The sequence below is a fragment of the Rhizobium favelukesii genome, assembly GCF_000577275.2.
Taxonomy (GTDB): Bacteria; Pseudomonadota; Alphaproteobacteria; order Rhizobiales; family Rhizobiaceae; genus Rhizobium; species Rhizobium favelukesii.
Map to the genome: position 1 here is coordinate 340,371 of NZ_HG916854.1, position 55,418 is coordinate 395,788.

56 protein-coding genes and 5 pseudogenes (2 of these 61 cut by a window edge) are annotated in these 55,418 nt (G+C 58.7%); 39 read left to right on the plus strand and 22 right to left on the minus strand.

Annotated features, from left to right (window positions below; translation table 11 throughout):
• Together LPU83_RS61660 and LPU83_RS61665 are read right to left on the minus strand one after the other, a co-directional pair.
• Window positions 1-50: the 5' end (the start) of an ABC transporter substrate-binding protein gene (locus tag LPU83_RS61660; RefSeq protein ID WP_024316539.1), read on the minus strand. Its footprint begins 1,249 nt before the window's first position; the window shows 50 of its 1,299 coding nt (coding positions 1-50); its start codon is at window positions 48-50; the stop codon falls past the left edge of the window.
• 29 nt (window positions 51-79) lie between these two features.
• Window positions 80-1,162, minus strand: coding sequence for an ABC transporter ATP-binding protein (locus tag LPU83_RS61665; protein ID WP_024316538.1), 1,083 nt, complete (start codon window positions 1,160-1,162; stop codon window positions 80-82).
• Between the two features lie 266 nt (window positions 1,163-1,428).
• Here LPU83_RS61665 and LPU83_RS61670 point away from each other — a divergent pair, with 266 nt between their 5' ends.
• Window positions 1,429-2,142, plus strand: coding sequence for a GntR family transcriptional regulator (locus LPU83_RS61670; RefSeq protein WP_024316537.1), 714 nt, complete (start codon window positions 1,429-1,431; stop codon window positions 2,140-2,142).
• A gap of 22 nt (window positions 2,143-2,164) precedes the next feature.
• On the opposite strand, the pseudogene LPU83_RS75915 reads toward LPU83_RS61670, so the two are convergent.
• Window positions 2,165-2,280, minus strand: a pseudogene (locus tag LPU83_RS75915) (nucleotidyltransferase family protein); the annotation flags it as partial.
• Between the two features lie 74 nt (window positions 2,281-2,354).
• Window positions 2,355-2,633: pseudogene (locus LPU83_RS74460) on the minus strand (IS630 family transposase); the annotation flags it as partial.
• Between the two features lie 192 nt (window positions 2,634-2,825).
• Here LPU83_RS74460 and LPU83_RS61675 point away from each other — a divergent pair.
• Window positions 2,826-3,754: pseudogene (locus tag LPU83_RS61675) on the plus strand (IS481 family transposase).
• On the opposite strand, the gene LPU83_RS61680 reads toward LPU83_RS61675, so the two are convergent.
• The 3 genes from LPU83_RS61680 to LPU83_RS61690 all read right to left on the minus strand — a co-directional run bounded on the left by LPU83_RS61680 (window position 3,751) and on the right by LPU83_RS61690 (window position 8,352).
• Window positions 3,751-5,469, minus strand: a complete 1,719-nt coding sequence (locus LPU83_RS61680; protein WP_167546226.1) for a SulP family inorganic anion transporter — start codon at window positions 5,467-5,469, stop codon at window positions 3,751-3,753. The pseudogene LPU83_RS61675 and the gene LPU83_RS61680 sit on opposite strands and share 4 nt — an antisense overlap.
• 107 nt (window positions 5,470-5,576) lie before the next feature.
• Window positions 5,577-6,407: a polyphosphate kinase 2 gene (ppk2, locus tag LPU83_RS61685; protein ID WP_024316535.1), complete on the minus strand. Its 831-nt coding sequence runs from the start codon at window positions 6,405-6,407 to the stop codon at window positions 5,577-5,579.
• 148 nt (window positions 6,408-6,555) lie between these two features.
• Window positions 6,556-8,352, minus strand: a complete 1,797-nt coding sequence (locus LPU83_RS61690; protein ID WP_024316534.1) for a membrane protein — start codon at window positions 8,350-8,352, stop codon at window positions 6,556-6,558.
• Window positions 8,353-8,481: 129 nt separating this feature from the next.
• Here LPU83_RS61690 and LPU83_RS61695 point away from each other — a divergent pair, with 129 nt between their 5' ends.
• The 8 genes from LPU83_RS61695 to LPU83_RS61730 all read left to right on the plus strand — a co-directional run bounded on the left by LPU83_RS61695 (window position 8,482) and on the right by LPU83_RS61730 (window position 15,115).
• On the plus strand, window positions 8,482-8,787 hold the full coding sequence (locus LPU83_RS61695) for a hypothetical protein (RefSeq protein WP_024316533.1): 306 nt from the start codon (window positions 8,482-8,484) through the stop codon (window positions 8,785-8,787).
• A 137-nt stretch (window positions 8,788-8,924) separates the two neighbouring features.
• Entirely contained in the window at window positions 8,925-9,230 is a 306-nt protein-coding gene (locus LPU83_RS61700; protein WP_037070938.1) for a hypothetical protein, read from the plus strand.
• A gap of 262 nt (window positions 9,231-9,492) precedes the next feature.
• Complete coding sequence (locus LPU83_RS61705) at window positions 9,493-10,938, plus strand: DUF3300 domain-containing protein (RefSeq protein ID WP_040680809.1); 1,446 nt, start codon at window positions 9,493-9,495, stop codon at window positions 10,936-10,938.
• A 35-nt stretch (window positions 10,939-10,973) separates the two neighbouring features.
• Window positions 10,974-11,909 carry a DUF2950 family protein gene (locus LPU83_RS61710; protein ID WP_024316530.1) on the plus strand — a complete coding sequence of 312 codons (936 nt, stop codon included), beginning with the start codon at window positions 10,974-10,976 and terminating at the stop codon, window positions 11,907-11,909.
• A gap of 111 nt (window positions 11,910-12,020) precedes the next feature.
• Window positions 12,021-12,497 (plus strand): hypothetical protein, encoded by a 477-nt coding sequence (locus LPU83_RS61715; protein WP_037070936.1) that lies wholly within the window; start codon window positions 12,021-12,023, stop codon window positions 12,495-12,497.
• Window positions 12,498-12,547: 50 nt separating this feature from the next.
• Window positions 12,548-13,081, plus strand: a complete 534-nt coding sequence (locus LPU83_RS61720; protein WP_024316528.1) for a CYTH domain-containing protein — start codon at window positions 12,548-12,550, stop codon at window positions 13,079-13,081.
• Window positions 13,082-13,153: 72 nt separating this feature from the next.
• On the plus strand, window positions 13,154-14,839 hold the full coding sequence (locus LPU83_RS61725; protein ID WP_024316527.1) for a SulP family inorganic anion transporter: 1,686 nt from the start codon (window positions 13,154-13,156) through the stop codon (window positions 14,837-14,839).
• 57 nt (window positions 14,840-14,896) lie between these two features.
• A complete protein-coding gene (locus LPU83_RS61730) occupies window positions 14,897-15,115 on the plus strand; it encodes a hypothetical protein (protein WP_024316526.1) in 219 nt (72 codons plus the stop codon).
• A gap of 58 nt (window positions 15,116-15,173) precedes the next feature.
• Here the strand turns inward: LPU83_RS61730 and LPU83_RS61735 are convergent, their stop codons facing one another.
• Entirely contained in the window at window positions 15,174-17,273 is a 2,100-nt protein-coding gene (locus LPU83_RS61735) for a mechanosensitive ion channel family protein (protein WP_051166707.1), read from the minus strand.
• 888 nt (window positions 17,274-18,161) lie between these two features.
• Between LPU83_RS61735 and LPU83_RS61740 the strand changes: the two genes are divergently transcribed.
• From LPU83_RS61740 to cax, 4 genes are all read left to right on the plus strand, one after another.
• The gene (locus tag LPU83_RS61740) at window positions 18,162-18,608 is read left to right on the plus strand and encodes a hypothetical protein (RefSeq protein ID WP_024316524.1); all 447 of its coding nucleotides are present in this window, start codon (window positions 18,162-18,164) and stop codon (window positions 18,606-18,608) included.
• Window positions 18,609-19,835 carry an HlyD family secretion protein gene (locus LPU83_RS61745; RefSeq protein ID WP_024316523.1) on the plus strand — a complete coding sequence of 409 codons (1,227 nt, stop codon included), beginning with the start codon at window positions 18,609-18,611 and terminating at the stop codon, window positions 19,833-19,835. It begins immediately after the preceding gene.
• Between the two features lie 593 nt (window positions 19,836-20,428).
• Window positions 20,429-20,662 carry a potassium channel family protein gene (locus LPU83_RS61750; protein ID WP_342214012.1) on the plus strand — a complete coding sequence of 78 codons (234 nt, stop codon included), beginning with the start codon at window positions 20,429-20,431 and terminating at the stop codon, window positions 20,660-20,662.
• A 38-nt stretch (window positions 20,663-20,700) separates the two neighbouring features.
• Window positions 20,701-21,795, plus strand: a complete 1,095-nt coding sequence (gene cax / locus LPU83_RS61755) for a calcium/proton exchanger (protein ID WP_024316520.1) — start codon at window positions 20,701-20,703, stop codon at window positions 21,793-21,795.
• Window positions 21,796-21,860: 65 nt separating this feature from the next.
• On the opposite strand, the gene LPU83_RS61760 is transcribed toward cax, so the two are convergent.
• From LPU83_RS61760 to LPU83_RS61775, 4 genes are all read right to left on the minus strand, one after another.
• Window positions 21,861-22,844, minus strand: a complete 984-nt coding sequence (locus tag LPU83_RS61760; RefSeq protein WP_024316519.1) for a dienelactone hydrolase family protein — start codon at window positions 22,842-22,844, stop codon at window positions 21,861-21,863.
• A gap of 334 nt (window positions 22,845-23,178) precedes the next feature.
• Window positions 23,179-24,147, minus strand: coding sequence for a substrate-binding domain-containing protein (locus LPU83_RS61765; RefSeq protein ID WP_024316518.1), 969 nt, complete (start codon window positions 24,145-24,147; stop codon window positions 23,179-23,181).
• Window positions 24,144-25,460 carry an ABC transporter permease gene (locus LPU83_RS61770; RefSeq protein WP_040680810.1) on the minus strand — a complete coding sequence of 439 codons (1,317 nt, stop codon included), beginning with the start codon at window positions 25,458-25,460 and terminating at the stop codon, window positions 24,144-24,146. Before LPU83_RS61770 ends, LPU83_RS61765 begins: the two co-directional genes overlap by 4 nt.
• Entirely contained in the window at window positions 25,457-27,049 is a 1,593-nt protein-coding gene (locus LPU83_RS61775; protein WP_024316516.1) for a sugar ABC transporter ATP-binding protein, read from the minus strand. The genes LPU83_RS61770 and LPU83_RS61775 overlap by 4 nt, the downstream gene beginning before the upstream one ends.
• Before the next feature lie 219 nt (window positions 27,050-27,268).
• On the opposite strand from LPU83_RS61775, the gene LPU83_RS61780 reads away from it, so the two are divergent.
• On the plus strand, window positions 27,269-28,288 hold the full coding sequence (locus tag LPU83_RS61780) for a LacI family DNA-binding transcriptional regulator (protein WP_024316515.1): 1,020 nt from the start codon (window positions 27,269-27,271) through the stop codon (window positions 28,286-28,288).
• Between the two features lie 243 nt (window positions 28,289-28,531).
• Here the strand turns inward: LPU83_RS61780 and LPU83_RS74465 are convergent, their stop codons facing one another.
• The gene (locus LPU83_RS74465) at window positions 28,532-28,828 is read right to left on the minus strand and encodes a GNAT family N-acetyltransferase (RefSeq protein ID WP_331000964.1); all 297 of its coding nucleotides are present in this window, start codon (window positions 28,826-28,828) and stop codon (window positions 28,532-28,534) included.
• A gap of 306 nt (window positions 28,829-29,134) precedes the next feature.
• Window positions 29,135-31,072 (minus strand): elongation factor G, encoded by a 1,938-nt coding sequence (locus LPU83_RS61790; protein ID WP_024316514.1) that lies wholly within the window; start codon window positions 31,070-31,072, stop codon window positions 29,135-29,137.
• Window positions 31,073-31,444: 372 nt separating this feature from the next.
• Between LPU83_RS61790 and LPU83_RS61795 the strand changes: the two genes are divergently transcribed.
• From LPU83_RS61795 to LPU83_RS61805, 3 genes are all read left to right on the plus strand, one after another.
• The gene (locus LPU83_RS61795; RefSeq protein WP_024316513.1) at window positions 31,445-32,086 is read left to right on the plus strand and encodes a metallophosphoesterase family protein; all 642 of its coding nucleotides are present in this window, start codon (window positions 31,445-31,447) and stop codon (window positions 32,084-32,086) included.
• Between the two features lie 169 nt (window positions 32,087-32,255).
• Window positions 32,256-32,747, plus strand: a complete 492-nt coding sequence (locus LPU83_RS61800; RefSeq protein ID WP_024316512.1) for a BA14K family protein — start codon at window positions 32,256-32,258, stop codon at window positions 32,745-32,747.
• Window positions 32,748-32,898: 151 nt separating this feature from the next.
• A complete protein-coding gene (locus tag LPU83_RS61805; RefSeq protein ID WP_374046197.1) occupies window positions 32,899-33,165 on the plus strand; it encodes a hypothetical protein in 267 nt (88 codons plus the stop codon).
• 350 nt (window positions 33,166-33,515) lie between these two features.
• Here LPU83_RS61805 and LPU83_RS61810 read toward each other — a convergent pair whose 3' ends face one another.
• Entirely contained in the window at window positions 33,516-33,908 is a 393-nt protein-coding gene (locus tag LPU83_RS61810) for a DUF6766 family protein (protein ID WP_245272564.1), read from the minus strand.
• Window positions 33,909-34,278: 370 nt separating this feature from the next.
• On the opposite strand from LPU83_RS61810, the gene LPU83_RS61815 reads away from it, so the two are divergent.
• From LPU83_RS61815 to LPU83_RS61825, 3 genes are all read left to right on the plus strand, one after another.
• Window positions 34,279-34,605: a hypothetical protein gene (locus LPU83_RS61815; protein WP_024316509.1), complete on the plus strand. Its 327-nt coding sequence runs from the start codon at window positions 34,279-34,281 to the stop codon at window positions 34,603-34,605.
• A 3-nt stretch (window positions 34,606-34,608) separates the two neighbouring features.
• Window positions 34,609-35,385, plus strand: a complete 777-nt coding sequence (locus LPU83_RS61820) for an SDR family oxidoreductase (protein ID WP_024316508.1) — start codon at window positions 34,609-34,611, stop codon at window positions 35,383-35,385.
• A gap of 597 nt (window positions 35,386-35,982) precedes the next feature.
• The gene (locus tag LPU83_RS61825; RefSeq protein WP_024316507.1) at window positions 35,983-36,294 is read left to right on the plus strand and encodes an ASCH domain-containing protein; all 312 of its coding nucleotides are present in this window, start codon (window positions 35,983-35,985) and stop codon (window positions 36,292-36,294) included.
• A gap of 122 nt (window positions 36,295-36,416) precedes the next feature.
• On the opposite strand, the gene LPU83_RS75210 is transcribed toward LPU83_RS61825, so the two are convergent.
• Window positions 36,417-36,539, minus strand: a complete 123-nt coding sequence (locus tag LPU83_RS75210; RefSeq protein ID WP_258579705.1) for a hypothetical protein — start codon at window positions 36,537-36,539, stop codon at window positions 36,417-36,419.
• A gap of 172 nt (window positions 36,540-36,711) precedes the next feature.
• On the opposite strand from LPU83_RS75210, the gene LPU83_RS61830 reads away from it, so the two are divergent.
• The 4 genes from LPU83_RS61830 (at window position 36,712) to LPU83_RS61840 (ending at window position 38,535) form a co-directional block, all read left to right on the plus strand.
• Window positions 36,712-37,092, plus strand: coding sequence for a nuclear transport factor 2 family protein (locus LPU83_RS61830; protein WP_024316506.1), 381 nt, complete (start codon window positions 36,712-36,714; stop codon window positions 37,090-37,092).
• Window positions 37,093-37,223: 131 nt separating this feature from the next.
• On the plus strand, window positions 37,224-37,592 hold the full coding sequence (locus tag LPU83_RS75435; RefSeq protein WP_245272563.1) for an AbiEi antitoxin N-terminal domain-containing protein: 369 nt from the start codon (window positions 37,224-37,226) through the stop codon (window positions 37,590-37,592).
• Between the two features lie 203 nt (window positions 37,593-37,795).
• Window positions 37,796-38,029, plus strand: a complete 234-nt coding sequence (locus LPU83_RS75440; protein ID WP_225040513.1) for a type IV toxin-antitoxin system AbiEi family antitoxin domain-containing protein — start codon at window positions 37,796-37,798, stop codon at window positions 38,027-38,029.
• A gap of 359 nt (window positions 38,030-38,388) precedes the next feature.
• Window positions 38,389-38,535, plus strand: a complete 147-nt coding sequence (locus tag LPU83_RS61840; RefSeq protein WP_065814348.1) for a DUF1127 domain-containing protein — start codon at window positions 38,389-38,391, stop codon at window positions 38,533-38,535.
• Window positions 38,536-38,752: 217 nt separating this feature from the next.
• Here the strand turns inward: LPU83_RS61840 and LPU83_RS75920 are convergent, their stop codons facing one another.
• The 4 genes from LPU83_RS75920 to LPU83_RS61860 all read right to left on the minus strand — a co-directional run bounded on the left by LPU83_RS75920 (window position 38,753) and on the right by LPU83_RS61860 (window position 41,105).
• On the minus strand, window positions 38,753-38,950 hold the full coding sequence (locus LPU83_RS75920; RefSeq protein ID WP_331000965.1) for an ATP-binding protein: 198 nt from the start codon (window positions 38,948-38,950) through the stop codon (window positions 38,753-38,755).
• 380 nt (window positions 38,951-39,330) lie between these two features.
• Window positions 39,331-39,732, minus strand: coding sequence for a response regulator transcription factor (locus LPU83_RS61850; RefSeq protein ID WP_225040511.1), 402 nt, complete (start codon window positions 39,730-39,732; stop codon window positions 39,331-39,333).
• A 25-nt stretch (window positions 39,733-39,757) separates the two neighbouring features.
• On the minus strand, window positions 39,758-40,063 hold the full coding sequence (locus LPU83_RS61855; protein WP_425301956.1) for an FAD-dependent oxidoreductase: 306 nt from the start codon (window positions 40,061-40,063) through the stop codon (window positions 39,758-39,760).
• An 84-nt stretch (window positions 40,064-40,147) separates the two neighbouring features.
• Window positions 40,148-41,105, minus strand: a protein-coding gene (locus LPU83_RS61860; RefSeq protein WP_112334086.1) for an IS630 family transposase whose coding sequence is annotated in 2 segments (ribosomal slippage) — window positions 40,148-40,753 and window positions 40,755-41,105 — 957 coding nt in all. Because the reading frame shifts where the segments join, the coding sequence is not laid out codon by codon here.
• 104 nt (window positions 41,106-41,209) lie between these two features.
• On the opposite strand from LPU83_RS61860, the pseudogene LPU83_RS61865 reads away from it, so the two are divergent.
• Window positions 41,210-41,469: pseudogene (locus LPU83_RS61865) on the plus strand (MFS transporter); the annotation flags it as partial.
• 376 nt (window positions 41,470-41,845) lie between these two features.
• Here the strand turns inward: LPU83_RS61865 and LPU83_RS61870 are convergent.
• The gene (locus tag LPU83_RS61870) at window positions 41,846-42,883 is read right to left on the minus strand and encodes a LacI family DNA-binding transcriptional regulator (RefSeq protein ID WP_037070569.1); all 1,038 of its coding nucleotides are present in this window, start codon (window positions 42,881-42,883) and stop codon (window positions 41,846-41,848) included.
• A gap of 231 nt (window positions 42,884-43,114) precedes the next feature.
• Between LPU83_RS61870 and LPU83_RS61875 the strand changes: the two genes are divergently transcribed.
• From LPU83_RS61875 to LPU83_RS61930, 12 genes are all read left to right on the plus strand, one after another.
• Window positions 43,115-44,392 (plus strand): amino acid ABC transporter substrate-binding protein, encoded by a 1,278-nt coding sequence (locus LPU83_RS61875; protein WP_024314218.1) that lies wholly within the window; start codon window positions 43,115-43,117, stop codon window positions 44,390-44,392.
• Between the two features lie 74 nt (window positions 44,393-44,466).
• A complete protein-coding gene (locus LPU83_RS61880; RefSeq protein WP_024314217.1) occupies window positions 44,467-45,213 on the plus strand; it encodes an ABC transporter ATP-binding protein in 747 nt (248 codons plus the stop codon).
• Window positions 45,213-45,944, plus strand: coding sequence for an ABC transporter ATP-binding protein (locus tag LPU83_RS61885; RefSeq protein ID WP_024314216.1), 732 nt, complete (start codon window positions 45,213-45,215; stop codon window positions 45,942-45,944). The genes LPU83_RS61880 and LPU83_RS61885 overlap by 1 nt, the downstream gene beginning before the upstream one ends.
• Before the next feature lie 11 nt (window positions 45,945-45,955).
• Window positions 45,956-46,834 carry a branched-chain amino acid ABC transporter permease gene (locus tag LPU83_RS61890; protein ID WP_024314215.1) on the plus strand — a complete coding sequence of 293 codons (879 nt, stop codon included), beginning with the start codon at window positions 45,956-45,958 and terminating at the stop codon, window positions 46,832-46,834.
• Window positions 46,834-47,877 carry a branched-chain amino acid ABC transporter permease gene (locus LPU83_RS61895; protein ID WP_024314214.1) on the plus strand — a complete coding sequence of 348 codons (1,044 nt, stop codon included), beginning with the start codon at window positions 46,834-46,836 and terminating at the stop codon, window positions 47,875-47,877. Before LPU83_RS61890 ends, LPU83_RS61895 begins: the two co-directional genes overlap by 1 nt.
• 69 nt (window positions 47,878-47,946) lie before the next feature.
• Complete coding sequence (locus LPU83_RS61900) at window positions 47,947-48,732, plus strand: glutathione S-transferase family protein (RefSeq protein WP_024314213.1); 786 nt, start codon at window positions 47,947-47,949, stop codon at window positions 48,730-48,732.
• A 32-nt stretch (window positions 48,733-48,764) separates the two neighbouring features.
• On the plus strand, window positions 48,765-49,691 hold the full coding sequence (locus LPU83_RS61905; protein WP_082321287.1) for a dioxygenase family protein: 927 nt from the start codon (window positions 48,765-48,767) through the stop codon (window positions 49,689-49,691).
• The gene (locus LPU83_RS61910) at window positions 49,688-50,455 is read left to right on the plus strand and encodes an SDR family NAD(P)-dependent oxidoreductase (protein ID WP_231052451.1); all 768 of its coding nucleotides are present in this window, start codon (window positions 49,688-49,690) and stop codon (window positions 50,453-50,455) included. Before LPU83_RS61905 ends, LPU83_RS61910 begins: the two co-directional genes overlap by 4 nt.
• Window positions 50,455-51,333 (plus strand): beta-keto acid cleavage family enzyme, encoded by an 879-nt coding sequence (locus LPU83_RS61915; protein ID WP_024314210.1) that lies wholly within the window; start codon window positions 50,455-50,457, stop codon window positions 51,331-51,333. Before LPU83_RS61910 ends, LPU83_RS61915 begins: the two co-directional genes overlap by 1 nt.
• A gap of 42 nt (window positions 51,334-51,375) precedes the next feature.
• Window positions 51,376-52,380 carry a quinone oxidoreductase family protein gene (locus tag LPU83_RS61920; protein ID WP_024314209.1) on the plus strand — a complete coding sequence of 335 codons (1,005 nt, stop codon included), beginning with the start codon at window positions 51,376-51,378 and terminating at the stop codon, window positions 52,378-52,380.
• 8 nt (window positions 52,381-52,388) lie between these two features.
• Window positions 52,389-52,721, plus strand: a complete 333-nt coding sequence (locus LPU83_RS61925) for a cupin domain-containing protein (protein WP_029709955.1) — start codon at window positions 52,389-52,391, stop codon at window positions 52,719-52,721.
• Between the two features lie 33 nt (window positions 52,722-52,754).
• Entirely contained in the window at window positions 52,755-53,324 is a 570-nt protein-coding gene (locus LPU83_RS61930; protein WP_225040509.1) for a gamma carbonic anhydrase family protein, read from the plus strand.
• 274 nt (window positions 53,325-53,598) lie between these two features.
• On the opposite strand, the gene dinB is transcribed toward LPU83_RS61930, so the two are convergent.
• Complete coding sequence (dinB, locus tag LPU83_RS61935) at window positions 53,599-54,693, minus strand: DNA polymerase IV (RefSeq protein ID WP_231052459.1); 1,095 nt, start codon at window positions 54,691-54,693, stop codon at window positions 53,599-53,601.
• 347 nt (window positions 54,694-55,040) lie between these two features.
• Here dinB and LPU83_RS61940 point away from each other — a divergent pair.
• Window positions 55,041-55,418: pseudogene (locus LPU83_RS61940) on the plus strand (ImuA family protein) (it continues 298 nt past the right edge of the window).

Below are 55,418 nucleotides of genomic sequence, written 5' to 3' on the forward strand. Positions count from 1 at the left end.
CGGCGGGAAATCCCCGGTTCCGTCTTGGTCGTCTTCTTTTCAGTTGTCATGTCAGTTCCCCTTTTTTTGGTGGTGAGGTTCATGCATGGCCAAGGAGGATCGCATCCTCCAGAGCCCAACTCAGAGACACCGCATCGCCGACCGATACGGGTTTGGCGAAGTAGTCGCCGTCATTCGCGATGACCGTGAAGTCGTCACTACCCGCGCCGACGACGGTGATCTTCACCGACGCGCCGCGATATTCAATGTTGGAGACGATGCCGTTGAGACCGAGCGTGTTGTCGGCGGACGCGTCGAGGCGGACGCGATCAGTGCGGACGCCGATATCGACGCTCTCGCCGACCTGTTTGCCATTGCCGCGCACGGAAAAGGCTTGCCCCTCCGGCGCCTCCAGCGTCGTGACCCCGTTTTGCGAGGAGACGACACGGCCAGACAGCACGTTGTGATCGCCCATGAAACGTGCGACGAACGCGGTGGCGGGCTCTTCGAACACCTTGCGCGGGGTTGCCGCCTGCTCGATCTTGCCGTCGTTCATGATGACGATCAGATCGGCCAGCGCCATCGCCTCTTCCTGGCTGTGCGTCACATGAACGAAGGTGATGCCGAGGCTCTTCTGGAGCTTCTTGAGCTCGGCGCGCATGCGGATCTTGAGAAACGGATCGAGTGCCGAAAGCGGCTCGTCGAGCAGCAGTGCCTCCGGATCGGTGATGAGAGCGCGCGCCAGCGCCACACGCTGTTGCTGGCCGCCCGAAAGCTGTGCCGGGCGCCGCGTCGCATAGGCGTCCATCTGCATCAGTGTCAGCATCTGCAGCGCCCTGGTGCGACGCTCCTCCTTGTCAACGCCTTTCATCTTCAGGCTGAAGGCGACATTGTCGATGAGGTCTAGATGCGGAAACAGCGCGTAGGACTGGAACATCATCGCAGTGCCGCGCTTGGCGGGTGGAAAATCGGTGACGACGGCATTTCCAAGCCTGATGTCGCCGGACGAAATGCTCTCGTGGCCGGCGATCATGCGCAGCGTCGAAGTCTTGCCGCAGCCCGAAGGCCCAAGGAAGCAGCAGTAGGAGCCGGCCGGAATCTTCAAGCTGATGGAATGGACAGCCGTGGTGGCGCCATACACCTTGGAAACGGATACTATATCGATCTCTGCGGCTTTCGACATCGGTCTTCCTCTATTCGAGAAAGCCAATGCATCTGCCGTGCCAGTTCCTGTTGCGTCGCATCAGCCATCGGCAAATCAGAGAGTTGTCCTGAAATTCCCGTTGTCTTAAAATTCAGGCGCTGGGCCAATCTGCACATAAAATAGGCTATCGTCTGCAATTCGTGCAGAGTATCGTATACAATTTAGACGTCACTTTGAGAGCAAATTCCATTTAACTTTTGCGGGAAACGCAGATATCATTTCCCGGTCAAAAGGTATCCGATTTCATGAAATCCTCCGCAACCGCCCTCCAAACCGCCGACGATTCAGCCGATACCGGCACGCAAAAAATCCGCGACGCGATCCGCGATGCAATCGTGGAACGGCGCCTGTCGCCAGGAACGAAGCTGTCGGAAACCGACGTTGGCAACCTGTTCAATGTCAGCCGAACGCTCGCTCGGGCAGCCTTGCAATCCCTTTCCTATGAGGGCCTCGTCAGTGTCGAGAAAAACCGAGGCGCGTTCGTAGCCTACCCTTCACCCGAAGAGGCACGGCAGATTTTCGCCGCCCGTCGTCTGATCGAGCCCGGAATTCTGCGGGAGGCGGCAGCCAGAATTACGCCTTCGCAGATCCAGCACCTGAAGCAATTGCTGCTGGAGGAAGGCCGACTAATGGGCGAACGCGGTCAGACGGCGCGCCGCGCCGAGATCAAGGCTTCCGGCGATTTTCACCTGACGCTTGCTGCGATATCGGGCAATGCCATCATGCAACGTTTCATGGATGAACTCGTTGCGCGCTCCTCGCTCGTGATCGCCCTTTACGGCCAATCGACCATCTCGAGCTGTGGCCATTCCGAGCATGGCGACATCGCCGCCGCAATCGAGCGAAGCGATCTGGAAGAGGCTTGCCGGTTGATGCTTCACCATATCGCGCATATCGAGGCCGACCTCGATCTACGCGAACGTAAGAGCGTCGGACTCAAGGAAGCTTTCGATCTGTAGCAAGTTCTAGCGTGGGATCCCGCCGCAGCGTAACCGGGGTGATGCGACCATCGGGAGGGAAGTCCATGGGCCGTGCCCATCGAGCGAGCGCTGGCCCAGTTCGGCAAGCATCGTCTGGTACATGTCTATCGGCTTCATTTCCATGGCGACGCTCTGCCGTTATACCTTTTCACCAAAACGGTATAACTGGCAAATTGCACGACAACCCCAAGGAATGTCCAGCCGCGCCTGCATAGCCAAGCTGACCAACGCACTGCGACCGATGGAGACGGACTTCTCCTTTCGCAGGCGTAACACCATCTCGTTGAGCGTGATGCCCTTCGCGACCTCACGCCAACCTCCGCGTCAGCCTTGTTTGGCTGGCGTCAACTGGCCATGTCGTGCGCTCGCGATCCAGGCGATCGCCGTCGAAACGCCAATCCCGCCTGCGGACCTGGCCGACACCCCATCTGCAGAGCCGTCAGGACGCGGCTGCGAAGATCGTTACTCATGCGGCTGCCGTGCTCCCTCCCGGCAAATCATCTTAGCAACGAAGGAATCATGAAATTCTCAGAGAGCGAACCCCAAACCCGAATTCGATTTCAATGGATGCGCTCTAGCTGTGAGCTTTCAGGAGGTTGTCCATTCGGAGCGGATCTAGGAGACTGGAGTTACCACGCCTCAGTTTTCCAGGATCGCGCCGAATGAACATTCATAAGAATGCACGTCTGACACCATTGCGTCGAGAAGAAATGGCCGTCTCCGTTCTCGGCGGTACGCTATCGAAAGCGCAGGCTGCCCGCCTCTATGGTGTCTCGCCAAAGATCGTGTCTCGCTGGGCCGAACGGTTTAGGATGTCGGGACGCGCGGGGATGATGGATCATTCGTCCCGCCCAAAACCAGTCCTCGGCAGGCGGATCAGGCTTTGTGCGAGCGCATTGTCCGTCTTCGAAGGCAGCGTCTGACGGGCAAGCATATCGCCATGGAAACAGGCGTCTCGCCCGCCACCGTCAGCCGTGTTCTCAGGCGAACGGGCTTGTCGCGGATGAAAGACATTGAGCCGGCGGAACCGATCGTACGCTACGAGTATGCACAGCCTGGTGGCCTGATCCGTCTGGACATCAAGCGCCTTGGCCGCTTTGACCGCGTTGGTCACCGGATCACCGGCGACAGGACCGGCCAGAGCAATTCGCGAGGTGTCGGCTGGGAATATGTTCATGTCTGCATCGACGATGCCTCCCGCATCGCCTTCACCAATATCTTCCCGGACGAAAAGGCCGTCAGCGCCATTGCCTTCCTCAAGGCGGCAGTCGCTTATTACGACAGCCTCGCCATCACGGTCACGCGGGTGATGACCGACAACGGCTCCTGCTACAAGGCCAAGGACTTCGCCAAAGCCTGCAAGGCGCTCGGCCTTAAGCACATCCTCACCAAACCCTACACCCTCATTCAGACCGCCTTGCGCGAATGGGCCTATGCACGTGCCTATCCTTCTTCAGAGCATCGAAAGGCGCATCTGCCCAACTGGACCCACATGTACAATTGGCATCGCCCTCACGGCAGTCTGAAATCAAAAACGCCAATCAGTCGCCTCGCCCTTAACCGAGACAACCTGTTGAGGCTCCACATCTAGCGCGCGATGTCGGCCGAGTGACCGGCCGCGTCATCGCCATCCCTTGGCTCCACAGCCGGTTGGTGTTCCACAAGGTCCACCGCCTCCTCCAACTCATCAAAAATCATGGTCGAGCCGACTCGGGCAAGGACACCGGATCGTTCCAGTATTTCCAGCGGCTCGCTGTGCAGTTCCACTATCGCGAACTTTATGCCGCGCTCCTCTGCCATTGTGCGTATCTCGTCAAGCATCACCGCTGCGGTGCTGTCAATCTGAGCGGCTGCTCCTGCGTCGAATATGAACCACTTGGTATCCGGTGCCAGCGTCGCAAAGATCTCTTCCATCCTGCTCTTTATGTGTTCCGCGTTGTAAAATAGCAGGCTCCCCTGAACGAGGTAGATCACCACGCCGGGAACTGGCTCTGCTTGGGGATAGCGATGAAGCTTGTAGAAGCCGTCGCGCCCTGGAATGCGTCCAAGCAATGCATCGCGCGGGGTCATTCCTTCCATGACAAGATATAGCAGTGTCGCGACCACGGCTATGATCACTCCCTGCAAGACGCCGAGGCTGAGCGCACCCGCAATGCTGATAACCGCAAAGAGAAACTCGATCCGACTGATTCGCCACAGTTGGCCCAGCGTTCTAAGATCGATGAGGCTAATGGCGGCCGACGCCAGCACGGCCCCAAGCGCGGGAGTGGGCAGGATCGCCAGCGCGTCGGTCAGAAACAGGACCGTAAGCGTGAGGGCGGCAGCCGAGATGACAGCCGCTACTTGAGTCTTTCCGCCCATGAGGTCGTTGATCGCGGTGCGGGAATCGGAGGCGGTGACTGCGAAGCCGCCGAACACTCCCGAGGCAAGGTTCGCCGCTCCAAAGCCAAGGAGCTCACGGTTGGCATCGACCGGATATCGGTTCTTCGCGCCGAAACTACGCGCGGTTACGATACCCGCGCCAAAGCTGACGATCAAAACGGCTGCCGCCCCGAGGATCAGGTCACCGATGGCGACATCCGGGATTGGGATCGACGGCGACGGTAGCTGGGAAGGGACAGCGCCAACAACACGAATACCCAAAGCCTGGAAATCAAAAGCGTAGGACAGGGCGGTTGCGAGTGCCATGACGACAAGCGGTCCTGGGACAGATGGTAGCCATTTGCCGAGAAGCCGGAGCACCACGAACAGTCCTGCCCCCAACCAGAGCGAAGGCCAGTGGATCAGGTCCGACTTTTTTGCGATTTCGACGAGTGGCCCGAACAGCCCGTCGCTTTCGATCTTCACCCCGGTAAAGCGGCCGATCTGTCCAATCAGGATCGATAGCGAGATGCCGGTCATAAATCCGGTCAGGATCGGACGTGAGAGGAGGTTGGCGATAAACCCCAGCCGAAGGAAGCTTGCCAGAAAGCAAAGGAGGCCGACCATTGCGGCGATCGCCGCGGAAGCCACGACGTTTTCGGCCGTCGACGACAGCCCGAAAGAAACAAGAACCGCTGCCAGCACCGTCACCGTGCCGGCGTCGGGGCCCACAATGAGCTGCCGCGACGAGCCGAGCAGGGCATAGCCAAGCACCGACAGGATGCTCGCGTAGATTCCGACTTCGGGTGGCAAGCCCGCCAGAGCGGGGTAGGCGATGGCGCTTGGCAAGCCAACCGCGGCAATGGCCAGCCCGGATGTCAGATCGTACCGGAGCCACTCCACCCGATATTCTCTCAGACTTGATATGAGGGGAAGGGTCGGCATGGCGGCGAAGATCTCCAACGGAAAATTCGGACGCTCGCGTTTGGGGGATGGCCGCCGCATCTGGCCGCACGCCGGTCACTCCGTCCTCGATAGGGCTGACCCGACGTCTAGTGTGTCAGATCGGGCACAACGTTCCTGTGGCTTTGATCTTCGACATAGTCGTCCGGCCGCTTCTGGCGCTTGCCGAGATCGGGTTCGCGAAATTTAACTCGCTCGTAGGGGATCGATTTGAGTATGTGCGAAATGCAGTTGATACGGGCGCGCTCTTTGTCGTCCGACGGAACGAGCCACCAAGGCGCCTGCTGATGGTTGGTCTTGCGCAGCATCTCGTCATAGGCACGGGTGTAGTCCCACCATTTGCGGTAGGATTCGACATCCATCGGGCTCAATTTCCACTGCCGCAGCGGGTCTTCGATCCGCCGCTTGAAGCGACGCTCCTGTTCTTCCTCGCTGACAGTGAGAAAATACTTCAATAGGACAATACCGCTTTCAACGATTGCCGCCTCAAATCGAGGAGCAAGTTCGAGAAACCTCTGGGCTTTCTTTTCGCTGCAGAACCCCATGACACGGTCGACGCCTGGACGATTGTACCAACTGCGATCGAAGATGACGATTTCCCCGGCCGCTGGCATGTGGGCAAGGTAGCGCTGCATGTACATCTGCGACTTTTCACGGTCGGTCGGCGCGGGCAGAGCAATCACACGAAACACACGCGGGCTCACTTTCTCGGTAATTCGTTTGATCATCCCGCCTTTGCCGGCGGCGTCGCGCCCCTCGAAGACGATCACGATCCTTGCCCCCGATTTCTTCACCCAGGCCTGCAGGTGCGCCAACTCCACCTGAAGCTTCTTTATCTCCTTGTCGTAGTTCCACGACTTGTCTTTCTTCGTTTTCTCTTCCGCGGGGGCTTCAAGGTCTAGGGCGTGCATTTTGGTCATGGCTCCCTCCAAGTTGATCGGCTTCCGGGCAGGCACTCTCCAACGGAGAGGATGGTAGCGCTTTTGGAGACGATATGCCTGTAGCATCGCGTAGCATCTATGGCGGCAGCATGTGACGGACCGGCAGCGGCGCTGCAGGCCCAATCCCTCAGTGCGGCGGGACAGGGATCCCGGCTGCGCGAACCCCATCCAGAAAATGTTCGCGATCTTCAGCGCGTTGGAAACGGGTCGATACCTCTTCGCGCACATTCAGGAGTATGCCCGGTGCATTTTGCTCGAACCATTCCCGTTCCATGCGAGCAGCCGCAATCTTGCCCTGCGCACCGAGCGCGCTAAGGAGAACGAGATGATGGATTGGATTGTAACGGAGGTCCGCCATTCGTGCCCAAACTTCCGCGGCTTCATAGTCACCACGCATATAGGCGCAGGTGGCGAGCCCTACCTCGTAATATCCTATCGGGCCGTTGATGCGGGATATCGCGCTCGACAGCAGTTCGCACCCGCTCTCCCATTTGCCGGACAATGCGAGTCTGAGGCCATACTCACCGGCCAGCTCGGTATCATTGGAATTGAGCGCGAGCGCCTCGGTACCTGTTCTGAGGGCCGCCTCGATGTCCCCCTTGAAAAAATACACCAGCATTTGCGCCTCCAACGCTCTCACGTTCTGGGGGTCCAGTGCGACGGCTTTTTCTGCGGCAATTTCCGCTCGTTCGAGCGACGGGCCTGGCGCCGTCTGTAACCTATATTGGAAGCGGACTTCGTCCACGTACGCCATGGAAAGAAGCGCCCAGAATGTCGAATATTGCGGGAACCGTTCCGTCGCGTGCTTCAGGCAGTCTCTTGCCAAAGCGTGCTTTTGGGGCTCAAGCGTCCCCCTGTAGGCGTAGTAGGCGAGCGTGCAGGCGTAGGAATCCCGGTCTTCCGGGAGCTGTTTGTCGATGCGGGCCGCATCGGTTTGAAAGACAATGCCAGACGGTTGCGCGATGGCCACGGCTACGCTTCTTGCCACATCTGTCTGGACTTCGAGCATTTCTCTGACACTGAATTGCTTGTCGTAGTTATTGGCCCAGATGACCGATCCGTCGGCTTTGTTCAGGAACCGAGTCGTCAAACGGAGCGTGTCGTCGTCCAGACGGACGCGGCCTTGAAGGATGTATCTTGCAGGCGATTGCCCGACCAACGAAGGTTCGGTTTCTCCTCGCGATCCGCCCGCTATGACAACGATCTCCTTGAATTTCGACAACTGTCCGATGACCTCATCGGTAAGACCGCGGGCGATGGCGGCTGCCTGCGGGGAGCCAGAGAGGTCTTCGAAGGGTTCAACGACGATCCGGGGCATGTCGACGCTGCTCAAATCGCTTCCAGGAGCGAGACGGACCAAACGCTCGATGTCCTTGACGGAAGACCCCACGAGGACGGTCCACAGTAATAGTGCCAGAAGTAGAACGGCCGCCCCGAGTGCCGCCGCGATCCAGATCCAATTCCCACCCCGCCTAGGTACATTTTCGTCGTGGATTGACAGATCCGGCTTGGTCGCGCGAGCAGGTTCAATCTCCTGACCGGGCGACACGTTCGGACGTGTATATCGGAACGCCGGTACGTAGCCGCCTTTCGGGATCGAGATGAAAACGGGATCGTCCTGTCCAGCCACGAGATAGTAGCGCTCGAGCGCACGGCGCATCCGACCAGCCTCTATGCGGACCACAGGGTCGTTCTGTGCATCGAAGGAACTTTCGCGTCCAAACACTTCGAGGGCGATCGAGTAGGCTTTCAGCCGATCGGATCGTCCTGCAAGCGCTTCATTGAGAATGTAGGATACGAAGGCCCGAGCTCGGTTGGGCGCATGAAACTCCGGGCTCGACAGGATGCGGTCATACTGTGCGCGCACTTCCGCTTCCGTAGGAACGGAGACGTCTTCCGTGCCGTCTCGTGAGGCGCCCAGCATTGCCTTCCCCAAGGCTTATTAAACCGCAAATGCACGTGTATCCTCGTGTATCATACATCTCTAAATAAACCACATGCAATATGATGAGTTCGATAAGTCGATCGAGTTCGGCGTTGTCGAGGAGATGTGATGGGATCGAGTTCAAACTATCCCGGTGCTATGTCAGGCCTTGCCATTGCATGCGCGCTTTTTCCTGCACGCGCACGAGAGATTGAAGTCTTGTTCGAGCGCAACGACAGCTTCAGAGGGCTCTGCGAGGACCTCGCCGCGGCGAACGAGGTACTCATGACAATCGATGGACTCCCGGTCGGCGTCCGTGATGCGAGGCGGCTTGAATACAAGGAGCTGATTTCGGGTCTTTCTACTGAAATCGAAGAGATGTTGTCCCTTGCCAAGGTCATCCGAATACCGCGAAAGGATCGGCGCCCGACGTAGTCCCGGTTGCTAACAGGCGTCGCGCTTGCGGAGTGAGCCTTTTGATCCACCACCAAACATAGAGGAATACTCGGCCAATGTTTCGTATATCGATCTGGAAAATCCTCGGCTTAAGCCCCACTCCAACGAGGATCGCAATGTTATTTGCTGCCTGCGCCTCGGTCCCGTTCTATCCCGTCGGCTATTCACAAGCCGCGGGCAATCAGTTCAAAGACTTTCCGTTCGTGATCGGTTGTGAATACAAGGGTATGTTCCACGCTTTTTTCCTCTCGAGAATAACGCCTGACGGACTGGCGACCTATGTCGCATCGGAACGGATTGCGGGTACGATTTCTCTGGATGGGCACGCAAAGGCGGTCGGCGAGCAGAAGGGTGGGACATGCGTGGGCAAGACACTCGAGGAACTGCGCAATTCGGGCCAAGCTCACTATCTACAGCCCTAGGGCTTACGTTTCGTCCAACGCAGGAGGGGGGCGGGGCGGCGACGGGCGTGCCATGCGTTTGTCGAAGGCGCGACCGAAGGGCTGGCGACAGGCAGTTGAAAGCTGTCCGCACCACCGGCGAGTGAGCGTCTATACCAATTTCGCCAGACGCAAGCGAGGCTGCCATCCCTACGGCCTGATGTATGTTCCCGTATGTTACGCCGTCAATCCAAGTGCCTCTTGTATAGTTTCAAGCCGTGCCAATCGAAGGAGGCCGATACCGATGCGAAGATCATTCAGGCTTTTGGTCGGATTGTCGGCCCTGGCGATCATATCGATACGACCGGATATGCCCGTGCACGCACAGGTGCCCACGCCGACGGCAAAACCGTCGGCCGAAGAGCCAGCCGAAACGGAAGGCGACCTCCTTGACGAGGAGGAACTTGAAGTCCTCGTGGCCCGCATTGCGCTTTACCCGGATGACCTGGTGGCGGCGATTTCCGCGGCGTCGCTTTTCCCGTTGCCGATAGTCGAGGCGGCACGGTTCCTCGAGGCGAAGAAGAAGGACGCCGATCTCAAGCCCAAGGACGACTGGGATGGGAGCGTCATCTCGCTCCTGAACTATCCCGATATTGTCAAGATGATGAGTGAGGACCTCGATTGGACCCAATCGCTGGCCGATGCACTCACGAACCAGCAGAAGGATGTGCTGATCGCCATTCAGCAGCTTCGCGACGAGGCAGTGGCAAAGAACATCATCAAGACCGACGACAAGGTCACGGTTGTCATGGAGAACGAGAACGTCGTCATTCGACCGACTGATCCGGAGAAGGTTTATATCCCGCAGTACCCGCCGGAGATGCTCTATGAACCGGGTTACGCGGTCGAGCCGATCTCCTATTACCCCGACCCTTACGACAACTACTATTATCCAGGGGCCGGTTTCTTTGCAGCGGCGGTAACCGGCGTTGCATGGGCGGCCGTCGTCAACTGGGACGATTGGGGCGTATGGGGTGGCGACTGGCGTGGTGACGTCGATATCGACTGCAACAACTGCTTCAACGACCGGAACTTCAACGGCAAGGTCAACTGGAACGACGTCGACTGGACCAAGGTGGACCGGAGCAAGTTGAGTATCGGAAAGGATCAACTCGCTAACATCGATCGGTCGGCGATCAAGTCCAGTCTGCAGTCCGACAACCGCAATCAGCTCAAGAACAAGGTCAGCGACCGGCAAGCAAATCGAGGGCCAGGAGCCAGGGACGTCGGCGCCCGTGCTAACGACATCCGCAAGGGCACGGTCGAAGGCCTGAAGGCAAATCCGAGAGCGGGGAACGCTGCGGCGAACCGGCCCGGGACACCGCGCCTTGATGCCCGCCCAGGCAATGTGGCCAACCGCCCGGATGCCCGGCCGGGGAATGCGGCCAATCGCCCAGGTAATGTGGCAAACCGTTCGTCAAGGCCGGCCGGCAAGGTCAACAGGCCAAGCGCACCGAAGATGGCGGCACGACCCGACAATCGCTCGCGTCAGCCAAGCGCCCTTGGCAACGTGCAGTCCGGTCGGCGTGAAGCGGTTGCTTCCAAGCGGGGAGGGCAGAGCATGGGAGGCGGACAACGCGGCGCGCCGCGCGCGGCGGCACAGCGCTCACGCCCAATGCCACATGGCGGTGGCGGGGGGCGCGGCGGTGGTCGAGGTGGCGGCGGTCGCGGGGGTGGCGGTCGTCGGTAATGTTTTCCAGCCTCTCGGATTTCCGGAGATAAACCATGAGACTACAGTTGAGATTGATCGCGCTGCTGCTCGGAACGGCACTATCCGTAGCCATTGCAGCCCCATCCGTGGCCCAGATGCAGACGGATCTTTCGGAGTTCGAGGCGGGGACGCCGCCATCGTTCGACGATCCCTCGGCGCTGCTTGACCGGCTCAAGGCCGTGCTGAGTGCCAACGATATCGACGGTTTGGCAACTCTCCTTGGCCTGGACGCGGCCAAGCTGCGCTCCAGCAAGGAGGCCATGGTAAGCTACGGACTGATCCGCGAGGGTGCTGCGCGGCAATTGCGACTTCAGGATCTCGGAGATCGCAAGATCGTTGCCGTGGGGGACGTGTTGTGGCCTTTGCCGTTCCCCTTGTCGAAGGACAAGGACGGCAAGTGGGCTTTCGACACGGAGGTTGGTCTGCAGGAGATCATCAATCGCCGGGTGGGCCAGAACGAGCTTACGACAATTCAAACGATGCATGACTACGTGCTCGCTCAGGACCAGTATGCTCAAATCGACGAGGACGAGGATGGCGTCTACGAGTTCGCTCAGCGGCTGATCAGCAGCCTCGGCAAGCGGGACGGCTTATATTGGGAGCCCGGTCTGTTCGATGAGGAGAGCCCGGCCGGACATCTGATAGAGACGGCGGCTTTCGGCAAGGCTAAGCGTGGCGAAGGGTACTATGGATATCGCTATCGTATCTTGACCGCCCAGGGTTCCAACGTGATTGGCGGCAAGCAGAATTACATCGTCAATGGCAACATGACAGCCGGATTTGCCTTGATCGCGTGGCCGGTGACGTATCGCGTGACCGGGGTGCAGACGTTCATCGTCAACGGCGCGAACATCGTCTATGAGCGGGATCTGGGGCCGCAGACGGAGCAGCGGGTCTCAACGATCAAGGAATTCAATCCGGATGATAGCTGGACGATCGTGCGCGACTAGCCATAGAGGCAGGCTCCTGAGGCGTATGCTACCGTATGATACCGTCCGCGACCTGTATCCTACTGCCCACTGCAGGTTATCGGGCCTATCATCCGGCGGTTTCTTGGAGGTATGGCGATGGCAAAGGGTGAAGCAACTGGCACCAATCCTGCCGCAATGAGTGCGGAAGAACTGAGAAAGAAAGCCTTGGAACTGAAGCTCGCGGAGATGGAGCGCGAAGACAAGATAAAATCACGGGAGGCGAAGAAGCATTCCGAGTTTGTCGAAGACTTCTTCCGCAAGCATATAGGCGACGACGAACGTGCCGTTATCAGGCGCGTAGTGACAAAGGCGGCCGCGGACGGAAAGTTCGAGGCCATGGTCTACAGCTTTCCATCCAGCTTCTGCACCGACAGCGGCCGGGCCATCAACAATAATCTCCAAGGGTGGCAGAACACGCTGCAGGGCAAGGCCAAGGAGGTTTACGAGCTGTTCGAAACCGTAGGAAGACCACAAGGCTACACGCTAAAAGCAGTGGTCATCAATTATCCGGGAGGCATGCCGGGCGACATCGGTTTCTTTTTAGGCTGGGAGCCGCCGCTGGAGTGACCACAGACGAGGCAACGCCACAAGCTGCGAAACCATTCGGAACGGGCGCAATGAAGACGATCGAGATCGAACGGAAGTTCCTGGTGCGCAACGATGACTGGCGCGCGAGCGTGACTTCGTCCCACGAAATTCGCCAGGGTTACCTGACCCGCGGGCGCGAGAATTCTGTAAGGGTTCGTACAGTCGACGGTCTGTCGGCACGGCTGACCGTGAAGTTCGGAAAACGGGGCCTCAGCCGTGAAGAATACGAATACGACATACCCTACGCAGAAGCGGTCGAGCTCCTCTCCCACGCAATTGGCGGCATCGTCGAAAAGACGCGCTACACCGTGCCACATCGTGGGGTCGTATGGGAGGTCGACGTTTTCGGTGGCAGGCATGACGGTCTGACGATTGGCGAAATCGAACTGAACAGCGAGGAGAGCAACCCTTCAATTCCAAAATGGCTTAGCAGAGAAGTCACCGGTGACAAACGATACTCCAATCGATCATTGGCGACGAGCACACTTGCGATCGCCCTGAACGCTGGTTCGCCTGCCACAACGACCGCTCGGCAGAAACCGTCCGGTTCCTATCAGGACTGAACTCGCTGATCGCTACGGCGTGCGCCGACGATAGCGCCCGCACCAGCCCTTTTATGTAGAGGAAGGCAAAATATGGCTCCGTCGCAGGGTGCTGACCAATCTCTGTCGCTGCACACAGACCCCCGGCTGGATCTTGTTGCCGGCCTCACGGCGGCCGCGGTCGTTCTGCCGAAGGCCATGGCCTACGCAACCGTCGCCGGCCTGCCGGTGAGCGTCGGTCTCTACACCGCCTTCGTACCGATGATCGTCTACGCATTCCTTGGTACTTCGCGGGTCCTGAGCGTCAGTTCAACGACCACGCTCGCCATCCTCACGGCCACCGAACTCGGACTGGTTGTGCCGGACGGCGACGCAGGCCGGTTGATCACCGCGACAGCCACGCTCACTGCCCTCACAGGCCTGCTCCTGATGGCGGCCTCGGTCCTGCGGTTTGGATTCGTCGCGAACTTCATTTCCTCGCCGGTGCTGACCGGCTTTAAGGCGGGCATCGGGCTGGTGATCGTCCTGGATCAGGTGCCGAAGCTTTTTGGCCTCCACATCGCGAAGGAAGGGTTCTTCCGGGATGTTCTAAGCCTCGTCCATCATCTCCCCGAGGCGTCTGTTCTCACGGCTGTGATCGGAGCATCCGCACTTGTCCTGTTGCTGGTCATGGAGCAGATCTGGCCGCATTCGCCAGCCCCGCTCGCGATCGTCGGCGGCGGTATCGCTATATCATGGCTGGCGGGGCTCGGCGCGGCTGGCGTCTCGACAGTGGGCTTTATTCCGCAGGCGCTGCCGTCGTTGACGTTTCCTGACGTGGACATGGTCGTCCAATTGCTGCCGGGGGCGATTGGTATCGCACTGATGAGCTTTACCGAGACGATTGCCGCCGGCCGCGCCTTCGCGGCGCCGGCCGAGCCTCCGATCAGAGCAAACCGGGAGCTTCTGGCCGATGGCGCTGCAAACCTTGCCGGGGCATTTTTCGGCGCGATGCCTGCGGGAGGCGGCACGTCGCAGACGGCCGTTGTTCGTGCCGTGGGAGGACGGACACAGAAGGCCTCGCTCGTCACGGCAGCGGTCTCCGCCGCCACGATGCTGATCCTGGCCCCACTGCTTGGGCTCCTGCCGCAAGCAGTGCTAGCGGCCATCGTGATCGTTTATTCCATCGGTCTGATCCAGCCCGGCGAGTTCAGGTCGATCCTCAAGGTTCGACGGATGGAGTTTCTATGGGCGCTCGCCGCCTTCTTCGGCGTGCTGTTGTTCGGCACCCTTCAGGGCATCGTCGTCGCCATCGCCCTTTCTCTTGTCGCTCTGTCCAGGCAGGCGGCCAATCCACGGATCCATGTCATAGGCCGCAAACCAGGCGGGGATGTCCTGCGTCCGGTTTCATCGGAGCATCCCGATGACGAGACCTTCGACGGATTGCTGATCGTGCGGCCGGAGGGCAGGCTGTTCTTTGCCAACGCCCAGCAGATCGCGGACCGGATCGGCGGATTTGTCGCTGAGGCGAAACCCAGTATTCTCCTGCTCGATCTCAGCGGCGTCTTTGATATCGAATATTCGGCGCTTCAGATGATGATGGAGAGCGACCAACGTCTCGCAAAGCAGGGGGTCGGTCTTTGGCTCGCGGGCCTCAATCCGGATGTCCTTGCCTACGTTCGGGCGTCGGGATTCGCCGACCGGCTCGGCCGGGACCGCATGTTTGCGACGGCGGGCGCCGGCATCCGCCATTACCAGGACAACGCCCAGCCCCTAACAGAACGCACCGCAAAAACGTGATTTAGGTGCCGCACGGAGGAGCCTTTGTCAGCCGGAAACGTGCGTGATTGGCCTTTGATGGGCGAGCGCCTCTATGCCGCATGGAGCCTTGCATCCAGCAATTTTACCGAATTGCTCAAACGGGTTCGAGCCCGCCCTGTTGGAAACGTGCGGCTTTGTTTGGGCAAGGTCGCCAGCGTCGGTCTGGGGTTGGTGAGCTTCGTCGCGTCAGTGATCATCGCCGGCCGCAGGCACCAACTGCTGGTATCACGTGAGGCATTGGCGACAAACGGCTAAACCGCAACGGCGGCCAGCGCGATGCCAGATCACCAAGAGAAGTCCGGCAACCGACCATTCACGTGGATCCCGCAGCGATCGCTGCGTTGTGCGTTGCGAGCGTCTGCTGGGCCGCGGCGGCGACGCTGTCGTCCTTTCCGCCTGAGACCTGCACCGTGGGCACCGCGATCTTGATGCCGTTCTCGTTGAATGCCTGATGGATCATCCGCAGAGCGCGCCGCTTCAGCGTGAACTGCTGGCCGGGCTGCGTCATGACCTTCATTCGCAGCAGAAGTCCAGAGTCGCCCAGACTGTCGATGCCCTGCATCTTCAGCGGTTCAATGGTGGTCGGCTTGAATTCCGGATCCTCGAACAGCTCCAGACCGATCTTCTTGATGATCTTGCGCGCCTTGTCGATATCGGCATCGTAGGTCACAGTAATCGTCATCTTCTCGATTACCCAGTCGCGGCTCAGGTTCTGAACCGCGCCGAGTTCGCTGAAGGGGACGATATAGACTGCACCGCGATGATGTCTAAGCTTGATGGACCGCAGGCTGAATGACTCGACGTTACCCTTGTAACTGCCGCTCTGGATGTATTCTCCAACCCGGAACGCATCGTCTAGCAGGTAGAACATTCCGCTGATGACGTCCTTCACGACCGTCTGCGCCCCGAAGCCGATGGCGACGCCAACGACGCCGGCACCTGCGATCAACGGTCCGATTTCAACGCCGAGCGACGACAACGCCATCATGATCGCGATGGCGGCGAACAGGATCATCAGGACATTGCGCAGGATGGGCAGCAATGTCCTAAGGCGCGTCCGACGCCGTTCCTGCTCGCTACCAATCGCGAGGACCGCTTCCGTGTCGCCGAGTCTGCGATCGATCAGGACCTTCACGACGCTCCAGGCAAGATCCACGACCATGAGAATAATCCCGGCGCTCAACACACCACGGATCAGCCGCAGGGCGGGGGAGTCCTGCATCGTCATTCGTGTTAGCTCGACGTTGAGCATATCCGCGAGAAAGACGATCGCGCCGATGATCAGGACGGCGCGTATGCCGCGCTCCACGATCACCGATGCGACGGTGCTTTTTCTGCTTTCCTCTTCCATATCCGCGCTATGCAGAATGTTGTTTACCGCGGCCCTGGTGAGGGCGATCGCTCCCGGCAGCGCGGCGCACACGACGATGATCCAGAACAGCTTCGTAGCGCCGACCACCCATAGCAGCCAGACTGCGGCAAAATAGGCGGTCCAGAGGCAGTTCCGGGCACGAATGCCAATTCGACCCGACCGTGGAGTTTGAGAGAACACAGAAGGACGTCGCCAAACGGCTTCGATGCCGATGATGAGGAGGACAACGCCAAGCGAGTAGGCCACGAGCTGGCGCGCGTGAACGGAAAAGCCAAGACTGCCGAGCAGATGGATGGTCACCCAGCCGAAGGCATACCAACCCACAGCATATCCGAGCCGCCTTGCCCAATGAGCGGCGACCTCGTCCGAGACGGGTATAAGGCGAAATTGATTTTGTGCCAGCCGATGGGGGGCGAGGATCACGTCGAAGACGGCACTCGCAAGGCGGAAGACGACGACGGCAAACAGGTAGCCGACGACGATCTCGCGGACGAGCGGCGGCCACTCGAACACAAGGAAAAATCCGATGCTGCCCAGCCCGAAGGCCAGAACGTAGCAGACGGCCCAAAGCAGTCTTGCCCCCACGGCTACCAGTCTCTCTCTCACGGTGAAGATGGGCGCGCGCGACATCCACAGGCGCCATCCGGCGCTCGAACGCCAGAACACCCATTGTGCGGCGAGCCCTGCGACGACAAAGGCGGCGATGAGGAAGATTGGTCGCGTACCGCCGTTCGCTTCGACGTCGCGCTCGAGGACGGCCGCCCCACGCATCGTCTCTGTGGGAAATGACCGTGCCGCTAAAAGCATCGCGCTGGTATGGGTGCGAAGGCGTGTTGTGACCTCGCTGAAGGAAACGTGCGTGTCCCTGGCCTGCGTGGCTGGTTCGGGCGTCGCCCGCGCCGCGGCAGCCTGCTGCTGGAGAAAAGTCTGGACGGCGGGATCGGCGAACATCGCTAAGAACCGTTGAACGCTTTCCGGCTGCGAGATGGGAGCTGGCTGGCTCTGCGCGGCCGTCGAAACAGCCATGAGGGCAACCAGCATGAAAGCCGCTGTACGGACCATGCTTCGAACCCAGGCAAAATTCGGGATTGCTGCCATGTTTCTATCCTGTCCTGACTGCTAGCGCGCCTCCTGCGAACGAATGCCGGCAGTCATTTGCCTCCCGTTCCCAATCTGCTCACCTGGATCGCAAAATTGTCTCTGGTGTCGGCATCGATGACTGCGAGTTCAGCTATTCATTGGCGTCGTCGCGCGTGATCTCCTCGGCCTTCAACGTGGCCAAGTCAGTGCTCACTTTGTTCCTCGCGTGGTCAATCCGACATAACCCGCTTCGTTTCCGCCCACCGCGGGTGTCAACTCGAGCCCTGAGGATAAACTATGCGAAAACGTGAAATCTTACCCGTAGCATCACGTATCTTACAGCCTTTGGCCGGTCCTATCGAGGCTGCTGGCCCGAAGGCGCTCGCCGTTATGCCTCGCTGGATCAAGGTTGCATCCTGACGATATTCCGGCCCTCGCGATGTGCGTCGTCTGGCGGCCGTGATCTCGACGTCTCCGGCCAATCCGTGGTCTCTGTGAAGGCCGAACCAGGATGGACACCGCCGCTTCCAAATGTCGGCGTCAATCGCGTGCATAGCCTGCTTCCGTTCCTCCGCCCACGCATGGTTCGCGGGCCAGTATGATACCGTAACATACTGCACATTTTGGATTCTTTCTCGTACACCAGTAGGTGGCGATCTGCCGTGTCTGTGTCGTGATTGGAGTGAAAGATGGACGAAGGCGTGGCTTTAGCTACGCGGCGGTTTCCAGCCCGCGCTGGTCGCGGCTCTATCAAGAGAAATCGAAGAGGCGCTCGATGTCGGTGCCGCCTGACGTGGGGAAACGGGCGGCATTCCGCAGAACAGTTTGATATTCTTCTAGGTGGTGGGAATGGCAGAAGAAATTCACCCAGCGGCAATCGAGCATTTGCCGATTTTCATCACTCCGCCCGGCCAGACGGACTACCTTTTCGTTGCCATCGCCATCTTCCTTTTGCTGGCGGTGCTTGCCGTTGGCAATTTATACTTTCAATTGCACGCCCTTCCTGAACGCAGGGCCCACCGCACGAACAAAGTACAAATGGAGATCGTGGCCGTCCTGGCGCTCATCTCGCTGTTCACCCATAACCATATCTTCTGGATTGCCGGTCTGCTCCTGGCCTTCGTTCAGTTTCCCGACTTCTCGACCCCGCTTTACTCCATCGCCCAATCCCTCGGCAAACTCTCCGGCCGCACGGCTGAAATGACAGGTGATGATGCTCTGATTCCCGAGGATCCGGGGGACGCCGTGGCGACGCAGCCGCCGACCAAGACCAGCGCGCATGGAGAGGACATCTGAATGTTTGAGTTGATGCTCTGCTCCATGTTGACGATTTTGCCCGATTATCTTTTCCGACGGTACGGTCAGGGAAAGCGGATCGGCCGCGAGATCACGCTTTATACGGTGTGGTACGAGCTCCGGTGGGGGATCACCGCCTGCTTGCTTCTGACCGTATCGCTGATCACGATGATCTTTTACTTTCACCCTTCGACCAAGAGCGTCACGGCGATATTCCGGACGGTCACGATCCTGCCGGAGGCAACCGGACGTGTAGAAGAGGTTTTCGTTGGACTGAATCAGAAGGTCGTGGCAGGTGCGCCACTCTTCCGGCTTGATGCGTCCGAACAGGAGGCGGCGCTGGAGACCGCCCGTCGGCGCATTGCCGAAGTCGAGGCCGAGATGAAGGTGACCCAGACCGAGCTCGCAGGCGTGGACGGCCAGATCAAAGAGGCGCAGGGCGCCTATCAGACGGCCGTCGACGAATACGAGATGAAGGCCGAGCTCCTGACGAGCAACGCCGTCGCCAGGCGCGAGGTCGAACGCCTAGCGACGCAGATCGACAGCCGTAAGGGAGCGCTCGAGGCAACGATTGCGAAAAAGCAGACCATGGAGACACAGATCTCCTTGCTGTTGCCCGCGCAAAAAGCAAGCGCCGAAGCAGCCTTGGCACAGGCGCAGGTCGAATTCGACAAGACCATCGTTAGGGCAGGCGTCACGGGGACCGTCCAACAGTTTACGCTCCGTCGCGGCGACGTCGTCAGTGCAATGTTGCGTCCTGCCGGTATCCTTGTGCCAGAGGGTGCTGGACAAGGCACGCTGATTGCCGGCTTCGGGCAGATCGAAGCGCAAGTTATGAAAAAGGGGATGATCGCCGAAGCAACCTGCGTTGGGAAGCCATTTACAATCATTCCAATGGTCGTGACCGAAGTGCAGCAGGTTATCGCCGCCGGACAACTGCGCGCCACGGAGCAACTGATCGATGTTCAGCAGATGGCGCAGCCGGGAACCCTGACCGTCTTTCTACAGCCCCTCTTTGCCGGAGGGCTAGATGGCGTCCCGCCGGGAAGCAGTTGCATCGCCAACGCCTATACCAACAATCACGATGCACTCGCTGATCCGAATATCGGCACGCTTAGGGGGTTTTCCCTGCATATGATCGACGCCGTCGGACTTGTGCATGCGATGATCCTGCGAATGCAGGCTGTGCTGCTTCCTGTCCAGACACTCGTTCTGTCGGGGCATTAAAACCACTCGCCGCGAACCCTATCGTGGCATCGGTGACGTCGTGCTGGATATCGGGTGAATGACGTGGCCATTCGGACGCGGCCGGCTTCGATCTTGCGCGGGTACTCGCTGCCAACCTGCGGCGCTGGTCCAAAGGCAGAAAGAGATGTCCGCATGGCTCGCGTTTTCGGATGAACTTGATTGGTCAAGGCGCATGATGTTCGTGGCTGCTGCGACCGCCGCCGTGTCCGTCAATGCCGCGGAGAAGAGCGATGACTTCGTCGACGTTCGGAAACACTGCGACCTTACATACCTTTGGAGAGACCCGCCCGATCTCAAGGCCTTCAACGAATGCATGAAGCAGGCGCACTATCGGCTCCATTTCTCACCGACATGCCAAATCGGGAGCCGAAGGGCGCAATGCTACGATCTGCGGCCCTAGCCAGTGGCTTAACCGGCCTGAAAGCCGAAGGACAGAAGTGGTCGAAAAATAGACTTTCCTATCATCAAGGGGGCGTGCGATGGGACATAGCCAGACCGGACGCGCATTTTTCAGGTCGACGTTTCGTTTGTTGCTTGTGTTGTGGCCGATCCTGTCAGGGATCTTCATGGTTATGGTCGCATGCGAGCTTCCCGCCGGACGAACAGAAGGCTGGTCGTTGACCGACGCCCTCTATTTCACCCTCGTGACTGGCCTTACGATTGGCTACGGGGATATGACGCCGCACCTCTTTTCATCGCCCGTTCTGGCAGTCGTCATCGGCTTTTCCGGCATCGTCATTACCGGGCTTGTCGCGGCAGTCAGCGTGCAGGCACTGCGCGGGGCGGGGATCGATCCCAACTCGTGAACGCGACGTCGGTGCGTCCTTTCATCAAGGAGGCTTCTATGAGCTATGTATGGAATGAAATCCGACAGAACCGGCTCCTATGGCTACTCGTCATGGTGCCTGTCGTGATTGCAGCGCAGAAAATCAGCCCGAGTGCGCACACACCTCTTTTCCTGCTGTCGCTTTTGGCGGTGATCCCTTTGGCTACCTTGCTCAGCAACGCCACGGAATCCGTGGCGGCCAAAACCGGGGATGCCGTTGGCGGGCTTCTCAATGCAACGCTTGGTAACCTCACCGAACTTATCATTGCACTTACCGCGCTACGCCTTGGCCAGTTCACCTTGGTGAAGGCCTCGGTGGCCGGAGCTATCGTCGCCAACACGCTATTCCTCTTGGGGGCGTCGTTCTTGCTTGGCGGATTGAAACACCATGTCCAGGACTACAACCGCGGGAACGCCCGTCTGCAAACCAGCCTGCTGTTTCTGGCGACGGTTGCCTTGATCATCCCTTCGGCCGTCGGCTCGGCCGGTTCTGAGGCCGCGCCGGAATTCCTGCAGCAACTGAGTGTCGGCTTGTCGGTGCTCCTCATCGTAGCCTATGGGCTGGGCCTCCTCTTTTCGCTGAGAACCCACCGCGAACTGTTCGGTGCCACGGAGGAAGTCGCGGAGGAGCACGCCCCTTGGCCCCTAAAGGTGGCCCTCGCCACGCTTGCCGGAGTGACGGTGATGGTGGGGCTCGTCAGTGAAATATTCGTCGAATCCGTTCAGGTGGCTGCCGAGACGTTCGGGATGACCCCGGCATTCGTCGGCTTTATCGTCGTTGCGCTGGTCGGCGGAGCGGCGGAGATGGCCTCCGCCTTTTCGGCGGCCCGCAAAAACAGGCTGGACTTGAGTGTCGGAATAGCTCTCGGCAGCGCCGCGCAGATCGCCCTCTTCGTCGCTCCGGCCCTCGTGCTTCTCAGCTATGTGATCGGCCCCACTCCGATGGATCTGCAATTCTGGCCAGGGGTGGTCGTCATGATAATAATTGCCATGATGACTGCGATCATCGTTACAAATAGCGGCCGATCGACGTGGTTTGTCGGCGTGCTGATGCTGATGGTTTACCTCATCCTCGCCATGACGCTGTATTTGTTGCCTCCACATAGCCAGTAGGCCGGAGTTGCCCCTCGCGCCTGCGTGATACTGCGCGCCGTTGCCGCCAGGCTCCCGGCGTTTGATCAGTTGGGGCGAAATACTCCCGTCAAAAACCTCTTCACCGTGGCTTGTGCCGCCTCGGTCGCAGCTTTGTCGTAACCCACGGTCGAACCGAGTTCCACACAAGCATCATTGAAGGTGAAGGGCTTGCCAGTCTCGACATTGAGTACCTTGCCGTCTTCCTCGCGGCGCTGACAATTGCGAGACGATTGTGCGCTTTGAATAACGGAAACGAACCGCGCATCCGGGTTATCGAATCCGTGGTGCGCGCCGGGATACTCGGTCATGACAGCGTCCTTTCCGGCGGCGTTGAGGCGCGTGATGTAATCAAGGCACGTCGCAGCCAGGGTCGTGTCGTCCGCCGCGCCGTGGAATTCGCGGACTGGTGCGTCGGCAATGTCGAGTTCATCGACGAAGTGAATGTTGCACGCAGGATAGAACGAAAGATGTGCGGCAATGCGCGCCTTTGTCGGCCCATGGAGAGCTTGGAAACGCCGCATGCTGGTATAGAGCGCTGCGGAGCCACCGCGCGAGAAGCCTATCACGGCGATGCGTGATGGATCGATCCGCGGGTGGGCCGCGAGCACGTCGACGGCGCGATAGGTGTCGTAGAATTGTGCGAAAGGGCTCAGCCGCGACTGATCTGTCTCGACCTGGTCTATGCCTCGACCGCCGAAGCTATCAAGGCGGAACGTGGCGATGCCCATTCTGTTGAGAAATTCGGCCCATCGGGATGCCGACCCACTCTTCACGCCGTTGGAGCCGTGGAGCAGAATGACGGCTGGAAGATGTTCATCCCAACTGGGAAATCGAAGCTCGCCCGTCAACGTCACAGCAACCCCGTTCGCCGTGTCTCCCTCCAGGAACTGCTCGTCCGTCAGGGTGAGCGACGGAACGTTCAACCTCTCGTCTGGCGGAAATTTCGGCCGGACTTCCCCGGCGTGTCCTTGCGATGCGAACAGTGTCAGGATGAACAGAGTGAGGGCGGCTCCGATAAAACGTGCCATGTCAAGCACCTCCGACTTGGCGCTCAACTTAGCACGTTAAGCCGCCAAACCACATGACTCCATCAACTTGAGTCGGACTGATGATACCAGCCAACCAGCAAGCCCTTCTTGTGGCGCAAGAGTCATTCATCCGATGTCTGGTGGCATTTGCTGCCGAACTCCGTTGAATTAATGGTTGGGAAGCCGAATTTGAACAATTCGGAAGAAGCCGAAGGCCCAAAGCAGAGAACACAATGCGTTGAAGGGCCCGTGTGCGTAAATGAGTGACGAGCCCTTCTTCGTTGACCGACGGCACCTGCAGGGTTGGGCGGCAAGCCGCCCGCCCCGGCATTGTTTAAAGCCCGTTGTCCTTCATGATCTGTGCGGCGTTGTCCTTGGTGATTTTCATTGTGTCGAGCGTCACCGTCTTCTCGACCTTCTCACCGTTCAGGAACTTTATCGCCTGACGTAGACCTTCGGCACCCGGCGTCGCATAGAGAAAAGTCGCGCTGAGTTCGCCGTTGTTCACCCAGGTCACGCCTTCGCCAGGCAGGCCGTCAATGCCTATGAATTTGATTTCCTTTTCCCGGCCTGCATCCTTAGCGGCAAGATAGGCGCCGTAAGCCATGGGATCGTTGTGCCCATATACCAGATCGATCTTTTCATTATTGCGCAGCGCCGTCGCCATTATATTATAGGCTTGGTCCTGTTTCCAATCGCCCGACTGTTGATCCAACAGGTTCTTGATGCCAGGCTCCTTGTCCGTGAACTCATGGAAACCGTCATGGCGGTCATGCGCCGGCTGTGTTCCCATCCCTCCCCAGATTTCCACGACGTTGCCCTGCGCTTTGCCTTTCCCACCCAGCAACTCGACGGCGTATTCCCCCGCCGCGCGGCCGATCAGTTTGTTATCCCCGCCGACGAACTGATTGTATTTGTCCGTGTCGACATTGCGGTCGAGGACGAACACGGGAATTTTTGCATCGATCGCCTGCTGGACGACGCCCGTCAGTCCCGCAGATTCCTTTGGCGAGACGAGCAACGCGTCCACTTCCTGACGGATCAGGTTTTCGACATCGGCCACTTGCTTCTCGGTCTTGTCTTCGCCATCGGTGATAATCAGCTCGACTTCAGGGTGTTTGGCAGCTTCGGCGACGATGTCCTTGTTGAACTGCGCACGCCAGGGCTCGATCGTGGTCGCTTGAGAGAAGCCGATGCGCCACTTCTTGTCTTGGGCAAGGGCATCTCGCGAGGGAAGCATGGCAGTCGTTGCGGCAAGCGCTGCGGCAAGGACGGCCAGTCTCATGATGTCGCGACGTTTCATTTTTCGTTTCCTCCCAATGTTAGAGACACAGTGTCTCTCGACGCCCGCTCCTCTGCGGACGCGTCCCTTTGCGCCGGACGGCGGCCCGAAAGCCGCAGACGGGCGAGAATATCGCCGACATTCCGCTCCTGGACGAGCACAGTGCCGATAATGATGACGCCCTTCAGCACCAGCTGAAGATTGGAATTGATGTTGTGGAGTTGCAGGATGTTCGACAGAAGTCCGAAGATCAGCACACCGCAAAAAGTGCCCGCGAGGCTGCCCCTGCCGCCCATGAGGCTGGTGCCGCCGATGACGACGGCGGCGATTGCATCTAGCTCGAGCCCCGCACCGGCATCCGGCTTTCCCTGCCGATATTGTGCCACGTAGAGCACTGCTGCGACGCCGGCGAGCAGGCCCGAAATTGCATAGGCGACGATCTTCACTCGACCCGCATTGATGCCGGAAAGTCTTGCCGCTTCTTCGTTGCCGCCGATTGCATAGACGTAGCGGCCAAAGGGGGTCAGCCGCAGAACGGCGCCGTAAACGATGATCGCGACAATGAAAAGTATGCCGGGCATCGGCACAATGCCGAACACAAGCTGCCTCAGCATATCGAATTCCCCAGCCGCATTCGATCCAGTGTAAACCGGGAGCACGGCGTTGTTCTGTCCGGCGGTCAGCCGCGCGACGCCGAGCGCCGATACCATCATTGCCAGCGTAACGATAAAGGGCTGGAGGCGGCCCGCGACGATAACGACACCGTTGATCGCGCCGAAGAGAAGGCCGACGGCGGGTGCGACCAGCAAAACGCCGAGAACACCAAATTTCGTCTGTATCTGCGGCAAGAGGAATGTGAGTAGCAGCCCACAAAGAAGGAGGCCGGCAGCGGCAGGCAGGACCGTGCCGCGCATGCGATCCAGCCGGATCTCTCGATTGCTGATGCCTTCTTTCCGCAACTTTGCCAGGTTTACGAAGATGAACCGAACGACGACTGCGCCGACCAGCAATGCCGCAAGCCCGACGGCAGGCAAGCCTAGGAACACGGCAGGCGTCACGCCGGACACGGTCAGCAGCATAGCGCAGACCACGCTGCAGATGGCCATCAGCGATCCGACCGAAAGGTCGATGCCGCCGGTGATGATGACTGCAGTCATGCCGGTCGCAATCAGCCCGGTCGTCGATACCTGCCGCAAAACGTCGAGAAGATTGCCCGAAGACAGGAAAATGTTCTTTCCCGAAGAGGTCACCGGCGACCAGAGGACTCCGATCAGAAAGATGGCAATTAGGCCCCAATAGAGTTTGGTTCGGGAGATCAGCTTCAGGACGGTCATGCCGCTGGCCTTCCGTGTCTTGCGCTGCGCGGCGCGGCAAGCTGCATTATCCGCTCCTCGCTTGCGTCCGCACGTGTGAGGAGGCCTGTCCGACGGCCCTCGGCCATCACCAGGATACGGTCAGCAAGATGCAAAAGCTCCGGCATTTCCGAACTGACGACGACGATGGCAAGGCCCTCTGCTGCGAGCTTGAAGATGAGATCGTAGATTTCGCGTTTCGCCCCGACGTCAATCCCGCGCGTCGGCTCGTCGAGAAGCAGGATACGGGGCCTGGTGGCCAGCCACTTTGCGATTACCACCTTCTGCTGGTTTCCGCCGGACAGCGTAGCGGCCAGCTGTTTGATCCCACCGCAACGCACGCCGAGCGTTTCGACAGCTCTGCGAGCCAGCGCAGCTTCCGCGTTGAACGCGCGAATGCCGAAGCGTGCGATCCGGCCCACCAGAGGCAGCGCGACATTGTCTGCTATCGAATCGCGAAGATGCAGCCCTTGGGTCTTGCGGTCCTCGGTCACGAGCGCCATACCGAGCCGGCGCGCATCAAGCGGGGAACGAATGTCGACGAGCCTTCCGTCTATCCGGATTTCACCGCCGCGACGCCCGTCGCTGGACCCGAAGATCGTCTCAAGGATTTCGGTTCGGCCGGCACCGAGCAGCCCACCGATGCCGAGAATCTCTCCCGGGCTTACCTCGAAGCTCACGCCCTTCAGTACGTTGCGCCACCCGTGTCGCTCAGCGACGGAAAGAGACAGTCCATCAACGGAAAGAACGGGGAACTCGCCGGGGCGGTGATCACCACGCGTCGCTTCCAGCAGATTGCGGCCGACCATGGCAGCGATGACGGTGTCTTCGTCCAGCTCGCCGATCGATTTGGTCCAGACATGGCGGCCGTCGCGAAATACCGTGACGCGGTCGCTAAGATGCATGACTTCGTCGATCCGATGAGAAATATATACGATTCCAACGCCGCCGGCGGCAAGCTTCCGCATGATCTTAAATAGCCGCTCGCATTCGCCAGGCGAAAGCGCCGATGTTGGCTCATCCATGATAAGGATGCGAGCTTCGATCGAAAGCGCCTTGGCGATCTCGACCAGTTGCTGTTCGCCCACCCGCAAAGACGAGACCCGCCGTTCCGGGTCGAGCTCTATGCCGAGGCGCCGCAGCAGAAGCCGTGCTGCCTCCAGGCTTGCCTTGCGGTCCACGAACAGGCCGGCGATCAGCCGCTCCCTACCGAGAAAGATATTGTCAGCGACGCTAAGGTCGGGAACGAGATTCAGTTCCTGATGGATGATCGCGATGCCGGCGGCTTCCGCGTCCCTAACACTTGTGAACCGGACAGGGGCATCGTTGATACAAACAATACCGTCGTAGTCTTGATAGACGCCCGAAAGGATCTTCATCAGCGTCGACTTGCCGGCGCCATTTTCGCCCATCAGCGCGTGAATCTCGCCGAGTCTGAGTTCGAAACGGACGTCCTTGAGGGCGCTGATGGCACCGAAGGTCTTGGAAATGGATTCCGCCGTCAGCACCGCGGGTTGGGCTGCGGCGCTGACATCATCCGAAAACAATGGCTTCGAACTATCATCGCGCATGACGTTGGCAGCCTCCCTGCGCCTACATCCGACGATTTATTCTGATCGAAACCGATCTTATTCGAAACGTTTAGATTATGTCAATAAGCCGAAAATGCTGTCTTCCGTGCCAATATTGCGCAATTTTGCTTCGTGAAATACACTCCATCGAGCCACATCTTGAAACGTTTCGGTGAAGAAATGCAGCAGCGGCGCAACAGCACCAGAAAATCGCCGACCATGTTGGATGTTGCGCAGTCGGCTAAAGTTTCGGTCGCGACGGTCTCGGCTGTCGTCAACGGGTCGACGCCCGTAAGCCCTGAGCTTCGCAGCCGCATCGAGACGGCAATCCAGGAGATCGGTTACAAGCGCAACACCATCGCCCGCAGCCTCAAGATTGGAACGACACGGACCATCGGACTGATGGTCGCCGATATCACCAACCCCTTCTTCACCGATGTCGTCGCTGTCATCCAGGATGTCCTGCACCGCGCCGGATACGCGGTAATGCTTTGTTGCAACGACGAGGATATCAACCTTCAGGACGAGCAGATCGAGCTGCTTCTCGACCGTATGGTCGATGGACTGATCATCGCGCCGGCGGGCGAGGATGCTCATCTGAAGCGGATCCTTGCCGCCGCCAGCGTGCCAACCGTTCTGATCGATCGGCTCTGCGACGGGATCGAGACCGATGCGGTCATTCTCGACAACTGGCGCGCCGTTCTGGACGCCACTTCCTACATGCTGAAACTTGGGCATCGCCGTATCGGTTATATCTCGGGATCTCTGGAGACATCCACTGGGCGCGAACGCCTTGCTGGTTACCGCGCCGCGCTCGACGCAGCGGCTCTGCCCTTCGATGAGAAACTTGTGCAAATAGGCAATTTTCGAGAGAAGGATGCCTATAAGGCGGCGATGCAACTTCTCACCAGTGCCGATCGTCCGAGCGCTATCTTTTCGGCAAACAACTTGATGGTCATCGGTGTGATGAAAGCCATTCGCGACATTGGGCTCAAGTGCCCGGACGACATCTCCGTCGTCAGTTTCGACGACTTTCCTTGGGCCGACGTTTTCCAGCCTCATCTGACAACGATCGCTCAACCGGTGCAGACCATCGGTGAACAGGCGGCACAACTGATCATCGACCGGCTCTCGGGAAAAGGAACGGAACCGCCACGTCGCCTCATGCTTCAGGGGCGGTTGATAATCCGCGATTCCTGCCGGCCGTTTCCGCTGATTGCGCCTCACGCCACGACCTGATCCTCGGATCGAGATTGCTTACTGAACAGAGCGCGTGCGATAAGAAGGGCGAAATCGAGCACCAACAGCAATACGATGGCAGCCGAAGCACTGGTCATTCAACTCCAAAGATGATGGACCTCAGCGACCCATGAGAGAGTGGACAGCGATCATCGCTGTCGCAGATGTCGCCAGCGACAGCTTCTGGACCGAGCGGTCAAATGATAACTTCGCAGTCAGGAGTTGGCTCTGTTCAGCAGACCATCAGACGACCGGCTTCGGAATTGAATGTAAGCCCGAGCGTTCGGCAACTTTGTCACAAAGCGCAATCGCTGCTGCGTTGTCCTCTTGCGTTTGCCAGTAAACACGCGACGATCCAGCAACCGCCGCCTCTGCACACACATGAGAGATCAGCGCTCGACCAATGCCCCCGCGCATCGTCGGTGCGACAAAAAGGTCCTGTAGATAACAGGCGTCGTTGAGGCTCCAGGTCGAAGGGTGGAAGACGTAGTGCACAGAGCCCACCGCCTCAGCGTCCACAACCGGCAGTGCACCGTGCACCCGTTCGCCTTCGTCTAATAGGCGGGACTACGTTCCATCATGGATAGCGATATCAAGAACGCTGTCGTCGAACCCAAGATATTGCGTCCATAGCGCACGCCATTGTGCTTCGTCGTCGCTTCGTAACTGGTGGATCATTGTGCTCCTCACTCCCGCAACACAGCAGATACCTTGCGAGGAACCTTGCAAGCTGTGCGCATTTCAAATCGCCAAGTCCGCAGATCGCGCATTTTGGGTGCTGTCGACCTTCGCAGACTTGAACGATATCGTTGCGACCAGTAGAGCCCCGCCGCAACGTTTGAAGCCTCATCGCGTCCTCTGTAGGTAGTCAGCCCGATCAAACGGGTCGGCACCCGAACGTGGCCGCGAAGCCGTTGAGCCAGATTTTCGAGCATAGTGATCAAAGGAACTCTCCAGCACGCCCGCGCCGCTCGACAGTCCCGCCAACTGTCGTTGAACGGTCTGAACCATCGCGGATGTTATCGTTCCCTCCAACCGGGCTATGCCGCCGCTGATCAGCTGTCCTTTGGGGGACGCGCCACATTGTGCAAGCAGCGTGAGAGTGGCAGTTAATGCTGCCGCCGGTACCTCGAGAAGGAAACGATCAACCGGCTCGCACACGACTGTATGCGCAGATGATAGAGCGGTCGCCAGTACCAATGGCGTCAGCTTTCGAAAGTCGGCGGCGGTGCTGGAAGGGGAAGAATGCCGCGCGGCTGTCATGGCCACATGGCAATCGATTACCTGCCAACCGTAGATGCCCGCTTTGAGCGTCTCGAAAACGGTTTCTTCGACCGCTCGGTAGAAACTCACCGGCATTTGCCCGACATCCACTTCCAGCGCGAAACTATTGCCCGCATCTTCCGGCCGCGGATCGACACGCAACCCAATCGTCGCAAGAAATGGGTTTGGCTCCTTAAATATAATCTCAAGCCCGCTCCCGGTGCCGACAAGCCTTTCGGCGCAGATAGTCATGCTTTCCTCAAACGCGACGTCGAGGGCGAAGTCGTTTTGCAATGTGGCCTGGATAATCTCCTTTTGCACCTCGCCGTAGAGCGAGACGAACATCTCGCTGGTGTCGCCATTTATGCGCAGATTGATAAGCGGGTCTTGCTCTGAGAGTTGCTGAAGCGCCAACCAAAGTGCTGAAATGTCAGATGGCCGCCGCGGACGAACGCGGGTCTCAAGAGTAGGTGGCGCGAAATGAAAGCCGACGGTTGTGTTCCTACCGGCTCCCACCTCATTGCCAATGCGGGCATTGGCAAGCCCGCCGATCTTGGCGATCTGTCCAGCACTGACCTGATTGACCTTCTCCAGCCGACCCTCGCTGAAGACTTGCATGGTTGCCACCTTGGCCGCGCCGGCCGGCAGTTCGAGATAGTCGCGCATCGCGACCCTACCAGAGGTCAGGTTGAGATATGCGAGTTTTTCTCCGCCCCATCCGCGTTCGATCTTGAAGATTTTTCCTTCGACCGGTCCTAGAGGGTCAGGATTTCGGCCTGGCAGCAGGGTTTCGATCGCTGCAATCAGGTCCGTAATACCGATGCCGGTCATCGCGGTTCCGCAAAATGCCGGATGCAAAAGACACTTCGCAACCTGGTCCGCAAGAGCTGCTCTGAGCCTCTCGATAGTCAGACTTTCGGGGGCCAAAATGAAATCACTGAGAAGAGTTTCGTCCTCGACAGCAAGGGCATCGCAGAAAGCAGAGAAATGAGGCTCCTGCATCATATCGACACCCTCCACCTTCGCGTGTCGGCCACCGGCATTCGTGACGGCTGACATTGCGACGGGTCGAACCGACAATTGGCTGGCGATATCCCCTACGATTTCTGAATAACGCGCCCCGAGGCGGTCGATCTTATTGATGAAGAAAACGAACGGAACACCGAGACGCCGCAACGCCCGAACCAGGACTCTCGTCTGGGCCTGAACGCCCTCCACTGCCGAGACAACAACCACGGCAGCATCGAGTAATTGAAGTATCCGCTCGACCTCGGCGATGAAATCCGGATGTCCGGGCGTGTCGATGAGATTTACAACGAGGTCGCCGAGCGTGAAGGAAACCACAGCGGCCGCAATCGTGATGCCACGCTGTCGCTCGAGTTCAAGGCTGTCTGTCTGCGTGCTACCGGTATCGACGCTGCCGAGCTTGTCGATTGTGCCGGTGTCAAAAAGGAGTCGTTCCGTAAGGCTCGTTTTGCCTGCATCCACATGGGCGAGGATGCCCAGATTTAATGTGCGCATGTCTCATCAGCTTCTCAAAATTTCGGACTTGAGTTTTTTGAGAAGTGACTCGGCGCATTGGGACCTCCAGGTCGGCTACTGTCGGATACCGCGAACCTCGCCTTCCAAGGAGCGCTCGTCAGTTGTAAACATGGAGCACCGGAACCGTCAAGCGCCACCAGCAGTACCGAATTAATGATCACGCTCACGTGTTTTCCCGACCGAGCTCGAAGCACTGAGGGCTGTCACAACCCATCTCCTCGTATATTGCAACGGGCATCTCGTTCGCGACGGTGAGACGGTCCACGCGGAGTCCAACGCAGACGCACTATTTCCGTCCCGGCGACCGATCGTTCGAAAGGGCAAAGTCATTCAGATAGAAAGGGTTGGAGCATGAGATTCACGTTTGCTATCGGCGACATACACGGATGCCTCACGCAACTGGAGGCGATGCTTCGCTGGATCGAACCCTATGGGCGCGGGACTGTCATTTTCCTCGGGGATTATGTCGACCGGGGACCTAATAGCCGGGGCGTTGTCGAGAGACTGATTGCCGGCCCTAAGTCGCCGGAGTGGAAATGGATTGCACTTAAGGGCAACCACGAAGACATGATGGTGGGTGCGACGGAGGGCCGCTACGAAGAGTCCTGGTGGCTTGCAAGCGGTGGCATCGAGACGATCCAGTCCTACGGCGGGCTCATTCCTCAGGCTCATTTAGATTGGGCCGATAGGCTGCCGCTCATCCACTCGGATCAGTACCGCATGTTCGTACATGCCGGGGTTAAAGACGGTGTCTATCTGGAGGATCAGACACCCCACGATCTGATGTGGACACGGTTCACTCCCTCCGACTCCAACGAATTCTGGGGCAAGCACCTCGTTCATGGCCATACCCCCTCAGCCCACAATCCCCGAACGATCGGCAATAGAACCAACGTCGACAGCGCATGTGTCTTCGATGGAAGGCTCTCATGTGCAGTCTTCGACGATGATGTCCCGGGAGCTCCGATTGAGTTCATTGAGGTGAAGACTTGAACTAATCTCGGCCGTTCCTTGCGCCATCTACAAGACTGCCCGTCAGTGCGGCGTGCGCCGCGGAACTGTATAGCTGCTGCGGGGCCGTTCACATTGGCGTGACCCATGGTTGACTGTGGCACAAAAAACCGTTTCGGCCGTTTTCTTGTCAACGCAGATGGTGAATACAATGAGGAAGCTCGCAGTCCTAAGCCTGTCTCTGTTGGCTGCATTTTCGACCGTGATGCCAGCGCAGGCTTTCCCATCCCTCAACGGGCCGACGTTTCAAGCTTCGGACCCACAGTTTATTCAATATCGCAGGCACTTCCCCCGCGCATACGGCCGACATTACGGTGGCTCATGGGGCGGTTATGGAAACTACGGCCGCAGCTACCACGGCGGCTATCGGCCCTATGGTGGCTACCGGTATGGACGCTATGGCGGCTATGGCCGCGGCAACTACTATGGTGGTTACAACGATTTCGGCCTGCTGTTCGGCGGACTGGCGACAGGCGCGATTATTGGCGGCATGCTGGCTCAGCCGAGGTATTATGCTTCGCCCAGTTATTCTGGCTACTCGCATGTTGACTGGTGTTATTCTCGATATCGATCCTATCGGGCATATGACAACACGTTTCAGCCTTACTACGGCCCCCGGCGCCAGTGCATCGGTCCTTACTAGAATCCGTTCCCTGACGCCCACCGCGCCGAGGACAGCGGTCACCTGGAAGGGCAGCCCGGCACCAACGAATGATGGGCGAGTGACGCCTATCCTTCAAACCGTGGAACCTTGGCAGAGAACCGCTGTTTGATGTCCTCGCATGGAGCATCGAATGCGAATTATCCCAATGATTGAAAGCGCAACGGTCGCAATTGCTTTGGCAGCTTGTACCACCTCAACGGCGCAGATCCAGCCGCTTCCAGGAAGCCTGACATACGGCGGCAGGGTAGTTCATTCTCCCTATAGGCCAGGAACTGTCATCAAAAACACATTCCTCGGGAAGTTCGGCTACCGCATTAACGAGCGCTATGTCGTCCAGCCAGACGGGACGCTAAAACTCACATATCAAAACTGGGGGCAAGACTATTGGATCGAATGAAGGTCCTCGGTCAGCCCGTCGCCGGTTTGTCACCCAGTCGGCAGGCTTCTCATTTTCAACCGGCCGGAAGCAGGCGGTTAAGGTCCCAAATACGATAAAAACGAGAGTGGCCTTTGTCGGCGTGCGATAGAAACCTGTTGCGCGCCGGCGGGGGCGCACAGAGCGTGCTTTTCGAGGACATCAGGCCCCGTCGCAAGGTCGTTGAGTGCGCACCAGACGATCTGGAAGATCCGTCATGGCGGCGATGAGCTTCTTGTGCCCCCCGGGGCCAGGTTCGGCGCGTGAGAAAAGGGCAGCGCTTTCACGACCGCAAAACGGCGGTGCGGAGGCAAGTTGAATGGCTTCTTCTGTCAGGTGCGATGGGCATGCGGCCGGGCATGGCCGTGAACGCGCAGATAGCGTTCGTCAAGTTCGGCAACAATTTCAGCCCCTCTCTCACCGGCGTTTATTTTGAGCAACTCGTCGATCTTTGCCTCGAGTCTATCGTCATTCTCTTTAGAGGAGGGGGAGCCGACATAGAGAAAATAAGCAAGTCCCATCACTTGCCACATCAACTGTAGAAATTCCGATTGCCAATTTTCAAAAGTGTCGCGAGCGAGTTCTGATTGCATATTCAGAAAATTGCGGAGCTTGCGCGTGTTGCATCGTCTCATCAACATACGCGAACCAACCGAAAATCGAGTGTCCCAGGATTGAGACGAGAAAGAAAATAGCTGTAATCCATCGTAAGCATAGCGTTTCATAATGATGTCTCCGACTGACGCCCATGCGCGTTTTCGACGGCAGGCGAATAAATGGCGCGAGCCACTTGCTTTGAGTTCATTGCAAGGAAGCGGAGGCTCGACGTCAATCGCAAGCCTGATGGCCAACGTTATGTCCGTAGGGCCTACGGCTTGGAAAATGAGCACTGGTTACAGGTGTCCGACACGATCGCTGAACCTCGCAACGAGAACACCGCTCGCCGGCTGTGAAAGCGGCCATTGTCGACGAAGGCGTGCCGAAACAATATGGCCGAAACGGTATAGTTCCTGATTTTTAAATTTCGCCGCGCTGGAAGGCCATCCGGAACAACCGGCCTTCTCCCGCATTGTTTCGCGACAGAGGAGAACTCCCATGCAACCTGTCGACGCCCACGTGGGCAATCTGAACGATGGTATCCTCACCGTTGAATTCCAGGGGAAGCGTTGTGATGGCGTTTCCGTTGGGATGGCGACCGAAGGTGGCGACGCTGTCCCGCGGGCAAAGAAGCTGATAGTCCAACTCGCTGTGTTCGGAACCGGGAATGACATCGATCTGTGGGACGAGGGGGACGACGGGAACGAGCAGGGCTGGCTCGAGGACGAACAGCCTTTTCTCGACGATGTCGGCGAAGACCTCGAGGAAAGTTGTGAGGCAAGCGATCCCGTCTCCGTCATAAACCCCACCGGATCGCGGGACTGACGGATGGCGCGGCCAGTCGCGTTCGTCACCGGTGCGAGCTCCGGGATAGGTCTCGCCACAGCGACAATTCTTGCGTCGTCGGGTTACGATCTCGCGCTCTTCGATCTTAATGACGAACCACTGGAAAACCTGGCTCGAACACTCCGACAACAGGGTGGCAAGGTAGTACCTGTGTACGGAGACGTCGCCTCCGAAGTAGATATGGACCGCGCCATAACGGCCATTAGGAGCGATTTCGGTCGGCTCGACGCTGTGGTCGCCAATGCCGGCATCAACGGCGTCTGGGCGCCAATCGACGATCTCACACCGGACGAATGGGACGCCACCATCCGCGTCAATTTGCGTGGAACCTACCTGACGCTGAATAGGACGGTACCGCTGATGAAGGACCGTGGACGAGGATCGATTGTGGTCGTTGCCTCGATCAATGGCGTGAGAACCTTCACCAATCCGGGAGCTACGGCGTACAGTGCGACGAAGGCGGCACAGGTTGCGATGACACAGCAGCTCGCGCTCGAGCTCGGCCGCCATGGCATCCGCATTAACGTGGTCTGTCCTGGAGCGATCGAGACCAATATCGAGGCGTCGACCGAAATTCGTCATCGCGAGGAGGCGGAGGTCCCAGTGATTTGGCCGGAGGGAAGCGTGCCCATCACTGGTGGTGATCCTGGTCGGGCTAACGACGTCGGCAAGATCATTATGTTCCTATTGAGCGATGCAGCGCGACACATTACCGGCTCGCCTGTCTTCGTCGACGGCGGACAAGGACTTCTCAGCTGAGAGATGCAAGATAGTTTTCCTGGGGGCCCGCACCGATCTGCCAAACAAGCGGTTTTGACCGGGGTGAAATCTCAACGCGAGGAACAGGAATAGCTGAGTTTTGCAGTTCATTAGCACAACGACGCCGATCCTTCGCCAACTCGACGCCTCCGCAATGCCGACCCCGTCGTCGTGGTCGACCATATAGTCTCGTGGAAAGATTGCACAGACGGTTCTTGCGGAAGACGGGTTGTCAAGCCAAGATTTCAAGCAATCCGAGATCCGGAACAAATTCGCAGAGGTCGTACACCGACTGCGACAGTACGCGCTTGCGCGTCGGGTCCTAAACCGAATGACCGAATGACCGTCACCAACTCATGGCAAGCGTATCGTAAATCGCTCATATTTTTACGTGGCATGTTTCCCGCTTATGTAGAGCTCGCAGCTGAGTTGGAAGTCATCGTCTTTCCGCCCCTTATCTCAGGTCGCGTCGGTTGCCATGCATAGCTGCCATTCGGCATTTGCGTTTGGCCTCCAACCGATATCCGAATAATACTCCGCAAAGAGGATCGAGCCGATCCTCCGTGTGGTGCCCTGTTGGTCTTAAATGGAGACGTGATGCAAAACCTGGCAATTGCGGACAACCATATGGAGTCCGTAGAGAGTGGCAGCAAAACCATTGCTGTTCGGGTCGGTTACTGCTCAATCAAACCAGGGCCGCTTGAGATCAAATCTGCCAGTGGTTTCTGGGGAGCATCGAAGGTGCATGTCATTGCAGTCGAACGGAAATCCATATCGGGGCTGAGCTCGGACGAACTTGTCCAGAGCGGGTTTCTCAGCGTCGACGCAATGGTTGAAAATCTTCGTCCGGCACATCCCTGCATATCGACAGAATCCGAAGTTACCGTCATCAGTTGGGAGTCTGCATAAAGGCGTATGGCTGAGGAGGCTTGGTGCCTGGTCGTCGTCAAATTCAAGTCTGCTAGACTGGCCGCTTTGATGCCGTCTGGTACCCAAGGAGCTGTTTGTTGCCGCAGTCTTTGCTTGAAGCCTCATTCGGTCGCCTGTAGCATCGACTGCTCGTAAGAGGAAACGATCCGAGAGATGAACTCGAAATCGTTCAGCCTTTGATGGTGCTCGGATCCCACGAGGGTGACGGTCCAGTATCCGCGCATTGTGGGGTGCTCCCGACAGGCGTACCTTTAAACGAGATCGCAGTTAACGGCACGGTGAGGCGACACATGACTGGCGCGGTCGGCAATATGTCACCACGTTTGAGAAAACCATTTCCAACACGTTGAACTCAGGGCTTCCGAATGTAGCCGGAAGCGTAGATGGGAGTTTGAGATGGATGACCGAACCGTGCGCATGGCGCTGGAGCGCCATTGGGATGCCTCGGATGCGGGCGATTTCAAGGTTGAGCATGACATCTACGGCGAGGATGCCGTGCTTTATTACCCGCAATCGGGCGAGCGGATTCGCGGACGGCACAACATTCAAGAGAGCCGGTTCGTACAGCCGAACAAGAAGCATTTTACGGTCCGGCGAATTATCGGCGGCGGCGATCTCTGGGTCACCGAATTCGTACTTACCTATGACGGCATACCAACTTATGCGGTCAGCATCATGGAATTCCGCGAGGGACTGGTGGTCAACGAAACCCAATATTTCGCCGCTCATTTTGACCCTGCACCGTCGCGTGCGCATCTCGTTGAGCGAGTGGGATGAAATCACGTAATCATAGATGCACAGCAACCCGATCGCCGTTGATCCAGATGAGATTCAGGGGTGGGATATAGAAATTACGGAAAATCCTAGCGGTTTGGAAATGTCGTGTTTTATAGCCCTATGGACGACTTATGGGAAAGCTAAACCACCTGCAGCGCGAACTCCCGCAAGGGCTGGTCGTGGACGCCGCCTGGCTGAGCGACCACGGCTACTCTCCACAGCTTTGCCGGAAATGCGTCATGAACGGGTGGCTGGAGCGCGTGGCTCACGGCGTGTACCGAAGGACCGGTGGCAAACTCCTCTGGGAACATCGTCATATCGCTGCAAACCCTGCTGCTACGGCAACCCTTCCTCGTGGGTGGCCGCACAGCGCTGTCCCTTCACGGATTCTCACACTATCTCAGGCGGGAAGAAAAGCAGATACATCACTATGGTCCCGAGCCGGCGCCCTCATGGCTGAACAAGCTCCCTCTGGAAGCCAGGTTCGTTTATCACAATAGCGACGCGCTGTTTCGCAATGAGCCGACAACGTTCGGCACGACCAGTCTGGCCTGGAACGTGAAAGACAAAAGTCAAATCAACGCGGACCCTATCGTCGGCGCGGCTCCTTCAACGTGATGCCCTGGGGACAACGGGAATGGCCGCTCACCCTCTCGGGCGCCCGAGCGCGCCGTCCTCGAAATGCTGGGCGAACTGCCTAACCATGAGAGCTTCGATCAGGCTGACAAAATCCATCGAGGGCCTTACAACCTTGAGCCCGCGGCGGCTTCAGAAGCGACTGGTTGACTGCAAAAGCATCAAGGTCAAACGGCTGTTTTTTCTTCGCGGACCGCCATCAGCTTCCCTGGCGAAAGCAATTGAACAAAGACGCGATCGATCTCGGGACAGGCAAGCCGCATGCTTGTGCGAGGCGGACGTCTGGACCCGACGTATCTGATCCGTTCCGGAGGATATGTATGCCGCTCAGATGCCTCGCAAGATATGGGTCGCGGTCAGCGCCAGGGGTTAGGCGCCGTCGCCGTCATACCCGCCGATCCGCATCGTCGAGCAGTGGCAAGGACGAGTCATTTCCCGTCGTTGCTAGCACGAAGCTCGTGGTTCAGCAGTTGTGGCCGTCACTCGCAATGAGCGGACGGACCGATTGTGACCAGGTCACGCTATGCGCCTGTCGCAAGGGTGGCGTGAAGCCTTGATGCTGTTCGCCAATCAGGGATGCGCCTATATGACAGTCATCGAAGCAAACAAGGCGCCAAGGTTTGGCAGCTCTGCTTCGAAAGCCCAGGAAAGGGGATTATCATGAACGTAGCACGCTCTTTCAACAATTGGCGCAAATACCGTCAGACGGTCTCCGAACTCGGCCGCATGAGCTCGCGCGAGCTCTTCGATCTTGGCATCGAACGCGCGGACATCCGCAGTGTCGCCCGGGCAGCGATTGCTCGCTAAGGCGAGCGCCAAAGTTTCGACGTGTCGAGCGTCTGCCAGCCCTCTGACAGACGCTCTTTTTTGGTAGAGTTACTTTCGAAGGTGTCGGGAAATTCTGCCGAGCCACCGCCAAGCCCATTGCTCGCATGTTGCCCACCGTTGGCACTGAGCGCTCTGCTTCCCCCGCTGAGGCCGGATCTGCCGGATTTCACACTCTGAGCGCCGGCTGTCTTTTCGTTTACGCGGTGGGTTCATGACTGGCGTCCGATTCGATCGGCAATGTGAAGATAAACACAGCACCCTGCGGTTCATTCTTTTCCGCCCATATCCTTCCTTCGTGAGATTCGACAATTGAACGACAAATTGGCGAGCCCCATGCCCATTCCGTGCCCTTTCGTCGTAAAGAATGGTTCGAATATCCTGTCAGGGATTTCAACGCCCCGTCGGTGGACGCGCACCTTCACGACTTTGTCACTCACCATGATGTCCGTGGCGTTGCGAATGAGGTTGATCAGAACCCTGCTGGATCTGTACGCGATCGAACCTAACTGGCGGCATGTCGCTCGCAACCTCAACATCCATGTACACACGATGTCTTGACGGATCTTCGGCCACGAGGTCACGTCTCACGCTGACGACGCTGACGACGCTGACGACGCTGACGACGCTGACGACGCTGACGACGCTGACGACGCTGACGACGCTGACGACGCTGACGAGCGCCGCGAGATTTCTCGTCTTTTCGGAATGCCTGAACAGCGCTTTGAGCTTTATTGCCGCTCCCCTCCTGTGTGAACGGGATAAGCCATTAATCAATCAAAGCAGAAGCCTGAAGCATCGGATGGCGTCTTCCATCCGATACGGTTTTTTTAAGAAACGGCAACGCTCGGGCAGGGAAGATTGTCGGAGTTCCACCACGGCAGAGGTCATAACGATTGCCAACTTTGGCCAATCACGATGGATGCGAACAGCTAGGCCTAGTCCGTCGATTTTTCCGGTCATATTAATCGAGGTGAACACCAAACCAATGTCGTGGTCCCCTTGCAATATGCGCAAAGCATCATCGCCATTCGAGGCGTCGGCAACGTAAAACCCGGCCGCTGTGATCGCGTTGACGGCGGCATCTCGCGTCTGTGCGCTTTCCTCGACGATGAGTATCGTTGGCAGCGGCAAAGCAAGTTCCCCTATCAAGTGCACCTCTATCTGCGTAATCACCACTATGAAACACGTATGCTGCGGCGCATCAATACCGACCTGACTTATGCTGCTCGTCGGGATCGTCAGTGCCGAACGGCCGAGCCTCCTCCGCGTAGACTTTCGAATGGGCCGGCTTCAGTGCTATTATTGCCTGCCCTGCTGCACGAACGCCGCTTTGATAAGCGCCGTGGGCAGTTGAAAAATCGGTGGCACTCGTCGCTTCGCCAGCGAAGAATAGCCGATTGTCGAATGGCTTCGCCAGTTGACGGCGGGCTGGCCTGGCCTGGCAGTGCATGGCTGTAAGCTCCGCCGATCGTGGCGACCTGCGCCCAGCCGGAAGCAACGAGCGCATGAAGACTCCGCCGAACGGCCGCTCCAAAGAGATTGACGAGTTGTTCAATAGCGCGCGCAAAGGCTGCGTTAGAGCGCCGTACCTTTAATCGAACCCATAGCCTGCGGCTGTAAAATAGTTTCGACATTCTTGGCTGTTGAAGAGGTTGCAGATGGATCCGAGCGCATTTGAGAGTGCGTCAAACGTGCGAGCGGCGGCGGCTCGGAGATGGGCCTTAATTTTGGCGAAGGCCATTTCGATCGGGTTCAAATCTGGCGAATAAGACGGCAGAAACAGGAGCCACGCACCAACTTCCTTGAGGCAGGCTTTGGCTTTATCGCTCTTGTGAACGCGAAGATTATCCAGGATGACGACATTGCCTGGTTCGAGTGTCGGCGCAAGCTGGGTCTCGATGTAGGTGTCGAAGATTTCCCGGTTCATCGGCCTGTCAATAATCCAGGGCGCAGTAAGACCGAAACAGCGCAAGCCTGCAATGAATGTCTGTGTCCCCCAGTGGCCAAAGGGCGCATCCGTGATGAGACGCTCGCCGCGCGGGGAGCGCCCACGCAGTCTCACCATCTTTGTGTTCACCGAGGTTTCGTCCAAGAAAACAAGTCGATGCGGTTCAAATCGCATCCGGGGTTGGCGTTTCGAAATCCAGACATCACGATCCTTTCGGATATCAGCGCGAGCGCGTTCCGACGCCATTATCTGTTTTTTTATATGTGTATCCCTGCGTTATCAAAAACCGCGACAGGGACGATGGTGGAATAACCAATCCATGTTCATCCTCAAGGCGACGGGCAAGCTCTGGCATGGTGATATCCGGTTTGCCTTCGACCTGTGCGACCAGGAAATCGCGAAACGCCGACAGTTTCCCTGCACCTGGTGGCCTTCCTTGACGCGCGGGGGTTATCAGCCCAGTCCGCTCCCGGCGTTGCAGCAGCTTGATCGCACTGCTGTCGCTGATTGCGAAATGACGGGCAGCGGCTCGCCGTGATTGGCCGCTAGCGACCATGGAAACAACACGCTGACGAAGATCAACAGAATGAGATTTACCCATGTGATTCACCTCCAACCGCAGTGAATCACACCAATACCCTCGTGAAAACCCCACTCGATTCTCAATTCAAGTGCGATGCTCTAGTCCCCTCCGCGGCGGCTGCACGTGCGCCCGCCCGCCTGTCCAGCGCGCGCCGTAGGGACGGCGCTTATGGCTGGGGCGTCACCGAAATGCCGCCGATCCCGGCAAAATGGTGGAATGGTTCATGGTCGAATCCTGGGCCGAGCATCTGCGCCAGCACAAGCGCGTGTCGAAGGCGGACGCCGACATCCAGGAAGAGGTAAGGCGATTCCATCAAGGGCCGGAGCCCCCGGTTGTCCGCCACTTGCTGTCAATCAACCGTCCTGCCCAGGGCATCGCCTGACTAAAGTGTCTGGCCTGACTGATCGAATGACCGGGGTTAAAGAGGTCCCCACCTTTTTTAAAAAGATCGCTCGGAGAGCATTGGTCTTAGCGACAACCCGAACTGCGGGCCTCGACCATCGCCCCTCAATTCGCCTTCGCCTTGCTGTCGCTGTGAAAACGCCGCAGTAGCCTTTTCACCGGACACCTTTATCGGCTTTCCTCGCAAACAAGTGCCCGCTTTTGTCGTGGCGCTGCGGTAAGTGAGACGCGTCGATGGGATTCGTATGCGCGGCATAGGTCCGAACTTTCTTCAGGACGAAAGGAGCGCGAATTGCTCGGCTTAAGGGGCATAGCGTGGCTGCGGCTAAATGGCGTGAAAGATCTGCGGAGCCAGGTTAGGCTCCGTTGGCGGTACGGGCGGTGCTGTCCCGGACGATGAGTTCTACAGGCAGGACCGTTGCCACCGGAATCATCGCCTTGTCATCGGAATTCAGGAGCCGCAGGAGAATATTGGCTGCCGCTTTTCCCGCGCCGAATTGCTGAATACGGATCGTGGTAAGCTTGGGCTGAATGAGGTTCAGAAAGGGCATGTCATTGAAACCGGTAACTGAAATCTGCTCTGGGCAGGCAATATTTCGTTCCCTCATTGCCTCAATGGCTCCCAGAGCCAATCGGTCGTTGGCGCAAAGCACGGCCGTAAACGGTCTACCCGTGGTCAGCAATGTCGCAAGGCATCGTGCGCCTTCCGCCTCGTCGAACCGCGCAGCAACGGCGATCAAATCATCCGCGACGTTGATGTTCATGTCCTCTGCCGCCCTGCGGAAGGCTGTCAAACGAAGTTGGCCCGTCGACAGATCCTGCGGGCCGGCGATATGGGCAATGCGCGTATGACCAAGGCTCCGCAGATGTCGCAGCATCTGACAAATGCCGGAATCCTCATCGTTGACGACCGAAGGAATGGGCGAGCCATCGACCTTTCTGTTTAGCGTGACAACGGGCAATCCGTCTTGAGCAGCCTTTGCGATCGCCGGGTCACTTCGGAGTACCGCGGCATGGATGATCCCGTCCACGCCGCGGTCGCGCAATACGTCGATCAGCCGCTCTTCCCGTTCGGCGTCGCTATCCGTATTGACGATGATGGAGGCGTAGCCAAACGGCTCGAGAACACATTCGATTCCGCGAAGGATCGGCGGAAAAATGACGTTGGTGATATCAGGGATCATGACCCCGACGGTCATTGTCCTGTTGGTGCGAAGACCAGCGGCAATTCTGTTCGGACGATAGCCGAGCGTGTTCGCCGCCGCCTGGATGCGATTGGCGACTTCCTCGGTGATGTTCTTGCGTTCGACAGGATCGAGCGCGCGTGAGACGGTCGAGACATGAACTCCTGTCTCGCGCGCTATGTCCTTCAATGTAATTCGTTTTTTTAGCATATACATGCTCCAGAAGCACGATCTAGCATATCGATTGCATCGAAATAAGCAATCGATTGCACGAAGCTGTTGACGATTTGCTCCCCGACGTGTTACCAACGTGCAATCGATTGCATACAGTCAGCGGCTGGAAGACGGAGGAGTTTCCAGATGGCATCGGTGGGCGGAATTTCGGCATTTTGTGCAATCGATTGCACGTAGATTTCATGGTGGAACGGTGGAGGAGCATCGATGAGGCTTTCAGGACTTTTTGCGGCAACGGTCGCCTTTGCGCTAATCGGAGCGAACGCGCACGCGGGGAATATCAAGATCGGTGCGTCGTTGCCGATTACTGGCGGCCTGTCGGTCAGTGGCGAAAAGCACAAGCGCGGATATGAACTCTGCACGAAGCTGATCAACGACGCCGGCGGCATTCTCGGGCGGCAAGTCGATCTCGTCGTCAGCGACAATCGTTCGGATCCGGCAACCGCGATCAATCAGTACGAGCGCTTCATCAACGTCGACAAGGTGGATGCGGTTTACGGCACCTTTTCAAGCCGCCTCACTTATCCGGTGGCAAGCATTCTGTCCAAATACAACATGGTCCACCCGGTTCCATCAGGCGGCGCACTGCGCATCTACGAGCAGGGCTACAAGAACCTCTTCTACTTCCAGGTCGGCGCGGCAGAATATACCGGCAAGGATGTGGTCAATGTCATCAAGGATCTGATCCCGGCAGGGCAGGGACCGAAGACCGCCGCGATCGTGCATGCCGACGACTTCTTCGCCAACGCCATCGCTTCAGGCTTACTTGGCGAAAAGGTCGTCGATGCGGCAACCAACAAGCAGATCGCCGACCTTGCGCCTGGTTTCCTGAAAGACGCCGGCATCGACGTGGTCATGCAGGAGAAATGGCCCGACGACGGCTTCAATGACTGGCTGAACCTTGCCAACTCGATTAAGCGTTCGGGTGCCGAGTTGATCATCGGCCTGACGGCATCGGAAGAGGAAGCCGTCCAGCTGACCCGGGCACTCAAAACGGTCGGTGCCAAGCCGAAGTTTGTCTACCTGAGCCAGGGCGCACAGCACGAGTTCATCGACGGCGTAGGTGCAAGCGCAGCCGAAGGCGTGATGGTTCATGCCAACTGGCACAAGGACGCGCCTTTCGAAAGCACGCTCGCGGGCAAGCCGTTTACCAATGCCGACTTCGTCAAGGCCTTCAAGGCAGCCTACGGCGTCGATCCGGATGAGGACAGCGCCATCCCGTTTGCTGTCTGCCAGGGCATCGAACAGGCGATCGCCGGAGCGGGCTCGACCGACAACGCCAAGATGGGCGAATGGCTCCGCCAACGTACTAAGGACAATCCAGTGCGCACTGTACTCGGCCGCTTCTCATGGGACGATCGGGGCCTTGCCAAGGACAAGTCCTACATCATGACGCAATGGCAAGGGGGCGAGCTGAAGTTCGTCTATCCGAAGGATGAGTTCAAGGGCGTTTCGCCGCTCAGCTACCCCAAGGCAGGTTTCTGACGAAACCGTCAGCGGGGCTGCCACAGGTCGCCCCGCGTTCAAAAAGCCAGCATACGATAATGGAGGCCGGGCAAATGCTCGAAGTCAGGAATCTCTGCAAGCACTACGGAGGGGTAAAGGCCGTCGATGGTGCTTCCTTCACCGTCGAGAAGGGGTCGATCACGGCTCTGATCGGACCCAACGGGGCCGGCAAGACCACCGCGTTCAACTGTATCAGCCGTACCGCCACGCCCAGCGGCGGCGAAGTATGGCTCGACGGCGAGCGGATCGACAATCTGCGCCCGCATAAGATCACCGCCAAGGGTCTCAGCCGCACCTTCCAGATCTCGCGCAACCTCTCTGACATGACAGTGATCGAGAACGTCATCGTCCAGTCGAAGGTTCACGGATTTGGCGGGCTCTTCCGCCCGGCGATGAGCCGGGATGAGAAGGACAAGGCAATGTCGATCCTCGATTTTCTCGGGATCACGAGGATCGCCTTCGAGGATGGTCATAACCTCTCCTACGGCCAGAAGAAGCTGATGGATCTCGCGGCTCTCCTGATGTCCGACCCGAAGGTCATCCTGCTCGACGAGCCGGCCGGTGGCGTCAATCCATCGCTGATGGAAGAGATCGTGGATCGTATTCGCGCGCTAAACGAGAAGGGGATGACGGTCCTTATTGTCGAGCACAACATGGATCTCATCATGCGGCTTTCACACAAGGTCGTCGTCATGGCACAGGGCCGCGTCATCTGCACGGGCACGCCTGATATTGTGCGCAAGGACGCACAGGTGCTCGACGCCTATCTCGGCGGCGTTCTGGAAGAGGAGGAAGCGTGATGGCCGAACTCCTACACGTTTCCGATATCACCGCCGGCTACGGCGACGGACCGGCCATCCTTGATGGCGCCCATCTGACAGTCGAGCCGGGCAAGGTGCACTGTATCATCGGGCCCAACGGGGCCGGCAAGTCGACGCTGCTGAAGTCCATCTGCGGGATGCTCACAATCCGTAAGGGTGACGTGATCTTCAGGAGCAAGCGGTTGAACGGCATGCGCCCGGATCAGATCCTGAGGGAAGGCATCTGCTTCGTGCCGCAGGAGCGCGCCCTCTTTCCGAAGATGACGGTGCGCGAGAACTTGCGCATGGGCGGCTTCATCATCGACGATCACAAGGAGCTCCATCGCCGCGTCGAGGAAGTCCTCGAACGCTTCCCGATGCTGAAGGCAAAGGCGGACGAGTTTGCCGGCACCATGTCCGGCGGGCAGCAGCAGACACTTGCCATGGCGCGCACGCTGATCATCAAGCCGAGCATCGTCATGCTGGACGAGCCGTCGCTCGGTCTCGCGCCGAAGGTGATCCAGGAGATGTTCGACATCATGAAGACCATGTCGGCGGAGGGCATCACTGTTCTTCTCGTCGAGCAGAACGCCCTCATGGGCCTGAAGAATTCCGACTGGGGCGTCGTGCTCGATCTCGGCAGCACGCTCTTCGAAGGGCCGGCCAAGGAGATCCTCGCCGATCCACGCATCCAGGAACTCTACCTTGGTGGCAAGAAGGCCGCCGCCTGAAGGGAACACAAATGGCTGAAATCATCCAGATACTGATACTGGGACTGGCGCTCGGCGGCGTCATCGCTTTGATGGGGTCGGGCCTGTCGCTCGTCTTCGGTGTGATGCGCATCGTCAACCTGGCCCATCCGGTGCTCATCATCGGTGGCGCCTATGTCGCCTACTGGGCCTTCGCGCTGTTCGGTCTCGATCCGATCCTCATGCTGCCGGTTGCGGCCGTCGTCATGGCGGCCGTGGGCGTCGTGCTTTACCGGCTGCTGTTCGAGCGCGAGGCAAAGAGTGCCAAATACTCCGAGATGACCGTGCTTCTGACCTTCGCGCTGGCAATGATGGTGGAAGGTCTGCTCGGCAGCCTGTTCAGCAACACGCAGCGGATCACTTCGCCAGCCTACGCAACCGATGCGATCTTCATCGGAGATATCTTCATTCCGAAGGGCCAACTATATGCCGGTCTCGTCTCGCTGGTTATCATCGGCGGGCTGACGCTGTTCCTGAAATACTCGCGGCTGGGTTATGCCATCCGTGCCACCACCCAGAACCGTGAGGCTGCAGAGCTGCTCGGCGTCAATGTCAACGCAATCAGCATTCTTGCCTTCGCGATCGGCATCGGCCTCGCAGGTGCGGCTGGCTCGCTCGTCAGCTTCGTCTTCAGTTTTTTCCCTGCCAAGCATTGGGAATGGGTAGCGATGCTGATGTCGGTCGTCGTCCTTGGCGGCATGGGTAGCATCCTCGGTACCGTCGTCGCTGCACTCGGCCTTTCCATCATTGCCGCCTTCGTCGGAACCTGGATCGGAGCCACGTGGTCGACGATGACCTTCTTCCTCGCTCTTTTCGTTATCCTGCTCGTCCGGCCCCAGGGCCTGTTCGGCGAAAAACCGGAGATGGCATAATGACTGTCACGTTTCCCCAATCCAGCGCTAGCACGGTGCGAGAGGCGCGGCGCGCCTACAACGAGAAACTGGCGCTCAAAGCCGATCAGACCCGGGCGACCTGGTTTCCCCTTGTATTGCTTGCAGCTCTCGCAGCCCTGCCGCTCCTGCAGTTTACTGGCAACTACAACTATCTGCTGCATCTGGTTCTTTTCACCGCCTGCTCGGTCGCCATGGCATCGGGCTGGAACATTCTCGGCGGATTTGCCGGCTATGTCTCGCTTGGCCACAGCGTTTTCTTCGGCATTGGCGGTTATGTCGCCGGCATGCTGTTTGCCCGCTACGGCATCTCGACCATCGTCACCGCTCCGCTTGCCGGTCTGGTGGCCGCTGCTGCCGGCTATCTCGTCGGGCTCGTTACGCTGAAGGTTCGAGGGCCAAGCTTCATCATCTCCTCGATCGCACTCCTGATGATCGCCCGCATCCTTTTCGACAACTGGGCATTTATCGGCGGGACCAACGGTCTGACGTTGCCGACCAATAGCTTGACGGTGCAGTGGACGAAGCTTCCCTATTATTACGCCTTCCTCGCGATCGCCGCTTTCACCGTTTGGGCGACCTACAGGATCAAGCATTCCAAGTTCGGCCTCGGCCTGAGGGCCATTTCCAAAGATGAGATCAAGGCGGAAAGTGCAGGCATCAACACTAGGCTCTACAAGGTACTCGCCTTCGCGCTCTCTGCTTTTTTCGTCGGCATGGCCGGCGCCGTCTGGGGCGAATACCTGACCTACCTGCGCCCGAATATCTTCCTACTCATCAATATCTCTGCGAACCTCGTGCTGATGTGCATCCTGGGGGGCAAGGGAACGATTGCAGGTCCTGTCATCGGCGCAGTCGCGATCGTGGCGCTCAACGAATTCTTCGTAGCGACGATGGGTGCCTCGGAAATCAACATCCTCGGAACCGGTCTGGTGATGGCGCTCGGGCTCGTCTTCTTTCCTCTCGGCCTGGTGGGCACCCTCGCAAAGAAGGGCAAGCTCCCCAGGGTTCTGAACTGGGACTGATCGCAGGGCAGAAGCCTGCCACGCAACGTTCAACGATGGAACTCGCCCAAGTGGCACGGGGAGGAAGTCATGCCCGAATACGTGCTCTATAACGCACCGCAATCGACCTGCAGCCAGCGTGTCCGCTACACCCTTCACCTGAAGGGAAAGACCTTCGAGGAGCACAAACTGGATCTCTTCAAAGGCGACCAGCTGAAGCCGGACTATCTCGCGATCAACCCCAATGGCGTCGTGCCGGCGCTCGTTCACAATGACGCGCCTGTGATCGATTCCGCTGTGATCATGGAATATCTGGAAGATATTCTCGGCGACGTCGCGCCGCTTCGGCCGCACGATCCGCTCGAGGCGGCACGGATGCGGACGATGATGCGCTTCATCGACGAAGTCCCGACGCCTGCCGTGCGCGTGCCGTCGTACAACCTGGCGTTCCTGCCACACTACCAGGCAATGACCGAGGATGCGTTCCTGGCGGTCTGCGAAAGCAAGCCATTGCGCCGGGAATTCTTGCTGAAAATGGGGCGCACCGGCTTTCCCCAGTCCGAAATGGACGAGGCGATCGGGCGCCTCAGGCGCGGGATCGATCGGATGGCACATTGGTTGCGCGAGGCAGGCGGGCCATGGCTGCTCGGGGCTGACATGACGCTGGCCGACATCGCCATCATGCCGGTGATCGTGCGCATGGACGACATCAACCTTGGCTACCTGTGGGCCGATGCGCCTCAGATTGCCTCCTGGCTGGAGAACATCCGAGCAACCGAAGCATTCGCGAAGACCTACTATCACGGCTCACTGCTGACCGAAAAATACCCGCATCTGCAGACCCTGAAACAGACATCGGCACATGTTGCCGCATGACCAGCTTGGTCCGTTAGAAGGAGATAAAGACAATGCAACACATCACCATAGAGCCGAAGCTCATCGCCAAGGTAGAAGATGTCACGCCCACCGTGCTCGCGGCGATGGCCAAGACCACCAACCCGCGCCTCAAAGCTGTGATGGATAGGCTGATTCACCATCTTCACCAGTTCACTATCGAGACGCGCCCGACCGAGGAAGAGTTCGAATACGGGTTGCGCTGGATCGCGGCGCTCGGCCACCACACGCACGAGACCAACAACGAGGTGGTCCTTGCCGCCGACGTGCTCGGCGCTTCGACGCTGATCGATCTCATCAACAATGACGGCATGCAGGGCGAGACGATGTCGGCCCTCCTCGGCCCCTTCTATCGCGGCCACGCGCCGGACTGCGCGAACGGCGATTGCATCGCCCGCTCCGAAACACCGGGGCCCGCATTGTTCTTCAAGGGCCGGGTGATCGGGCTCGATGGTGCGCCCGTCGCAGGCGCCAAGCTGGATATCTGGCAGGCCTCGCCCGTCGGCCTTTATGAGAACCAGGACGCGGATCAGGATGATTTCAACTTGCGCGGCGTCTTTCACACGGATGAGGCAGGCAGTTTCCATTTCACATCGGTGAAGCCGGCGGGCTACCCGGTCCCAACGGACGGACCTGTCGGCGTCCTTCTTCACGCCCAGCACCGCCACCCGATGCGTCCGGCCCACATCCATTTCATCGTCTCTGCGCCCGGCCACAAGACGCTGATCACGCAGATTTTCTCTGACACGCCGCAGGCACTCGCGACCGATGTCGTGTTCGGGGCGAAGGTGCAGATCGTCGGCGATTTCGTCGAGCATACCGAGCCGCACGCGGAATACCCAGGCGCGCAGCTTCCTTTCTATAGCTGCGAATACACCTTCAGGCTTCTCGAAGGCGAGCCGACTTATCCGGTGCCGCCGATATCGGGAACGAAGGCATGATGGTGACCGCTATGACTTTCTCCGAACTGCTGAAGGGCAAGGTCGCAATCGTTGCCGGCGGCTCCGGTGGCATCGGTCGCGAAACCTGCCGCCTGCTCGCCGAGGCCGGTGCTAGGGTCGTCATCGGCTACCGCGCCGGCAAGGACAGGGCCGAGGCGCTTGCGGAGGCACTGCCGGGCACCGGCCATGTGGCCCTTCCGGTATCGATCGAGGACACGTCGTCCGTCGAGGCCTTCCGCACCGCAGCGCTTGCGGCCTGCGGTCATGCCGACATACTGATCAATGCCGCCGGCGTCACCAGACCGGTGCCACATGCCGATCTCGAGGCGCTGACCGACGAACTGATCGATCAAGTCTTCGCCAACAATTGGCGTGGTGTCTTCGCGACTGTCCGCGCCTTTGCGCCGGCACTGCGCGACAGCGGCAACGGGCTTATCGTCAATGTTTCCTCGATCGCGGCCTTTACCGGCGTCGGCTCGAACATCGCCTATTGCGGTGCGAAGGCGGGCCTCGACATCATGACCAATTCTCTCGCCAGGGCTCTCGCTCCGGCGATCCGTGTCATGGCCGTCTCGCCTGGTGTCGTCGACACCGAGTTCGTTCCCGGCCGCGACCAGGAATTCAAGGACAAGGCGGCGGCCGCAACGCCATTAAAGCGCATCACGACGCCGACCGATGTGGCTGAAGCCATCCTCGCCTGTGCAACGCATCTGAAATTCTCGACGGGCACTCGCATCGTCGTCGACGGAGGGAGGCATCTCTGATGCAGCAGAACGTCATCATTACCTGCGCCGTGACCGGCAATCTCACGACGCGGGAAAATCATCCCGGCCTGCCGGTGACGCCGCAGGAAATTGCCGCCTCCTGTCTGGAAGCAGCGGATGTCGGCGCGGCGGTCGTCCATATCCATGTGCGCGATCCTCAAACGGCAAAGCCGTCGATGGACATCAAGTACTATCGCGAGGTCATCGAGCGGATCCGGGCAAAGAATGATGCCGTAATCCTCAACGTCACCACCGGGCCGGGTGGCCGCTATCATCCCAGCGACGAAAACCCGGCGGTGGCTGGTCCGCGCACGACACTGATGCGGCCCGAGCGCCGCGTTGAGCACATATTGGCACTGAAGCCCGATATTGCGACGCTCGATCTCAACACCATGACCTTCGGCGCCGAAGTGGTGATCAACACCCCCGGCAACGTCAAGATCATGGCGGAGATCATCGAAAGCGTAGGCTCAAAGCCGGAACTGGAGGTCTTCGACACCGGAGACATCCAGCTCGCCCATGATCTCCTCAAGGCCGGCGTGCTGAAATCGCCCGCCATGTTCACGATCGTCACCGGCGTCAAATACGGCCTGCCATCGACCACCGATGCGATGGCGATGGCCGCGCGCATGCTGCCGCGCGACGCGGTCTGGACCGGGTTCGGCGTCGGACGGATGTCGTTTCCGATGGCCGCGCAGGCCTATCTCCTGGGCGGGCACGTGCGTGTCGGGCTGGAAGACAATTCGTACATCGCCAAGGGTGTGCTCGCAAAGGGCAACGGCGAACTCGTGGAGCGCGCGCGCGACATCATCGAGAAGATGGGCGGCCAGATCGCAAGCGCTGCGCAAGCGCGCGAAATTCTCAAACTGAAGTCTTGAACTGCCGTCGGCTCAACTCAGCCTTAGAAAGGGGATAAGACCATGAATATTCAGATCGATACCAAGGCAGGCAAGGCGTTGCGGGTGACCAGCGCCTCGCCGGATCTCGATAATCTTCAAATCGAAGTTGTCGACGTCAGCGTGCCAAGGCCAGGCCCCGGGCAGGTCCTCGTCGAGATCGTAGCCGCTGGTGTCAACCCGAGCGACGTCAAGGCCTCGCTCGGTCACATGCCGCACGCCATCTGGCCGCGCATACCCGGTCGCGATTTCGGCGGCATCGTGCGGGAGGGGCCGAAGCACATGATTGGCCTGGAAATCTGGGGCGGCGGCGGCGAGCTTGGCATTACCCAGGACGGCAGCCACGCCAGGTGGATGGTGCTCGACCAGAAAGCAGTGCGCGAAAAGCCTGCCAATTTTACCATGGAACAGGCAGGCTCAATCGGTGTCCCCTTCATCACCGCCTATGAGGGATTGCGCGAAGCCGGCGGCGTTCAGCCGACCGACGTCGTGCTCGTCTGCGGCGGCAACGGCAAGGTTGGGCAGGCAGCGATCCAGCTTGCCACCATGGCCGGCGCCAGGGTCTTTGCCGTCGAATACAACGATCAGCCGCTGATGGGCCACGCAAACCGCCCTGTCGAGATGCTGAACAGCAGCAAGGACGACGTGGCGGCCATCGTTCGCGAGAAGACCGGCGGCCACGGTGCCGATATCGTCTTCAACACGGTCGGCAGCCCCTATTTCGAGATCGCCAACAAGGCGATGGCGAAGCAGGCGCGACAGATCTTCATCTCGACGTTCGATCGCGCCGTACCCTTCGACATTTTCAACTTCTTCCGCGGCCGGCACAAATACATCGGCATCGACACGCTGGCACTATCTTCGGTCGAAGGTGCCCGCATCTTCGACAAGCTGAAGGCAAAGTTCGAGGAAGGTCTGCTCAAACCGTTCCCGATCAACCCCGCCACGTGCTACCGCCTTGACGAGGCCGCCGAGGCCTACGCATCGGTGCTGCGCGGCACGCCGGACCGCGTGCTCCTGAAGCCTTGAGGCGCGCGATGCAGGTAACCCGCTATAGCGAAGCTCAGTCGTACGAGGCGGCGGAGCACTATGACATGCGCTGCCTTCGCCTTCAGGGCAAGGAGGCGACTGCGACCGACACGATTTGGATCGGCCTCTCGCATCTCCTGCCGGGCGGGCACACCTCTTTGAAGGACGCCCCGGTGGAGAAGATCTATATCGTCGTCGCTGGCTCAGTGACGATCGAGACGCCAAACGGCGAGGTGACGCTCGGTTGCCTCGACAGCTGCCGGCTGGCGCCGGGCGAAGCACGTGCTCTTTTTAATCGCACGAATTCTCCAGCGACCGTTCTGCTCGCGATGCCTGTCTAGGCCGCTAGCGGCGAGGAACTAAAGGCGAGGGCGATGATGACAACTGCTGAGCCGCGTTTTTTCCGCTTAGGGACGCGCAGTCCAACTGTGCCACAGAACGGTCATTACTATGTGGCGCCCGGAGCCAAAATCATCGGGGATGTCCATCTAGGCCATGACGTTAGTATATGGTTCAATGCCGTTCTGAGAGGCGACAACGAGCCAATCGAGGTGGGGAGTGGAAGCAATGTCCAGGACGGCTGCATTGTCCACACCGATCCGGGGTTTCCGGTGCGGATCGGAGAGAATGTGACCATTGGTCATAATGCGGCCGTCCACGGTTGTTCGATCGGCGCAGGCAGTCTTATAGGGATCGGCGCGACCGTACTAAACGGTGCGGTCGTTGGAAGGTTCTGTTTGGTGGCCGCAGGTGCGCTCATACGCGAAAACATGGTAATCCCCGACCGTTCGCTTGTGGTCGGCATTCCCGCGCGCATCGTAGGCAACTTGACGGCGGAACAGACAGAACGAATGGCAGAAGGGAGTGCCCGTTACCGCGGCAAGATCCAAACCTACGCCGGCTCGCTCAGTCCCCTGGCACAGGCATCGATACGGCAGCCCTGATGGCGACGAGGACAAGAACCAAGACGGCAGCGAGGCAAGGCTTTCGATCGTGGAGGGGCGTGCGCCCGCCCGATAGAGCCTTGGCCGCCGCAAGGAGGGACGACCCTCGTGGCATCGCACAGTCCACCTCCCTCGATGCCGCTTGTGACAAACAACTCCCCAACGACCTTGAGCCGTGAGAGCTCTGCGCTGGCAGAGTTTTGCAGTATGTCTTGAACAACGTATCTTGCCTTTGACAGTCACTCCCGCAGGCCAGTCGTAACTCGTGATTGCATCACAGCGTCAAGGCGAGCTGCGGCTGGTCTGCATCGTCGACAGCATCGAGAGACGAAAGCGTAACGCCCAGCAATCGAATGCCTTTCGCTACTGGAAAAATAGGCGAGAGCAGCAGCTTTACGATCTCGGAGATCTCAGCCGCGCTCGCCACCGGCGCGAGGGCCGTCTTGCTCCGCGTGATCTGCGTGAAATCCGACCACTTCACCTTCAGCGTCACGGTCTTGCCACGGATGGCGCTGGCCTCGCAATAGCGCCAGACTTTATCGACCAACGGCTGCAGGCCGGCGCGGGCGCTCTCGAGATCATGGATGTCTTCCCGAAACGTATCCTCCGCGCCGACCGATTTCCGGATGCGATCGGGCTTGACCTGGCGCTCGTCGATGCCGCGGGCGATCCAGTAGAAATACGGCCCGGACTTGCCGAAATGCTGCTGCAGGAAAGTGAGATCACGCGCTTTGAGATCGGCGCCGGTCTCGATCCCGAGCTTCAGCATCTTTTCCGCTGTCGCTGGCCCAACGCCATGGAACTTCTTGACGGGGAGCGCCTCGACGAAGGCCGGCCCGTGCTTCGGCCTAATGACGAACAGGCCATCGGGCTTGCGCTGGTCAGAGGCCATCTTTGCGAGAAACTTGTTATAGGAAACGCCGGCAGATGCAGTGAGCCTTGTCTCAGCCTTGATCCTGGCGCGGATCTCCTCGGCAATCTCCGTTGCGAGCTCCACGCCCTTCAGGTTATCGGTAACGTCGAGATAGGCTTCATCGAGCGATAGGGGTTCAATAAGCGGCGTGTATTCGGCAAAGATCGCATGGATCTGCTGCGAAACGGCGCGATATACATCGAAACGATGCGGCACGAAAATCAGCTCTGGACACTTGCGTTTGGCCGTCACCGACGGCATCGCCGAGTGGACACCGAATTTGCGCGCCTCGTAACTGGCAGCTGCGACCACGCCGCGTGCCTGCGGATAGCCGACGGCGACCGGTTTGCCTCGAAGTTCCGGATTGTCGCGCTGCTCGACCGAAGCATAAAACGCGTCCATGTCGATATGGATGATTTTGCGCACGCGGCTGCGAGCGGAGGGGACCTCGTCCATACCGCTCTTGCCGTCATCGTCCGGTTTTCGCGTCCCCAGCATCCATTTCCTTTTATTTGTCGCTGCAGATCTTATCAGAACCGGTGTCAGGAATAAGCAGCAGTGTTTTGGCATCGGGAGTAATCGTTCATCTGAACTGCCACAAATTTCGCTTGGTGCGTCTCCATCGTTGTCTTCAAGCTATCCCGCTGCATTTCATCAGCAAATCGGCAAGTCCGCCAAGTCCAGCGAGCCATTCGTCCAAAGCAGTCGCTTGGTGGTTGATTGACTCCTCTTTCATTTAAGAACAAATAGGGAACATATCAGCAGTTTCTGCCGTTTCAAGCCTGAAGGAGGTGCCATTTCGCATGCGTGACTACGTTGTCAATCCTGTTGTCGCCGAGCTGCGCGAACGCATCGAGCGGCTTGAAGGCGGGATGACACGCAGTCGCGCGGTGCTTCCTTTCGGCGTACCCGCAATTGACGACCGTCTTCCCGGTGGTGGGCTGGCTCTTGGTGCGCTCCATGAAGTCGCTGGTGGCGGCAACGGTGCGATTGACGGCGCCGCCGCAGCGCTGTTTGCCGCAGCCGTCGGCGCCCGTAACCGGGGCAAAGTTCTGTGGTGCGTGACGCGGCCGGATCTCTTCGCGCCGGCGCTGGCCCAGGTGGGCCTGCTGCCGGGTCGTGTCATCTATGTGGAGGCCGGCGACGAAAAGGCGCTTCTTTCCTGCATGGAGGAGGGACTG

Bases quoted from the DNA above. Each gene is read 5' to 3' on its own strand.
- LPU83_RS61885 (WP_024314216.1), top strand. From the start codon at position 45,213: ATGGCCGAACTCCTACACGTTTCCGATATCACCGCCGGCTACGGCGAC.
- LPU83_RS61915 (WP_024314210.1), top strand. From the start codon at position 50,455: ATGCAGCAGAACGTCATCATTACCTGCGCCGTGACCGGCAATCTCACG.
- LPU83_RS61815 (WP_024316509.1), top strand. From the start codon at position 34,279: ATGCAACCTGTCGACGCCCACGTGGGCAATCTGAACGATGGTATCCTC.
- LPU83_RS61775 (WP_024316516.1), bottom strand. From the start codon at position 27,049: ATGCGCGATGATAGTTCGAAGCCATTGTTTTCGGATGATGTCAGCGCC.
- LPU83_RS61840 (WP_065814348.1), top strand. From the start codon at position 38,389: ATGAACGTAGCACGCTCTTTCAACAATTGGCGCAAATACCGTCAGACG.
- LPU83_RS61930 (WP_225040509.1), top strand. From the start codon at position 52,755: ATGATGACAACTGCTGAGCCGCGTTTTTTCCGCTTAGGGACGCGCAGT.
- LPU83_RS75435 (WP_245272563.1), top strand. From the start codon at position 37,224: ATGGGAAAGCTAAACCACCTGCAGCGCGAACTCCCGCAAGGGCTGGTC.
- LPU83_RS61790 (WP_024316514.1), bottom strand. From the start codon at position 31,072: ATGCGCACATTAAATCTGGGCATCCTCGCCCATGTGGATGCAGGCAAA.
- LPU83_RS61830 (WP_024316506.1), top strand. From the start codon at position 36,712: ATGGATGACCGAACCGTGCGCATGGCGCTGGAGCGCCATTGGGATGCC.
- LPU83_RS61870 (WP_037070569.1), bottom strand. From the start codon at position 42,883: ATGCTAAAAAAACGAATTACATTGAAGGACATAGCGCGCGAGACAGGA.
- dinB (WP_231052459.1), bottom strand. From the start codon at position 54,693: ATGGACGAGGTCCCCTCCGCTCGCAGCCGCGTGCGCAAAATCATCCAT.
- LPU83_RS61735 (WP_051166707.1), bottom strand. From the start codon at position 17,273: ATGCTGGTTGCCCTCATGGCTGTTTCGACGGCCGCGCAGAGCCAGCCA.
- LPU83_RS61890 (WP_024314215.1), top strand. From the start codon at position 45,956: ATGGCTGAAATCATCCAGATACTGATACTGGGACTGGCGCTCGGCGGC.
- LPU83_RS61825 (WP_024316507.1), top strand. From the start codon at position 35,983: ATGCAAAACCTGGCAATTGCGGACAACCATATGGAGTCCGTAGAGAGT.
- LPU83_RS61740 (WP_024316524.1), top strand. From the start codon at position 18,162: ATGGCAGAAGAAATTCACCCAGCGGCAATCGAGCATTTGCCGATTTTC.
- LPU83_RS61720 (WP_024316528.1), top strand. From the start codon at position 12,548: ATGAAGACGATCGAGATCGAACGGAAGTTCCTGGTGCGCAACGATGAC.
- LPU83_RS61895 (WP_024314214.1), top strand. From the start codon at position 46,834: ATGACTGTCACGTTTCCCCAATCCAGCGCTAGCACGGTGCGAGAGGCG.
- LPU83_RS61725 (WP_024316527.1), top strand. From the start codon at position 13,154: ATGGCTCCGTCGCAGGGTGCTGACCAATCTCTGTCGCTGCACACAGAC.
- LPU83_RS61820 (WP_024316508.1), top strand. From the start codon at position 34,609: ATGGCGCGGCCAGTCGCGTTCGTCACCGGTGCGAGCTCCGGGATAGGT.
- LPU83_RS61855 (WP_425301956.1), bottom strand. From the start codon at position 40,063: ATGCGCTCGTTGCTTCCGGCTGGGCGCAGGTCGCCACGATCGGCGGAG.
- LPU83_RS61910 (WP_231052451.1), top strand. From the start codon at position 49,688: ATGATGGTGACCGCTATGACTTTCTCCGAACTGCTGAAGGGCAAGGTC.
- LPU83_RS61800 (WP_024316512.1), top strand. From the start codon at position 32,256: ATGAGGAAGCTCGCAGTCCTAAGCCTGTCTCTGTTGGCTGCATTTTCG.
- LPU83_RS61690 (WP_024316534.1), bottom strand. From the start codon at position 8,352: ATGCTGGGCGCCTCACGAGACGGCACGGAAGACGTCTCCGTTCCTACG.
- ppk2 (WP_024316535.1), bottom strand. From the start codon at position 6,407: ATGACCAAAATGCACGCCCTAGACCTTGAAGCCCCCGCGGAAGAGAAA.
- LPU83_RS61705 (WP_040680809.1), top strand. From the start codon at position 9,493: ATGCGAAGATCATTCAGGCTTTTGGTCGGATTGTCGGCCCTGGCGATC.
- LPU83_RS61925 (WP_029709955.1), top strand. From the start codon at position 52,389: ATGCAGGTAACCCGCTATAGCGAAGCTCAGTCGTACGAGGCGGCGGAG.
- LPU83_RS61745 (WP_024316523.1), top strand. From the start codon at position 18,609: ATGTTTGAGTTGATGCTCTGCTCCATGTTGACGATTTTGCCCGATTAT.
- LPU83_RS61700 (WP_037070938.1), top strand. From the start codon at position 8,925: ATGTTATTTGCTGCCTGCGCCTCGGTCCCGTTCTATCCCGTCGGCTAT.
- LPU83_RS61900 (WP_024314213.1), top strand. From the start codon at position 47,947: ATGCCCGAATACGTGCTCTATAACGCACCGCAATCGACCTGCAGCCAG.
- LPU83_RS61810 (WP_245272564.1), bottom strand. From the start codon at position 33,908: ATGAAACGCTATGCTTACGATGGATTACAGCTATTTTCTTTCTCGTCT.
- LPU83_RS61880 (WP_024314217.1), top strand. From the start codon at position 44,467: ATGCTCGAAGTCAGGAATCTCTGCAAGCACTACGGAGGGGTAAAGGCC.
- LPU83_RS61805 (WP_374046197.1), top strand. From the start codon at position 32,899: ATGCGAATTATCCCAATGATTGAAAGCGCAACGGTCGCAATTGCTTTG.
- LPU83_RS61760 (WP_024316519.1), bottom strand. From the start codon at position 22,844: ATGGCACGTTTTATCGGAGCCGCCCTCACTCTGTTCATCCTGACACTG.
- LPU83_RS61770 (WP_040680810.1), bottom strand. From the start codon at position 25,460: ATGACCGTCCTGAAGCTGATCTCCCGAACCAAACTCTATTGGGGCCTA.
- cax (WP_024316520.1), top strand. From the start codon at position 20,701: ATGAGCTATGTATGGAATGAAATCCGACAGAACCGGCTCCTATGGCTA.
- LPU83_RS61920 (WP_024314209.1), top strand. From the start codon at position 51,376: ATGAATATTCAGATCGATACCAAGGCAGGCAAGGCGTTGCGGGTGACC.
- LPU83_RS61695 (WP_024316533.1), top strand. From the start codon at position 8,482: ATGGGATCGAGTTCAAACTATCCCGGTGCTATGTCAGGCCTTGCCATT.
- LPU83_RS61795 (WP_024316513.1), top strand. From the start codon at position 31,445: ATGAGATTCACGTTTGCTATCGGCGACATACACGGATGCCTCACGCAA.
- LPU83_RS61680 (WP_167546226.1), bottom strand. From the start codon at position 5,469: ATGCCGACCCTTCCCCTCATATCAAGTCTGAGAGAATATCGGGTGGAG.
- LPU83_RS61780 (WP_024316515.1), top strand. From the start codon at position 27,269: ATGTTGGATGTTGCGCAGTCGGCTAAAGTTTCGGTCGCGACGGTCTCG.
- LPU83_RS61750 (WP_342214012.1), top strand. From the start codon at position 20,429: ATGGTCGCATGCGAGCTTCCCGCCGGACGAACAGAAGGCTGGTCGTTG.
- LPU83_RS61665 (WP_024316538.1), bottom strand. From the start codon at position 1,162: ATGTCGAAAGCCGCAGAGATCGATATAGTATCCGTTTCCAAGGTGTAT.
- LPU83_RS61905 (WP_082321287.1), top strand. From the start codon at position 48,765: ATGCAACACATCACCATAGAGCCGAAGCTCATCGCCAAGGTAGAAGAT.
- LPU83_RS61715 (WP_037070936.1), top strand. From the start codon at position 12,021: ATGGCGATGGCAAAGGGTGAAGCAACTGGCACCAATCCTGCCGCAATG.
- LPU83_RS61670 (WP_024316537.1), top strand. From the start codon at position 1,429: ATGAAATCCTCCGCAACCGCCCTCCAAACCGCCGACGATTCAGCCGAT.
- LPU83_RS75210 (WP_258579705.1), bottom strand. From the start codon at position 36,539: ATGCGCGGATACTGGACCGTCACCCTCGTGGGATCCGAGCACCATCAA.
- LPU83_RS61710 (WP_024316530.1), top strand. From the start codon at position 10,974: ATGAGACTACAGTTGAGATTGATCGCGCTGCTGCTCGGAACGGCACTA.
- LPU83_RS75440 (WP_225040513.1), top strand. From the start codon at position 37,796: ATGAGAGCTTCGATCAGGCTGACAAAATCCATCGAGGGCCTTACAACC.
- LPU83_RS61730 (WP_024316526.1), top strand. From the start codon at position 14,897: ATGGGCGAGCGCCTCTATGCCGCATGGAGCCTTGCATCCAGCAATTTT.
- LPU83_RS61765 (WP_024316518.1), bottom strand. From the start codon at position 24,147: ATGAAACGTCGCGACATCATGAGACTGGCCGTCCTTGCCGCAGCGCTT.
- LPU83_RS61875 (WP_024314218.1), top strand. From the start codon at position 43,115: ATGAGGCTTTCAGGACTTTTTGCGGCAACGGTCGCCTTTGCGCTAATC.